The organism is Nocardia sp. (assembly GCF_025465275.1).
Taxonomy (GTDB): domain Bacteria; phylum Actinomycetota; class Actinomycetes; order Mycobacteriales; family Mycobacteriaceae; genus Nocardia.
Map to the genome: position 1 here is coordinate 1 of NZ_JAODNK010000049.1, position 57,132 is coordinate 57,132.

Annotated in this window: 53 protein-coding genes and 1 pseudogene (1 of these 54 only partly in view); 22 read left to right on the top strand and 32 right to left on the bottom strand. The window is 67.0% G+C overall.

The features are described 5' to 3' along the window. Positions 1-148: 148 nt before the first annotated feature. A pseudogene (locus tag JWN03_RS10465) lies at positions 149-7,075 on the top strand (amino acid adenylation domain-containing protein); the annotation flags it as partial. Positions 7,076-7,237: 162 nt separating this feature from the next. Next, positions 7,238-7,807 (top strand): Uma2 family endonuclease, encoded by a 570-nt coding sequence (locus JWN03_RS10470; RefSeq protein WP_297613277.1) that lies wholly within the window; start codon positions 7,238-7,240, stop codon positions 7,805-7,807. A 269-nt stretch (positions 7,808-8,076) separates the two neighbouring features. Here JWN03_RS10470 and JWN03_RS10475 read toward each other — a convergent pair whose 3' ends face one another. From JWN03_RS10475 to acpM, 6 genes are all read right to left on the bottom strand, one after another. Then, on the bottom strand, positions 8,077-8,580 hold the full coding sequence (locus tag JWN03_RS10475) for a DUF6069 family protein (RefSeq protein WP_297613279.1): 504 nt from the start codon (positions 8,578-8,580) through the stop codon (positions 8,077-8,079). A gap of 170 nt (positions 8,581-8,750) precedes the next feature. Beyond that, positions 8,751-9,398 (bottom strand): NUDIX hydrolase, encoded by a 648-nt coding sequence (locus JWN03_RS10480; protein WP_297613281.1) that lies wholly within the window; start codon positions 9,396-9,398, stop codon positions 8,751-8,753. Between the two features lie 80 nt (positions 9,399-9,478). Further along, a complete protein-coding gene (locus JWN03_RS10485) occupies positions 9,479-9,673 on the bottom strand; it encodes a hypothetical protein (RefSeq protein WP_297613283.1) in 195 nt (64 codons plus the stop codon). A 52-nt stretch (positions 9,674-9,725) separates the two neighbouring features. Next, entirely contained in the window at positions 9,726-10,682 is a 957-nt protein-coding gene (locus JWN03_RS10490; protein WP_297613284.1) for an SGNH/GDSL hydrolase family protein, read from the bottom strand. 159 nt (positions 10,683-10,841) lie between these two features. Further along, positions 10,842-11,252 (bottom strand): SRPBCC family protein, encoded by a 411-nt coding sequence (locus tag JWN03_RS10495; protein WP_297613286.1) that lies wholly within the window; start codon positions 11,250-11,252, stop codon positions 10,842-10,844. A gap of 29 nt (positions 11,253-11,281) precedes the next feature. Then, positions 11,282-11,587 (bottom strand): meromycolate extension acyl carrier protein AcpM, encoded by a 306-nt coding sequence (gene acpM, locus JWN03_RS10500; protein WP_297613288.1) that lies wholly within the window; start codon positions 11,585-11,587, stop codon positions 11,282-11,284. 44 nt (positions 11,588-11,631) lie between these two features. Here acpM and JWN03_RS10505 point away from each other — a divergent pair, with 44 nt between their 5' ends. Both JWN03_RS10505 and JWN03_RS10510 read left to right on the top strand, forming a co-directional pair. Next, positions 11,632-12,555 carry a MerR family transcriptional regulator gene (locus JWN03_RS10505; protein ID WP_297613290.1) on the top strand — a complete coding sequence of 308 codons (924 nt, stop codon included), beginning with the start codon at positions 11,632-11,634 and terminating at the stop codon, positions 12,553-12,555. Positions 12,556-12,778: 223 nt separating this feature from the next. Then, on the top strand, positions 12,779-13,207 hold the full coding sequence (locus tag JWN03_RS10510; RefSeq protein WP_297613292.1) for a hypothetical protein: 429 nt from the start codon (positions 12,779-12,781) through the stop codon (positions 13,205-13,207). A gap of 110 nt (positions 13,208-13,317) precedes the next feature. Here JWN03_RS10510 and JWN03_RS10515 read toward each other — a convergent pair whose 3' ends face one another. Next, the gene (locus JWN03_RS10515) at positions 13,318-13,959 is read right to left on the bottom strand and encodes a DUF4097 family beta strand repeat-containing protein (protein ID WP_297613294.1); all 642 of its coding nucleotides are present in this window, start codon (positions 13,957-13,959) and stop codon (positions 13,318-13,320) included. A 211-nt stretch (positions 13,960-14,170) separates the two neighbouring features. On the opposite strand from JWN03_RS10515, the gene JWN03_RS10520 reads away from it, so the two are divergent. The 5 genes from JWN03_RS10520 to JWN03_RS10540 all read left to right on the top strand — a co-directional run bounded on the left by JWN03_RS10520 (position 14,171) and on the right by JWN03_RS10540 (position 19,504). Then, a complete protein-coding gene (locus JWN03_RS10520; protein ID WP_297613296.1) occupies positions 14,171-14,938 on the top strand; it encodes an ABC transporter ATP-binding protein in 768 nt (255 codons plus the stop codon). Beyond that, entirely contained in the window at positions 14,923-16,491 is a 1,569-nt protein-coding gene (locus tag JWN03_RS10525) for a hypothetical protein (protein ID WP_297613298.1), read from the top strand. Before JWN03_RS10520 ends, JWN03_RS10525 begins: the two co-directional genes overlap by 16 nt. Positions 16,492-16,689: 198 nt before the next feature. Beyond that, the gene (locus JWN03_RS10530; RefSeq protein WP_297613300.1) at positions 16,690-18,108 is read left to right on the top strand and encodes a vanadium-dependent haloperoxidase; all 1,419 of its coding nucleotides are present in this window, start codon (positions 16,690-16,692) and stop codon (positions 18,106-18,108) included. Between the two features lie 271 nt (positions 18,109-18,379). Then, positions 18,380-18,853, top strand: a complete 474-nt coding sequence (locus JWN03_RS10535; protein ID WP_297613302.1) for a MarR family winged helix-turn-helix transcriptional regulator — start codon at positions 18,380-18,382, stop codon at positions 18,851-18,853. Between the two features lie 36 nt (positions 18,854-18,889). Next, positions 18,890-19,504, top strand: a complete 615-nt coding sequence (locus tag JWN03_RS10540) for a class I SAM-dependent methyltransferase (RefSeq protein ID WP_297613304.1) — start codon at positions 18,890-18,892, stop codon at positions 19,502-19,504. Positions 19,505-19,887: 383 nt separating this feature from the next. Here JWN03_RS10540 and JWN03_RS10545 read toward each other — a convergent pair whose 3' ends face one another. The 6 genes from JWN03_RS10545 to JWN03_RS10570 all read right to left on the bottom strand — a co-directional run bounded on the left by JWN03_RS10545 (position 19,888) and on the right by JWN03_RS10570 (position 27,269). Beyond that, a complete protein-coding gene (locus JWN03_RS10545; RefSeq protein ID WP_297613305.1) occupies positions 19,888-20,361 on the bottom strand; it encodes a hypothetical protein in 474 nt (157 codons plus the stop codon). Positions 20,362-20,433: 72 nt separating this feature from the next. Further along, positions 20,434-22,065 carry an allophanate hydrolase gene (gene atzF, locus JWN03_RS10550; protein WP_297613306.1) on the bottom strand — a complete coding sequence of 544 codons (1,632 nt, stop codon included), beginning with the start codon at positions 22,063-22,065 and terminating at the stop codon, positions 20,434-20,436. A gap of 28 nt (positions 22,066-22,093) precedes the next feature. Then, positions 22,094-24,028, bottom strand: a complete 1,935-nt coding sequence (locus JWN03_RS10555; protein WP_441342966.1) for a 5-oxoprolinase/urea amidolyase family protein — start codon at positions 24,026-24,028, stop codon at positions 22,094-22,096. A 248-nt stretch (positions 24,029-24,276) separates the two neighbouring features. Further along, positions 24,277-24,894 carry an urea amidolyase associated protein UAAP2 gene (locus JWN03_RS10560; protein ID WP_297613308.1) on the bottom strand — a complete coding sequence of 206 codons (618 nt, stop codon included), beginning with the start codon at positions 24,892-24,894 and terminating at the stop codon, positions 24,277-24,279. Further along, positions 24,891-25,640, bottom strand: coding sequence for a DUF1989 domain-containing protein (locus JWN03_RS10565; protein ID WP_297613310.1), 750 nt, complete (start codon positions 25,638-25,640; stop codon positions 24,891-24,893). The genes JWN03_RS10560 and JWN03_RS10565 overlap by 4 nt, the downstream gene beginning before the upstream one ends. 60 nt (positions 25,641-25,700) lie before the next feature. Beyond that, on the bottom strand, positions 25,701-27,269 hold the full coding sequence (locus tag JWN03_RS10570; protein WP_297613311.1) for an amino acid permease: 1,569 nt from the start codon (positions 27,267-27,269) through the stop codon (positions 25,701-25,703). A gap of 243 nt (positions 27,270-27,512) precedes the next feature. Between JWN03_RS10570 and JWN03_RS10575 the strand changes: the two genes are divergently transcribed. Further along, on the top strand, positions 27,513-28,163 hold the full coding sequence (locus JWN03_RS10575) for a TetR/AcrR family transcriptional regulator (protein WP_297613313.1): 651 nt from the start codon (positions 27,513-27,515) through the stop codon (positions 28,161-28,163). 96 nt (positions 28,164-28,259) lie between these two features. On the opposite strand, the gene JWN03_RS10580 is transcribed toward JWN03_RS10575, so the two are convergent. After that, complete coding sequence (locus tag JWN03_RS10580) at positions 28,260-30,269, bottom strand: TerD family protein (protein WP_297613530.1); 2,010 nt, start codon at positions 30,267-30,269, stop codon at positions 28,260-28,262. A gap of 441 nt (positions 30,270-30,710) precedes the next feature. On the opposite strand from JWN03_RS10580, the gene JWN03_RS10585 reads away from it, so the two are divergent. Then, positions 30,711-32,324, top strand: coding sequence for an MFS transporter (locus JWN03_RS10585; RefSeq protein ID WP_297613315.1), 1,614 nt, complete (start codon positions 30,711-30,713; stop codon positions 32,322-32,324). An 82-nt stretch (positions 32,325-32,406) separates the two neighbouring features. Here JWN03_RS10585 and JWN03_RS10590 read toward each other — a convergent pair whose 3' ends face one another. The 7 genes from JWN03_RS10590 to JWN03_RS10620 all read right to left on the bottom strand — a co-directional run bounded on the left by JWN03_RS10590 (position 32,407) and on the right by JWN03_RS10620 (position 37,131). Next, positions 32,407-32,805: an NUDIX hydrolase gene (locus JWN03_RS10590; RefSeq protein ID WP_297613317.1), complete on the bottom strand. Its 399-nt coding sequence runs from the start codon at positions 32,803-32,805 to the stop codon at positions 32,407-32,409. A 33-nt stretch (positions 32,806-32,838) separates the two neighbouring features. Beyond that, complete coding sequence (locus JWN03_RS10595) at positions 32,839-33,369, bottom strand: hypothetical protein (protein WP_297613320.1); 531 nt, start codon at positions 33,367-33,369, stop codon at positions 32,839-32,841. Positions 33,370-33,488: 119 nt separating this feature from the next. Further along, positions 33,489-34,286, bottom strand: a complete 798-nt coding sequence (locus JWN03_RS10600) for a family 1 encapsulin nanocompartment shell protein (RefSeq protein ID WP_297613322.1) — start codon at positions 34,284-34,286, stop codon at positions 33,489-33,491. A gap of 2 nt (positions 34,287-34,288) precedes the next feature. Beyond that, entirely contained in the window at positions 34,289-35,299 is a 1,011-nt protein-coding gene (locus JWN03_RS10605; protein ID WP_297613324.1) for a Dyp-type peroxidase, read from the bottom strand. Positions 35,300-35,356: 57 nt separating this feature from the next. Beyond that, positions 35,357-35,683: a cupin domain-containing protein gene (locus tag JWN03_RS10610; protein WP_297613326.1), complete on the bottom strand. Its 327-nt coding sequence runs from the start codon at positions 35,681-35,683 to the stop codon at positions 35,357-35,359. A gap of 123 nt (positions 35,684-35,806) precedes the next feature. Next, positions 35,807-36,301, bottom strand: coding sequence for a dihydrofolate reductase (locus JWN03_RS10615; RefSeq protein ID WP_297613328.1), 495 nt, complete (start codon positions 36,299-36,301; stop codon positions 35,807-35,809). Then, positions 36,298-37,131 (bottom strand): thymidylate synthase, encoded by an 834-nt coding sequence (locus JWN03_RS10620; RefSeq protein ID WP_297613330.1) that lies wholly within the window; start codon positions 37,129-37,131, stop codon positions 36,298-36,300. Before JWN03_RS10620 ends, JWN03_RS10615 begins: the two co-directional genes overlap by 4 nt. Before the next feature lie 20 nt (positions 37,132-37,151). Between JWN03_RS10620 and cobF the strand changes: the two genes are divergently transcribed. Together cobF and JWN03_RS10630 are read left to right on the top strand one after the other, a co-directional pair. Beyond that, entirely contained in the window at positions 37,152-37,916 is a 765-nt protein-coding gene (gene cobF / locus JWN03_RS10625) for a precorrin-6A synthase (deacetylating) (RefSeq protein WP_297613332.1), read from the top strand. 209 nt (positions 37,917-38,125) lie between these two features. Continuing rightward, positions 38,126-38,992, top strand: coding sequence for a DNA-formamidopyrimidine glycosylase family protein (locus tag JWN03_RS10630; protein WP_297613334.1), 867 nt, complete (start codon positions 38,126-38,128; stop codon positions 38,990-38,992). Between the two features lies 1 nt (position 38,993). Here the strand turns inward: JWN03_RS10630 and JWN03_RS10635 are convergent, their stop codons facing one another. The 5 genes from JWN03_RS10635 to JWN03_RS10655 all read right to left on the bottom strand — a co-directional run bounded on the left by JWN03_RS10635 (position 38,994) and on the right by JWN03_RS10655 (position 43,697). Next, positions 38,994-40,505, bottom strand: coding sequence for a carboxylesterase/lipase family protein (locus JWN03_RS10635; protein ID WP_297613336.1), 1,512 nt, complete (start codon positions 40,503-40,505; stop codon positions 38,994-38,996). 71 nt (positions 40,506-40,576) lie between these two features. Continuing rightward, positions 40,577-40,822, bottom strand: coding sequence for a DUF2630 family protein (locus JWN03_RS10640; protein WP_297613338.1), 246 nt, complete (start codon positions 40,820-40,822; stop codon positions 40,577-40,579). Beyond that, positions 40,819-42,273: a MocR-like pyridoxine biosynthesis transcription factor PdxR gene (pdxR, locus tag JWN03_RS10645; protein WP_297613340.1), complete on the bottom strand. Its 1,455-nt coding sequence runs from the start codon at positions 42,271-42,273 to the stop codon at positions 40,819-40,821. The genes JWN03_RS10640 and pdxR overlap by 4 nt, the downstream gene beginning before the upstream one ends. Before the next feature lie 90 nt (positions 42,274-42,363). Further along, the gene (locus tag JWN03_RS10650) at positions 42,364-42,930 is read right to left on the bottom strand and encodes an alpha/beta hydrolase (RefSeq protein WP_297613342.1); all 567 of its coding nucleotides are present in this window, start codon (positions 42,928-42,930) and stop codon (positions 42,364-42,366) included. 80 nt (positions 42,931-43,010) lie between these two features. After that, positions 43,011-43,697 (bottom strand): DUF4184 family protein, encoded by a 687-nt coding sequence (locus JWN03_RS10655; protein ID WP_297613344.1) that lies wholly within the window; start codon positions 43,695-43,697, stop codon positions 43,011-43,013. 86 nt (positions 43,698-43,783) lie between these two features. Here JWN03_RS10655 and JWN03_RS10660 point away from each other — a divergent pair, with 86 nt between their 5' ends. From JWN03_RS10660 to JWN03_RS10670, 3 genes are all read left to right on the top strand, one after another. Next, the gene (locus JWN03_RS10660; RefSeq protein WP_297613346.1) at positions 43,784-44,491 is read left to right on the top strand and encodes a pyridoxamine 5'-phosphate oxidase family protein; all 708 of its coding nucleotides are present in this window, start codon (positions 43,784-43,786) and stop codon (positions 44,489-44,491) included. Positions 44,492-44,592: 101 nt separating this feature from the next. Then, positions 44,593-44,910: a type II toxin-antitoxin system Phd/YefM family antitoxin gene (locus JWN03_RS10665; RefSeq protein WP_297613348.1), complete on the top strand. Its 318-nt coding sequence runs from the start codon at positions 44,593-44,595 to the stop codon at positions 44,908-44,910. After that, a complete protein-coding gene (locus JWN03_RS10670; RefSeq protein ID WP_297613350.1) occupies positions 44,907-45,329 on the top strand; it encodes a type II toxin-antitoxin system VapC family toxin in 423 nt (140 codons plus the stop codon). Before JWN03_RS10665 ends, JWN03_RS10670 begins: the two co-directional genes overlap by 4 nt. A 57-nt stretch (positions 45,330-45,386) precedes the next feature. Here JWN03_RS10670 and JWN03_RS10675 read toward each other — a convergent pair whose 3' ends face one another. Both JWN03_RS10675 and JWN03_RS10680 read right to left on the bottom strand, forming a co-directional pair. Continuing rightward, entirely contained in the window at positions 45,387-46,631 is a 1,245-nt protein-coding gene (locus tag JWN03_RS10675) for a hypothetical protein (protein WP_297613352.1), read from the bottom strand. 125 nt (positions 46,632-46,756) lie between these two features. Next, the gene (locus JWN03_RS10680; RefSeq protein WP_297613353.1) at positions 46,757-47,530 is read right to left on the bottom strand and encodes a crotonase/enoyl-CoA hydratase family protein; all 774 of its coding nucleotides are present in this window, start codon (positions 47,528-47,530) and stop codon (positions 46,757-46,759) included. Between the two features lie 108 nt (positions 47,531-47,638). Here JWN03_RS10680 and JWN03_RS10685 point away from each other — a divergent pair, with 108 nt between their 5' ends. Then, positions 47,639-48,250 carry a TetR/AcrR family transcriptional regulator gene (locus JWN03_RS10685; RefSeq protein ID WP_297613355.1) on the top strand — a complete coding sequence of 204 codons (612 nt, stop codon included), beginning with the start codon at positions 47,639-47,641 and terminating at the stop codon, positions 48,248-48,250. A 12-nt stretch (positions 48,251-48,262) separates the two neighbouring features. Next, positions 48,263-49,885: an acyl-CoA dehydrogenase family protein gene (locus JWN03_RS10690; RefSeq protein WP_297613357.1), complete on the top strand. Its 1,623-nt coding sequence runs from the start codon at positions 48,263-48,265 to the stop codon at positions 49,883-49,885. A gap of 112 nt (positions 49,886-49,997) precedes the next feature. Here the strand turns inward: JWN03_RS10690 and JWN03_RS10695 are convergent, their stop codons facing one another. Further along, positions 49,998-50,189 (bottom strand): DNA-binding protein, encoded by a 192-nt coding sequence (locus JWN03_RS10695; protein WP_297613359.1) that lies wholly within the window; start codon positions 50,187-50,189, stop codon positions 49,998-50,000. A 183-nt stretch (positions 50,190-50,372) separates the two neighbouring features. Between JWN03_RS10695 and JWN03_RS10700 the strand changes: the two genes are divergently transcribed. Next, entirely contained in the window at positions 50,373-51,458 is a 1,086-nt protein-coding gene (locus JWN03_RS10700; protein WP_297613361.1) for a CaiB/BaiF CoA transferase family protein, read from the top strand. Between the two features lie 18 nt (positions 51,459-51,476). On the opposite strand, the gene JWN03_RS10705 is transcribed toward JWN03_RS10700, so the two are convergent. Both JWN03_RS10705 and JWN03_RS10710 read right to left on the bottom strand, forming a co-directional pair. Further along, a complete protein-coding gene (locus JWN03_RS10705) occupies positions 51,477-52,211 on the bottom strand; it encodes an SDR family NAD(P)-dependent oxidoreductase (RefSeq protein WP_297613363.1) in 735 nt (244 codons plus the stop codon). Positions 52,212-52,214: 3 nt separating this feature from the next. Beyond that, a complete protein-coding gene (locus tag JWN03_RS10710; RefSeq protein ID WP_297613365.1) occupies positions 52,215-52,622 on the bottom strand; it encodes a DUF3224 domain-containing protein in 408 nt (135 codons plus the stop codon). A gap of 231 nt (positions 52,623-52,853) precedes the next feature. On the opposite strand from JWN03_RS10710, the gene JWN03_RS10715 reads away from it, so the two are divergent. Together JWN03_RS10715 and JWN03_RS10720 are read left to right on the top strand one after the other, a co-directional pair. Next, positions 52,854-54,272 carry a DUF1731 domain-containing protein gene (locus tag JWN03_RS10715; protein ID WP_297613367.1) on the top strand — a complete coding sequence of 473 codons (1,419 nt, stop codon included), beginning with the start codon at positions 52,854-52,856 and terminating at the stop codon, positions 54,270-54,272. 64 nt (positions 54,273-54,336) lie between these two features. Continuing rightward, positions 54,337-54,687 (top strand): DoxX family protein, encoded by a 351-nt coding sequence (locus JWN03_RS10720; RefSeq protein ID WP_297613369.1) that lies wholly within the window; start codon positions 54,337-54,339, stop codon positions 54,685-54,687. Positions 54,688-54,721: 34 nt separating this feature from the next. On the opposite strand, the gene pgi is transcribed toward JWN03_RS10720, so the two are convergent. After that, the gene (pgi, locus tag JWN03_RS10725) at positions 54,722-56,362 is read right to left on the bottom strand and encodes a glucose-6-phosphate isomerase (protein ID WP_297613371.1); all 1,641 of its coding nucleotides are present in this window, start codon (positions 56,360-56,362) and stop codon (positions 54,722-54,724) included. Positions 56,363-56,458: 96 nt separating this feature from the next. Here pgi and JWN03_RS10730 point away from each other — a divergent pair, with 96 nt between their 5' ends. Continuing rightward, positions 56,459-57,132, top strand: the start of a protein-coding gene (locus JWN03_RS10730; RefSeq protein ID WP_297613373.1) for an NAD-dependent succinate-semialdehyde dehydrogenase. 778 nt of this gene lie beyond the right edge of the window; the window shows 674 of its 1,452 coding nt (coding positions 1-674); the start codon lies at positions 56,459-56,461; its stop codon lies beyond the right edge, outside the window.

The window sequence follows — 57,132 nt, forward strand, 5'->3', positions numbered from 1 at the left end:
CTGAGGTCGTGCACGGCGGTGGTCCCGCCCGGGTAGGTCTTGGTGACGCCGCTGAACTCGATGTCGGACACCGTTTTTCCGCCTTCTATCCGAGGGGCTTGTCGAGCCCCTGCGCCTGCACCCACGCCTTCGCGGCCGCGGCCGGTTCAACCAGTTCGATACGACGTCCTCCGCCTACAACATTCCGGTCGCTGTTCGCCTGACCGGCGAACTCGATATCACCGCATTGCAGCAGGCGCTAGCCGATGTGATCGGCCGCCACGAGACCCTGCGGACCATCTACCCGCAGGCCGACGGCGTCGCCACCCAGGTGATCGTGACTGCCGCGCAGGCGATTCCGGACCTGACGCCGATTACGGTGACCGCCGAATCGGTGCGTGACCGGATTGCCGAGCTCATCTCCACCGGGTTCGATGTGACGGCGGAAGTGCCGTTGCGCGCCAAGCTGTTCCGCGTCGAGACACCCGCTGTGGTGGAGGCGCTCGGTGCACACGAGGCCGTCGTACTGGATGTGGCGGATGCCTTCGAGGCGGCCACCCTGCGGGCCGTCGGCGCGCATGCGGCCGTCGCCCTGGGCATGGTCCGGACGCCGGTGCCGGCCAAGCCGGTGGTCGAGCACGTGCTGGTGTTCGTGGCGCACCACATCAGCGCGGACGGCTGGTCCATGGGCCCGCTCACCCGCGATGTGATGATCGCGTACGCGGCGCGCGCCAACGGTGTCACGCCAGGCTGGGCGCCGATGCCCGTGCAGTACGCCGACTACTCGATCTGGCAGCGTGCGGTGCTCGGTTCCGAACGCGATCCCGAGAGCCTCATCTCCGCGCAAGCCGAGTACTGGCGGACCGCGCTGGCGGATCTGCCCGATGAGCTCAATCTGCCGTCCGACCGTCCGCGGCCGAACGCGCAGTCCTTCCGCGGCGGCAAGGTGCACTTCCCCATCGGGGCCGGACTGCACCGCGGCCTGCAGGGCATTGCCCGCGCACAGGGCGCGACCATGTTCATGGTGGTGCACGCCGCGCTGGCGGTGTTCCTGTCGCGTCTGGCGGGCACCGAGGACATCACCATCGGCACCCCGATCGCGGGTCGTGGCGAGGCCGAACTCGACAATGTGATCGGCATGTTCGTCAATACCCTGGTGCTGCGCACCGAGGTGGACGCGGATCTGACCTTCGCGCAGTTGCTGGCTCGCGCCAAGGATGCGGACCTGCAGGCCTTCGCGCACGCGGATATTCCGTTCGAGCGGCTCGTGGAGGTCATCAACCCGGAGCGCTCGACCGCGCGCCACCCGCTGTTCCAGGTGGTGCTGTCGTTCGAGAACCTGCCGGACAGCACCTTCGAACTGCCCGGATTGCGGGTCGCCGCCGTCGATTTCGAGAACGAGACGGCCAAGTTCGATCTGTCGCTGACGATTACCGAGGCGGGCGCGGCGGGTGAGGGCATGTACGCCGAATTCGCCTTCGCGCGTGACCTGTTCGATGACGCCACCGTCGAACGCTTCGCACAGCGCTTCACCAGGCTGCTGGAGCAGATCACCGCGCGGCCGCAGTTGCCGGTCGGTGACCTGCAATTGCTGTCGGCCGCCGAGCGCGCGGATCTGTTGTCGCGCAATGGTGGTGCGGCCGTGCAGTCGCTCACCCTGCCCGAGATCATGAGCAATGCGGTGGCCGCCAACCCGGTCGGCGAGGCCGTGGTCTTCGACGGTCAGGTGCTCGGTTACGCCGAACTCGACGCGGCCTCCTCACGCCTGGCGCGCATGCTCATCGAGCGGGGCGCCGGACCGGATGTGCGGGTGGCCGTGGCCATTCCGCGCTCGTTCGAATCGGTGCTCGCGGTGTGGGCCGTGGCCAAGTCCGGTGCGGCGTTCGTACCCGTCGATCCGGCCTACCCGGCCGATCGCATTGCGCACATGATCTCCGATTCAGGTGCGGTACTGGGTCTTACGCGCAGCGATGAGCTGGCGGCGCTGCCGCCGGTGGTCAGCCTGGCCGGCTGGATCTCGCTCGATGACCCGCTGGTCATCGCCGAGATCGAATCGCATTCGCCCGCAGCGGTCACCGATGCGGAGCGGTGGGCCCCGATCCGCCCCGCGCATGCGGCGTACGTCATCTACACCTCGGGTTCGACGGGTCTGCCCAAGGGCGTTGTTGTCACCCACGCGGGTCTGGCCAACTTCAGCCGCGAACAGGTCGAGCGCTACCGCCTCGACTCCACCTCGCGCGCACTGGCATTCGCGTCGCCGTCCTTCGACGCCTCGGTGCTGGAGCTGCTGCTGGCGCTCGGTGCGGGCGGCACGCTGGTCGTGGTCCCGCCGGGTACCTACGGCGGCGACGAGCTCGGCGAACTGATCGCTCGCGAGCGCGTCACGGTCGGCCTCATCACGCCGTCGGTGCTGGCTTCGCTGGAGCCGTCGCAGCTGGCGAGCATGGAGGTCATCATCGCCGGTGGCGAGGCCGTCTCGGCGGACCTCGTTGCCAAGTGGTCGGTCAATCCCGCTGGGCCGCGGCGCTTCCACAATGCCTACGGTCCGACCGAGGCCACCATCGCCACCAATATCAGTGCCGCGCTGCAGCCCGGCGATACCGTCGTCATCGGTGGTCCGGTGCGCGGTATGCGGGCCATGGTGCTGGATGCGCGACTGCACCCGGTGTCCGAAGGTGTCGCGGGCGAGCTGTACGTGGCCGGTCTGCAGCTGGCGCGGGGCTACCACGCCCGGCCGGGTCTGACCTCGGAGCGGTTCGTCGCCGATCCGTTCGGTGAGCCGGGTCAGCGTCTGTACCGCACCGGTGACGTGGTGCGCTGGCGTCGCGATGCCAAGGGCAGCCCCGTGGTGGAGTACGTGGGCCGCAATGATTTCCAGGTCAAGGTGCGCGGTTTCCGTATCGAGCTCGGCGAGATCGACGCGGCGCTCATGTCGCACGAGAGCGTGGACTTCGCGGTCACGGTCGGCCACAAGCGCCCCGCCTCCCCGGGCTTCGATCTCGGCACCACCATGCTTGCGGCCTACGTGCGGCCGGTCGACGGCGCTGTCATCGACATTGCCGCGCTGACCGAGCATGCCGCGGCGCGGTTGCCGGAGTACATGGTGCCGACGGCCATTACGGTGCTGGACCGGATTCCACTGACCCCGGCGGGCAAGCTGGACCGGCGCGCACTGCCGGAACCGGTGCTCGCACCGCGCGAATTCCGGGCTCCGGTCAGCGATATCGAGGCCATGATCGCCGAGGTGTTCGCCGAGGTACTGGGTATGGATCAGGTCGGCGCGGACGATTCGTTCTTCGCGCTCGGCGGCGACTCCATCCTCTCGATCCAGCTGGTGTCGCGGGCCAAGGCGCGTGGCATCCTGTTCACGCCGCGTGAGGTCTTCGAGAAGCGCAGCGTTTCCGGACTGGCCGAAGTCGCGGTGCTGGGCGGAGACAACGAGCAGCAGCGGCTGGCAGAGCTGCCCGGCGGCGGGGTCGGCGATATTCCGCTGACGCCGATCATGACGGCGATTCTGTCGAGTGGCTCTACGTACCAGCGGTTCTCGCAGTCCATGGCCTTGCGCCTGCCCGATGGCATCGACCGCAAGCTGCTGGTCGGCACGCTCGCGGCGGTCTTCGACCACCACGATGTGCTGCGGTCGCGTTTGCGCGGCAGTGCTGTGCTTGTTGAAGAAAGCGCCGGTTGGGAATTCGAGGCGCTGCCGCGCGGTGGCGTCGATGTGGATGCTCTCGTGCACCACGTCGAGGTCGCGGCCGATATCGCCGATGCCGAGCTGTCCCGGGTGGCCAGTGCTGAGCTCGATGCGGCGCTGAGCCGTCTCGATCCGGCGAATGCCTCCATGATGCAGTTCGTCTGGTTCGCGTTCGGCGAAGGCCGGCCGGATGTGCTGCTCGTCGCCGCCCATCACTTCGTGGTCGACGGTGTCTCCTGGCGCATTCTGATTCCGGACTTCGCGGTCGCGTGGTCGCAGCTGGCGTTCGATCAGCCGGTCGCGCTGCCCGCCAACGGCACCTCCATGCGGCGCTGGGCGCACGCCCTGGTCGATGCGGCTGTCGCGCCGGAACGTGTTGCGGAACTGTCGTTCTGGCAGGGCGTGGTCGAGACCTCGGATCCGCTGCTCGGCGCTCGCGAGTTCGACGCGGCGGTGGATACCTTCGCCACCGTGGAACGGGTCGAGGTCACCGTGCCCGCCGCGGTCACCGATGCGGTGCTGACCTCCATCCCGGGCCGGTACCGGGGTGGCGTCAATGACGGTCTGCTTTCGGCGCTGGCCATGGCGGTCGCGCGCTGGCGCGGGAACGGTAGTGACGCCGCGCTGATCAAGCTCGAGGGTCACGGCCGTGAAGAGGAAGTTGTTGCGGGCGCGGATCTTTCGCGCACAGTCGGCTGGTTCACCAGCGCCTACCCGGTGCGGCTGGACCTGGCCGGGGCCGACCTCGACGATGCCTTCGCGGGTGGAAACGCCCTGGGCGACATTGTGAAATCGGTGAAGGAGCAGCTGCTCGCCGTGCCCGACAAGGGCCTCGGCTACGGTCTGCTGCGCTACCTGAACCCGGAAACGGCTCCGCAGCTGCGCAGTGTCGGCCAGATCAGCTTCAACTATCTGGGTCGAGTCTCCACCGGTGAAGTGCCGGAACAGCTTTCGGAGCTGGGCTGGGTGCCGGTCGCCGATCTCGGGCAGCTGGACGCGGATATGGATCTCGACATGCCCGCCAATGCCACCCTCGATATCAATGCCATCGTGACCGACGGCGAGGACGGCCCGCAGCTGGGCGCGGCCTTCGCCTTCCCGACCGGACTACTGACCCGCGAGCGGGTGCAGGAGTTCGCGGACCTGTTCGTGGCGGCGCTGACGGCGCTGGCCGAGCACGCCAGGCGGCCCGACGCCGGTGGCTTCACGCCGTCGGATATGGCGCTGGTCAAGGTGACTCAGTCCGATATCGAAGGCTGGGAGCGGGCCTACCCGGCCATGACCGAGGTGTGGCCGCTCTCGCCGCTGCAGTCCGGTCTGCTGTTCCAGGCCATGATGTCGCAGAGCCGGCAGGCCGTGGACGTCTACACCATGCAGGCGGTCCTGGACCTGAACGGCGTCGTCGATACCGAGCGGCTGCACGCGGCAGCACAGGCCATCGTCGACCGCTACCCGAGCCTGCGGACCGCATTCGTCACCGACGCGGCAGGCCAGGCGCACCAGGTCGTCATGGATCGGGTCGAGGCGCCGTGGCGGATTGTCGATCTCACCGATATGCCGGAGGCGGAACGCGTTTCGCGTATGCGGGAGCTCATCGACGCCGATCGCGCCGAGCACTTCGATCTGGCGTCCGCGCCGCTCATGCGGTTCACGCTGTTCCGCACCGCGGATGATCAGTGGAACCTTGTGATCACCACCCACCACATTCTGGTGGACGGCTGGTCCATGCCGCTGCTCATGCGCGATCTGCTGGTGCTGTACGCGGTGCGCGGGGATCTGTCCGCGCTGCCGCGGGTGGCGTCCTACCGGAACTACCTGGCCTGGCTGGCCGGGCGAAATCGTCAGGAATCGCTGCAGGCGTGGACACGTGCGCTCACCGGAGTGTCCGAGCCGACCCAGCTCGCACCCGCCGGTCGCGCCGACGAGCAGTACGAGATCGGGCGGCACGTCCTCGAGGTCGATGCCGAACGCACCCGTCAGCTCAGCAAGCGGGCCGCGGAACTCAGCGTGACCGTCAATACGCTGGTGCAGACGGCGTGGGCCATTCTCATCGGACGCCTCACCGGGCGTGGCGATGTGGTGTTCGGCGCCACCGTTTCCGGACGTCCGGCCGATCTGGCGGGCGTGGAATCCATGGTGGGTCTGTTCATCAATACGGTGCCCGTGCGCATTCGCATCGATGACCGCCTCACCATCGGCGGCATGCTGGAGCGGGTGCAGGTCGAGCAGGCCGATCTGCTGGATCACCACTACATCGGGTTGACCGAGATTCAGCAATTGGCCGGTGCCGGTGCGGAATTCGACACCCTCGTGGTGTTCGAGTCCTACCCGGTGGACAAGGATGCGATCGCCGCCGCCAGCTCCATCGACGGCATGTCGGTGAACGGTGTCGGCATGAACGACGACACCCACTACCCGATGACGCTGGTGGTCATGGCCAGCGAGACCATCGAGATCTCCATGCGTTACCTGGATACCCGCTTCACCGCCGACGAGGTCGAAACCCTTGCCGCGCGGCTGAATCGGGTGCTGGACTCGCTGCTGGGTGAGCCGTCGGCGCTGGTCGGTGACATCGATATCCTCGATGAGACCGAACGCGCCCGCATCCTCGCCGAAAGTGCCGTCACCGCACCGGATTCCGCGGTGGAACCGGCGCGCGTCGGCGCTCGCACCGTGGCCAATGTGCTGGCCGAAGTGGTGGAAGAAGATCCGCAGGCCCCCGCTCTCCTGCGCGACGGCCAGGAAACCGCGTACCACGTCCTCGACCGCCGCTCCTCCCAGCTGGCCCGACTGCTCATCGACCGCGGCGCCGGCCCCGGTGACATCGTCGCCGTCGCCCTGCCGCGCTCGGTCGATGCGGTGGTCGCGGTGTGGGCGATCCAGAAGTCCGGCGCCGCAACGCTGTTCGCCGAGGGCCTGTCCTTCGGCGATATCCTCGCGGCCGGCGCCAACTTCGGCATAGCCAAGGAACCGGCAGCCAGCTCGGTCCGCTGGCTCGTCCCCTCCGACCCCAAGGTCCAGGCCGACCTGACCGCCCGCCCCGCCCACCCGGTCACCTACACCGACCGAGTCCGCCCCCTCACCGAATCCGACCCGGCCTTCGTCTACCGCGCACCCACCGGCACCTGGGCCACCCTCACCCAGACCGAAGCCCTCGACCGCGCCACCACCCTGCGCGCCGACCACGAAATCGACTACGAATCGACAACGTTCACCACCGCGACAACCGGCCTCCCCGCCGTAGACGAATTCCTCACCTCCGCCACAGCCGGTGCCCTCTCGGTCCTCCCGACCGCAGACCTCGCCACCGACCTCGACGAAGGCGAAGTAACCCACTGGTTCACCACAGCCGGTGAGCAGACAGACGAGGCAGCTGAAGAGGTCCGCATAATCCCCGACTAGCCGCAACCCGCCGGTGACGCCCGCAGATTTAATGCGTCACCGGCGAGTCGTATGCCGGTTCTCGCTACCCTCAGCCCAGGTCACAACTCTGCTTCGTCCTGTTTGCTGAGAAAGGAGGTGGTTGCGTTGGCTATGCCGGTGCCTGAGGTCGACAATTCGGGTATGCACGTTCCCGAGTCCGACCGCTGGATCGCGACCGATCTCGACCACCTCCCCGCGAACGGTCTCCGTTACGAGGTCCTGAATGGTCAGCTCATCGTGAACGCCGCCCCGAAGCCACGCCATCAGCTGGTGGTCAAATGGCTGGAGCGGGCGCTCGACTCGGCCCTACCGGCGGGATACTTCTCGATACAGGGTGTCGGGATACTAATCGGCGATGACGAGCCGATCCCGGACCTCATCGTGGGAACCGGGTCCATCCCCTTGGATGATCGTGGCATTCCGGTCGGACAGATCGCTCTTGCGGTTGAAGTGGTGTCCCGGTCGACAACCCTGACAGACCGAATGGTCAAGCCTGCCCTGTATTCCGAGGCCAAAATCCCGAACTACTGGCGGATCGAGACCAGCCGTTTCAAGGGGCAACTGCCGGGCGAATCCGTGCCGGTACTGTTCGCGTTCGTACTCGACGACGATGGCGAGTACCAACTCGCTCACCGCGCTCCCGCGGGCGCGAAGGTCACCCTGCACAGCCCCTTCGAATTCACCGTCGATCCGGCGACCTTACTGCCGTAGCCGCCCGACCCGGCCGCCGCCGCTTTCACACCACCGACCCCGTCGGCAACCGCGTCGAGTTCCTCGACCGCTGATCTGCTGTGCCCGAGGCACACTCGTCAGGCACCGGGCTCGACGAGTTGCGCGCAGCAGTGCGGTTCAGTTTTGGACGACGCAGGGGAACTCAACTCGGCCCCCAGCTATAGATCCAGGAGCTTCCCCGCGTCGCGGCGATCACTGTAGCGGGGCCGTGCTCACGACCACCACTTAATTTCCGCCAGGGGTGGGGGTCAGTAGTTCGGTTCGTCGAGCGAGGCTCGGGCGGCCGAGCCCAGTACGGCTATCAGGGCGGCACCGGCGACGAGATTGATGCAGGCGGTGGCGATTTGGGACGTTTGGTCGGCAGTGAGGGTGAACGGGACGATTACCGCGACGGCGGTGACCAGGGCGAGGATCCAATAGAAGAGGGTCATGGGGTTGGGCATGAACAGCAGCAACAGTGTGAGCATCGCGGTCGACAGGAGAGCTACCGCTGCTCCGCCGAGCGCGTAGCCGGTGGTACTCGCATTGCCGTAGGTCCCATTGCCCTCGGGCGCCAATAGCGCGAACCCGAATACCCCGCGTACCAACAGCACTCCGACCACGATCACCAGTGCGACGACAATGGCCGCCCCCACACCGCCGGCCCACAGTTTGCCGAAATCGATGCCACGATCGGAAGGCGGCTCCTCATGACCGGAGTCGGCTCGCGGTACGTACGGTCCACCCTGAACTGGCACGTTGTAGTCGCGCATGCGCCAGACCGTACCGGCACAACCGCCATCCACGCTCGAACTCGCTCTCTACGCAAGACGACACGACACCGACGCGCCGTACGGGCACAGCGCAATTGCCCAAAACGTACATTCGGCCGCCGACCGAAAGGTGCGGATGGTGCGGTCGGATCCGGGGTCCTGGCTACAGCTCATTCCCACGCGAAGCGGGGCTGGTCCATGTGGTCGACGCGGGTGGGGCGGTGGCGTAGGGCCACCTCGCGGAATTGATAGAGGATCGCGGCGGTCGGGGCATGCAGGTGGCCGCCCAGTAGGGGGAGTTGGATGGCCGGGCGGTCGGAGCCGGGGACGGGTACGAAGCGCGGGTCGACGTCGAGATCCGAGAGCGGAATCCAGTGCACCGCAGCCACTTCGGCGGGATTTGGGGTGGGGGTCGGCGAGTGCCCGATCCAGGCCACCACCGGGGTCATCACATAGCCGGAGCGGGTCGGGTAGTCGTCGAGCAGCCCGAGCACCGCCGAACGGGGCACAGCGATTCCCAGCTCCTCGTGCAGCTCCCGCAATGCCGCCGCTTCCGCGTCCTCCCCAGGATCCAGCTTGCCACCCGGCAGGGCCAGTTGCCCGGCATGGGCCCGCAGTCCCGACGACCGCTCGGTCAGCCAAATGCCTTGTTCCCCATCACGATCGGCAATCACGATCAGCACCGCGGCAGGCTTGCGGCCATCAGGATCAACAGCTCGCCGCGAGAACGCGCCCACCGCCTCGGCCACCTCGCGCCGCAGCTGGTCAGCGGGCACGTCACTCCAGCGGTACCCGCTACTGTCCTCGTCGACCGGCATCAGCCGAACCTAATTCGCCCCGCCGCCCGCCGTCAACGCCCGCTCGGGCAGGCCTGATCGGATGCCTTGGGCGACTACGTTCACAGCGCGAGCAGCGGCAGCGCCGGGAAGATGAAGTCTCGCCACAGCACACGCGAGGCCTCCTCCGGGTACGCGATGACCGTCGACGGCGTGTCGAAGAAGACCGCCAGCCCCGCCTCCCGACTACCGCGCAGCACTCCGGCCGCCGTGCGGACCTCCGGCTCGGACTCGGACGGATTGCTGGATGCGGCCATTTCGTTTTTCCTCTCTATGGCTGTTCGGCCGAGCATCCAGTCGAGGCGGTGATCAGCCGTTGGCGCCATGGGGGGCGGGGGCGGACAGATACTGCTGGAGGGCTTGGGAGACAGCGGCGTCGCCTTGGACTGTCGGGTGACCGGGTTGTCCCAAGAAATCCGGACCCGGGGTGAGTACCCCGTTCAACCATGGATCGTTCGAACACAGCCCATGGCCTGCGGTGACCGCTGCGGCGTCGAAGTATTCGACACCGAGCAGGGGAGCGGCCGCACGCGGTGCCTGCTGAACACTGTCGAAAGCGTCCGTTACGGCACCTGCATGGGGAATGCCAGCCGGGACCCCCAGTATGCGCATGCATATCGATTGATCACCCGGGGTGTGCAGTTCCTGGTACCCGACCAGAACGATCCGCGCGTTCGGGGCGTAGTAGCGGATGTAGGTGACGATGTCGCGAAGGTGGTCGGCGTAGTCATGACCGGTCAGCGGGGTCGGCGGATAGTCGTCGGAGGCTGCGTCGGCCGTGCTGCACCCGCGCAGGATATTCAGCAAGCACGGCACCACCGCAGACTGTGCGTTGTGGTTGGCACCCCAGACGTCGTTCAAACCGAATTGCAGCAGCACGGCCTGGGTGCGGGCTCCGAACGCCCCGTCCGCCGCGGCTTGCCGCGCCTCGGTCAGGGCCGTCCAGTAGGGATCGTCTCCGTGCCGGTACAGGTAGGCGCCGACGCAGGACACATCGTCGAAATCATTGTTCTGCGCCAGCCCCATCCGCTGCGCCAACTGATTCGGCCAGGACGTGGACAGGTGCGGACAGGCCACCCCGGTCGGCTGGGGTTGCATGGTGGCCAGGGTGGCATTGGCAGTATTCGAATCGCCCATGACGACCAGCGACTTGCCGGAATCCGCTTGCCCCGGGTCGGTTTCCGCACCGGCCACCGGCGCGGTGAGGCCGCCCAGCAATGCCGCCCATCCGAAGGCCATAACGACGGCAATGTTGAGAGAGCGCATGAGAAGAAAACCTTTCGAGGACTTGCGATCGAGCTTCGCCCGACAACCTTCGCAAGGTAAAGGATCTCATTTCAGAATTGGCGGGATTCACGCGCACCTCATGCCCCCAATTCTGGGGGCATCGAATCGTTCGATGGCCCGACACCTCGATCAATCCCGTCAGTGGTGGATCACCTCGCCGAGGCGCGGGAGGATGAGGCGTTTCCAGCTTCGTTCCATGGCGTTGCGTGCCATCTTCTGCCGGCGGTCTTGGATGTCAAAGCCTGTCTGTGTCAACAGGAGTCGTGTGCCACGGCCTTGGGGTTGCATCGTCCAATCGACAATCCAGCGGGCGGGATATTCGGACCGCGAATACATCCAGCTGTAGGTCAGCTGTTCACGCGGTTGGGCTGCCAGCACCTCGCAGGCGATCTCATCGATCGGTGACGACGGGATGGTGAATCGGAAATGGGTTCCGACCGAGGCGGCGAATCCGGTCGGCCGGAGGAGCCATCGCTCCAGGAGATCCGGCTCCGTCAACGCGCGCCACACGGCTTCCGGGGGTTGTGGGAAGAAGCTGCCGAGCTCCACGGCGGCGGGATTCAATTCCGCGTCAGCTATCACTCACCGTGTCCTTCTTTGAACTTCGACTCCAAATCCGCGGCGAGCAGCGGCTTTTCGGCCTCCATCTGCTGCACGTAGACGACCGCGTCATTGACGGTTCGCAGGCTCGCCATATCCTCGTCCGGGATCTGCACGCCGTATTTGTCCTCGAGTTGCACGGCGATCTCCACCAGCGACAGCGAGTCGATGTCCAGGTCGTCGACGAAGGACTTCTCGATCTTCACATCGGAGGCTTCGATGCCCGTCACCTCCTCGATGATCTCTGCGATGCCGGCGATGATTTCTTCCTGCGTGGTAGCCATGCCAGTACGCTAAAAGCTCCACCGGGGTGGAGGTTCAAGAGGTTGTGACAGACGACATACAAATCGGCGCGCTGGTGAGCATCGGGGAGTTGGCGCGCAGCACCGGGCTTGCGGTGCGAACGATCCGGTTCTATTGCGACGAGGGCATTCTGGAGTCTCGTCGCAGTGCGGGCGGGCATCGGATGTTCGACGCCGGCAGCGCTACCGAACGACTGCTGCTGGTGCGGCGGTTGCGCGCGCTCGGTCTCGGGCTTGGCTCGATTACCGATGTGCTGCAAGGTGATCGGTCGATCGCCGAGGCCATCGCCGCCGAAAGTGCGCGACTCGATACCGAATTCAGGTCGCTGGCATGGCGGCGGGCGGCACTGCGGGCACTCGAGACGGCTGCCCCGATGCAGCGGACCGAGCGGCTCGTATTGCTGGCCGATGCACCGGACGGTGGTGTGGCGCACGATTGCCTGCTGCGGTTCTGGCAGCGCATCCTCGCACCGCTGCCTCGGTCCGATATCGACATGTGGGTGTGCTGGAATGTCCCGGAGCCGCCCGCTGATCCGTCCATCGACGAGGTTGTCGCGTACGCCGAATTGGCCGCTCTTGCCGCCGATCCCGAATTGCACAAGGTTGTGCGACACCAATACTGGCGAAATCAGCCGGAGCTGATCCGCAATCCCCGCGGACTGTACGCCGACGTGGGCGACGTAATGACGGCTGTGGTGCCACTCGTCTCGGAAGGCGTGCGGCCGCGCAGTGGCGACGAACTCGATCGATACGTCAAGGCTCATGCCAGTGCGCGCGGGGAATGTGATTCCCCGCGCTTCCGTGAGCAATTGCTGATCGACGCAACAGACACCGATCGCCGGATTCGGCAATACTGGGCTCTGACCGGGCAGTTCTTCGGAACTCGTATCACTGTGGGACAAGCTCATAACTGGGTGTACGACGCACTGACCCACTCCGCCGAACTATAAACCGGCGAGGGTGTAATCGGAATTGACCGAATTGTCGTACTGACGATTCGTGCGAATTCTGGTCAGAGTGTGACGGTCGCGGGGCTGTAGACGTATGGTCACGGCCACGTTCACACGGGGGAATCCGGCCGATGGGCCTGATTGCGTGAGCTGAATCGTATTCAGCGGCAACAAATTGCAGTGAGGGAACCATGATCGAATCGCATGAGTCTCGGCATGATCAATGAAGCGTCGGCTGAAGATCGCCGCTGTCGCGTTCGCCGGAATTGCCGCGACGCTGGGAGTGACGAGCGGGGTTTTGCGCGGCGGCAATGATCCGCGAACTGTGCCGGAGCGTCCGGATGAGGCGCGGGCGGGGAGTGTGGTCACCGGCCGGCCGGAGGCGAGTTGGTCAGGGGACCGGGTATTGACCGTGGATGCGGGCGGCACCGAAGCGGAGCAATCGATTCCGCCGGGCCGATACCGAGTGCAGGTGATTCACTCGGCAGTTCCCGGAACGGTGTCACGGTGTTCGGCACGGCCGTGTTCGGCGCTCGCGAATTTCATCGACGGCATGGTTGCGTCGGGTACCGACTCGCGGGCCATGGTCGAGATCATGCCCACGGATCGGGCCGTGGAGCTTGTCAATGTGCGGCTCATAGCAATCGAATAGCTCGGTCGACGCGACAAAACCGGCAAATCCTAAGGCTCCGAGTCGAATCGACTCGGAGCCTTAGGATCGGAGCGGTGGCCATTTCAGGTGCAAGGCGTGGAAGGCGCGTGCTAAACGGCGGTGGCGTGCCCGATGGTGATGTTGCCGAACGAGGTTCGCGCGAACACCTGCACGATGTCCCCGCCCTGCGACCGGTCGACGGGTCCCAGCTGGTTCTGCACGCTGCCCTGCTGGGTGTTGGATTCCAGCCGCGCCGTGCTGCCCGGGCGGATACCCACCTCCAGGTTGCCCATGGACGTCTCCAGCCGCAGCACACCACGCGAAGCCTCACCGATGTGGATGTCGCCCTTGGCGGTCTTCGCGGTCACCGAACCGTGCGTGCGCTCGACGGCGATATCGCCGGCCGAAACCTGCAGATCGCAATCGCCGACTTCACCGGTGGCCAGCAGTCGGCCCTCACCGGCGGTGGCTTGGAACCCTGAGCCGGTGGGCGCCTCGATGATCACCTCGATCGACTGGTTGGTGCCGAACGGGGTGTGGGTGCGCCATCCCTTCGGGGCCTTCACCGTCAGCGTGCCCGCGGCGAAATCGACCCGGGTCTGCTCGGCGGCGTGCACGTCGGCCTTCTTGGCAGCGTCGGCCGGCTGGACCTTCACGACGGTATCGGTGCGGTCGGAGGCGATGACCGTGACATTGCCGGACAGCACGTCGACGGTGATGGCGATCGGTTCGGTGGTCTGGAAAGTAGGCATGGCGTGTACTCCTGCGGTGTTCGCGGCCCGGAGGCCGCGGTTGCTGTGTTGCTGACAGGAATTACTTTCGCGTGCTCGGCTGATGCCGACCTGACGCCGACCTGACACGTCCGCTGACACGGTGTTCGGCCTGGATCGACAGTCGAACCGGATCGGAGCGCCGTACGTATCGTGGTTGAAGACTTCGATTCTGTCGTTGCTTGGAGGGGTTATGACGACTGGTGGGCAGTTGGCGCTCGAATTGGATGGGCTGTTCAAGGCTTTCGGGGGACCTTGGGTAGTCGAGGGAGTGAGTCTTGCTGTGCCGCCTGGGTCGTTCTTCGGGCTGGTGGGGCCTAACGGGGCAGGGAAAACGACCACGCTGTCGATGGCGGTAGGCCTCTTGCGACCTGATCATGGGGCAGCTCGGATCTTCGGAACCGAGGTGTGGGCGGATCCGGTGCGGGCCAAGACTGTGGTGGGTGTGCTACCGGATGGCTTGGCGCTGCCCGAGCGGCTTACCGGGCGGGAGTTGTTGACCTACACGGGATTACTGCGGGGCATGGACAAGGCCACAGTGGGGGAGCGGACTGCGGAACTGCTCAGTGTGCTCGAGCTGACCGGCGCGGAAAACACTGTGGTGGTTGACTATTCGGCTGGTATGCGGAAGAAGATCGGCCTGGCCACCGCACTGCTGCACGCACCCAAGCTGCTGGTGCTGGATGAGCCGTTCGAGGCGGTGGATCCGGTGTCCGCCAGCACTATTCGCACCATTCTGCAGCGGTTCGTGGCAGCGGGCGGATCGGTGGTGCTGTCCAGCCATGTGATGGCACTCGTGGAGAACGTCTGCGATCGGGTGGCGGTCATCGACCGCGGGAAGGTCGTCGCGGGCGGGACCGTCGCGGAGGTACGCGGCGCGGGGACGCTCGAAGAAGCGTTCGTGCGGCTCGTCGGCGGACACGTCGGCGGGGAAGAGGGGCTGTCGTGGTTGGCGTCCTGATTCGAATGCGGTTGCGGCTCACCGCAAGAGCCATGCGGGAGGGCCGGGCCGCACTGAACTTCTGGATCGGCAGCCTGTTCGGACTGGTCGCGGCGCTGGTGACGGCGGCCATTATCGGGTTCGGGCCCAACACCCTGCACGGCGGTGTGACCATTGCGGCCGTGCTGTTCGGCGCCTGGACGCTCGGCTGGATCTGTGGGCCGGTGCTCACCGGCAGCAGCGACGAGACACTGCAGCCGGAACACTTCCGGCTCCTGCCGCTGACCGATCGGCAGCTGGCATACGGCCTGGCGGCGGCCGCCTTTGCCGGGCCCGCGGCAGTGATCAACCTGATCGCCTTCGCGGGTCTGGTGATCCTGGCCGCGCCGCACGGCATTCTGCCCGCGCTGGTCGCGATCGTCGGGGTGGCGCTGCAACTCGTCTTCGTGGTGCTGCTGTCCCGCGTGGTGATGGCCTGGCTCGGCGCGGCCATGCGGTCGCGGCGCGGTAAGGATCTGGGCGTGCTGCTGGCGGCGCTGCTCGGCCTGGCGTACTACCCGATCAACCTGCTCATCTCGAATCTCGCTCCGGCAGTGGAGAATACGTCGAGAAGGTTCGCCACCCCGCTGCGCGCCGTGCCCTCAGGGTGGGCACCCGCGGCCGTGGAGGCCGCCGCTCGCGGGGATGTGCTGTGGACACTGCTGCCGCTCCTCGGGCTGGCCGCACTGTCACTGGTGCTGTGGCAGGCGTGGGCGGTGCTGCTGCACCGGCGTCTCACCGTTCCGCCGGTATCCGCCGGGCAGGTGCTCGACGGCGAGAACGGCCTGCTCGAACGCTTCGTACCCCCGACACCTGTGGGCGCGGTAGTCGCGAAGGAGCTACGCACCTGGTGGCGGGACAGTCGCCGGCGCGCCGCACTGCTGCCGCTGCTGCTCATCGGATTCGCGCTGCCGGTATTCCTGGCCATCAAAAACGGCAATACCGGAACCATCCCGTTCGCAGGTGCTTTCGTCGTTTGGCTGGCAACCATGGGCGGCACCAATCTGTACGGATTCGACGGCACCGCGATCTGGCAGACCATAGTCACGCCGGGCGCGGCGCGGGCCGATGTGCGCGGCCGGGCCATCGCCTGGGCGATCCTGGTCGCACCGGTGGCGCTCCTGGCGACGCTGATCCTGCCGGGCATACTCGGGCAGACCCGCATGTACCCGTGGGCGCTGTCCACCCTGCCGGTGCTGCTGGGCGTCGGTGTCGGCGCGGTGGTATTTCTCTCCACTCATGCGGCGTTCTCCCTTCCACCCCAACGTGGTAACCCGTTCTCCGGCTCCGGGAATCCGGGCTGCGCGAAGGTACTCATGCAGCTGTGCGTCGGCCTCGGACAGTTGCTGATATCGGTGCCGGTACTGGCGATTCTGGGCGTCGGTGCGGCCCTGGGCTATCCCTGGGTGCAATGGCTGGCGCTACCGCTCGGTCTGGTTCTGGGCGGGTTAGCCGCAAGCATCGGAATCCGCCTCGCGACCAACAGATTGGAGGCCCAGGGTCCGGAGATCCTGATAGCGGTCAAGCCCCGCTGAACTGCGATCTCCCTTTCCCGACAGGAGAACTCGCCGCTACCTACCCCGAATGTGCCTGCCCGCCGCAAATCGGGTAGCCCACTACTGCCGATATTCGCGCCGCGAGCCCGCATTCTGGAGCCAGCGGGCGGTACGTCGGGGCACCAAGCGCCCCATTCCGCTCGCGTACTGCTCGAACAGCATTGGGAGACAGCGGAAGTGGATCAAATCCTGTATTGGAACGCGGTGGCGCTGGAGTCGGACCGCATGGCGCACACCGAGATCACACCCGCGGAACGCGGGTCACGCGGTCCAGTGGGCAGTTCGCGGGCGCTCGCGATCGTGCACCTTGCCATGCACGACGCCTACTTCAGCATTATCGGCGCGGCGCACGGGACCTGGCTCACGGCGCCGCCGGTGGCGGCCAATGGGTCCGCCTTCGAATCCGCCGTCGCGGTTGCGGCGCATACGACGCTGACCGCGCTGTATCCGGCGCAGACCGCGAGACTGGACAGAGCATTGCGGGAGGCGGGATTACGCGGGCCGGGTACCGGGCGCGGGGGTACGCACGGGCAGGCCGTCGGGCGCGCGGTGCTCAAAGCCCGCGCGGGCGATCCGAGCCTGGGTGACGGTGATTATCTTGCGGATATCGTGCCGCCCAATCACCGGCCCGATCCGGTCAACCCGAAACAGGGCTACTACGCACCGCATTACGGTGCGCGTTCGCGGTGCTTCGCGGTATCGCGGCGGTACACCTTGGATGCGCCGCCGAAGACCAGCGATCCGCGCTACCTGGCGGCGCTGCGGGATGTGCGAGCCAAGGGCATCACCCTGGAATCGGTTGCGGCGCAACCACCTCGCTCCGCTGCCCGCACACCGGACGAGACCCTCATCGCGGTGTTCTGGGCCTATGACGGGGCCCGTCGGATAGGAACTCCGCCGCGGTTCCACAACCAGATCGCCCGGACGCTGGCCGCCGCGCGCGAGCACACCGTCGAACAGAATGCCCGGCTGTTCGCGCTGGTCAATACCGCGCTCGCCGATGCCGGAATCCTGTGCTGGGAAGAGAAATACCGGCACAATCTGTGGCGGCCGATACTCGGTATCCGGGAGTACGACCCCGCCATCGGACCCGAAGCCGTTCCCGGCCACGATCTCGACCCGGACAGCGATCCGTTCTGGCAGCCGCACGGCGCACCGCGGAGCAATGAGACCGCCATCAATTTCACCCCGCCGTTCCCCTCGTATCCTTCCGGGCACGCCACCTTCGGGGGAGCGGCCTTCCAGATGCTGCGGCGCTACTACGGCGCTGTCACGGATGGGCCCGACACTCTCACCGACGGCATGGGTTTCGTCTCCGACGAACTCGACGGCGTCACCACCGACCATCGCGGTGTGGTGCGCGCCCGGCATGTGCGCATGTTCCTCGACGGGCTCTGGCAGATGATGCAGGAGAACGCGCGCAGTCGCGTATTCCTCGGTGTGCATTGGGCTTTCGACGCCTATGCCACCGATGCCCGCGGCGCTATGGATCTGTCGCAGAACATCGGTGGCGTGCGGCTCGGGCGGGATGTGGCCGACAATCTTTGGACCGGCGGGTTGAAACAGGATCGAGCCGCCGGACCGCGGCTGCCCTGATTCAGGAGTGCGCGGTGAGCACGGTGAGATCCACCGTCTCCGCCATGCCTGTGCGCCGGCCAGGCCGGCTCGGTGAAGCTCCGGGGTTCGGCGAGCCGGATCTCCTCGGCCGGATTCACCAGCGGCGCACGGAAAACGGCCACCCAGCGCTCTGTGTTCATCAGGACCTCCATTTAGTTGCGACGCGGAATGTTGCGTTGGCAATGAACTATCCGATTTGTTCCGCGTGTCAACTATCCGCAAAGCAATGGACTGGTTTAGGCTGGTCATCGTGGATCCCAAGCATCTCTTCGATGACCCCCGCCTGACCGCCATCGGCCTGCTGTTCGAGGCTCACGACGGTGTCATCGCCCGGCTCGGACCGACCTGGAAGGCCAACGGGCTCTCGGGTCTCGACCTGAATGCGCTTATGCGGCTCACTCGTTCGCCCGGGCGCAAGCTGCGGATGACCGATCTGGCGACCCAGACCAACCTGTCCACCAGTGGCGTCACCAGACTGGTGGATCGGCTGGAGCGCAATGGATTCGTCCGCCGCGAAGCCGACCCCGGCGATCGCCGCAGCTCCTACACCGTGCTCACCGCCGCCGGCGCGACCCGTGTGGCCCGCGTCCTCCCCGCCTACCTCGACGGTGTGGACCGCTGGTTCACCGGACTGCTCGCTCCGGAGCAACTGGACGCCCTCACCTCCGCGCTGCGCATCGTCCGTGACACCGCCAATCCGGAAGCCGCGCACACCACGGAGTAACCGCGCCTCCCGCGGTGCATCGATACGCTCGGTCTCATGGCGGAGTTGACGAGCATCCCCGATGCGCAGCGGTGGAATACGAACATCCACTACCACCGGCTACTGGCAGACGCGGTAGGCGAGGCACAAACCGTCCTCGATGTGGGTTGCGGCGAAGGCATGCTCAGTCGCTCACTGCGCCAACAGATTCCGCAGGTCACCGGCATCGACCTGCACGAGCCGAGCATCGCCCTCGCCCGCGCCCAGCCCCCGCACGACATCACCTACATCTGCGCCGACTTCCTGACCCACCCCTTCCCGCCCGCCTCCTTCGACGCCATCGTCTCGGTAGCAACCCTCCACCACATGGACCCCACCGCCGCCCTCATTCGAATGGCCGAATTGCTAACCCCCGGAGGCACACTCGCCATACTGGGCCTAGCCCGCGGCACCTTCCCCCTGGATCTCCCCCGAGAAGCCCTGGCTGCCCTCGCCTACACCCCCTACCGATTCAGAAAGAACCGCTGGGAACACCCATCCCCCATAGTCTGGCCCCCACCCCACACCTACTCCGAAATACGAGCCCTGACCCACCGCCTCCTCCCCGGCTCCCGCTACCGCCGCCGCATCTACTGGCGCTACTCCATCACCTGGACCAAGCCCGCTCCCTGATTCGGTCATCGGCCGCCTGCGAGCGCACCGCCATCACTCTGTCGACTTGGGATGTCCTGTGCCGGCGTAAGTGATCCAGGCAGTTCGCCTTTCGTCATCCACGAGGTACGAGATCCGGCCGCCACCGGTGACTTCGTATTGCCACCGTTCCAGCGCTGCTCCTTTCCAGTTGGCGGATCCGAGGGAACCCTTCAGGCGATGGTGGCGGTCCGGGTTGGTTCCGTCTCTCGGGTCGGCACGCATTGCCTCGAACGCTCGCCGGAGATTCGATGGGGCCTGTTGTGCGAGCTGTTCCCAGCCGGTGGCTGCTTCCGATGTGGCGAAGCGGATTTCGAATTCGGTGTGCAGGGCGGGTGGGGCGGCGCGATCGCCGCGCTTCGGGCTCACTCCTCGGTTCCCGGTGGCGCTGCTGGGCCGAAATCACCTTCCGGATCCTGGGTGACCAACTTCAGCAGTGCGGGATCGGCGTGGATTTCGGCGGTGTTGCGCCACTGAGTGAGGAGGGTGGCCAAGGGGGCGAGGTTTTCGAGTGCGGCAGCGCCCTTTGCTACTTCGACGAGTTCGTTGACGAACTGATCTACATCGGCGTTGGGCAAGAAGGTAATCCACGGGACGGCGTCGGGCAGCACCTCTCGCACCGCGCTGGCGCCGAACTTGCGGACGACGCTCGCCAGCAGGCGCGCGGTGAAATCGACTACCGCGCCCTCCGCGTCCAGCTGTTCCACTCGCATCAGTGCCAGATCTCCGGCATCGCGGCGGCGCAGACGCAGGGCGCGAACCTGGTCGAGACGACCCGTGGTGACGGCGGGCTTGTGTAGTAGCTCGCTGAAGGGGACAACGTCATAGGCAGCGCTCATAACATCCACACTACCTCGGATATTGGCGGTCGCAGCAGTAAATCACGAGGTAGGTGCTTCGCCGGTGAGCTTTCAGCCGACTGCGTCTGCGGCTAGGGCGGCTTTCCAGCCGGGGTATTCGCTGAGGTCTTTGGCGGATTCGGCGGCGGCGCCGGTGCAGCTGAAGCCGGGGTGCCAGGTGCCGTCGGAGAGTTCTACGGAGCCCAGTTGCATGGGGGTGGGGAGGTTGGCCAGGAAGTGGCCCAGGGCGGCGGGGGAGAGGAGCCAGCGTTCGGCGGTGATGGAGGCGCCGGGAGCGCCTTCGGGGAGGCGGGTTACGGCTGGTTTGGGTGGGGTGGTGGTGAGGGCAGCCAGGCGGTAGTTGGGGGAGGTCTGGACGGGGCCTGCCCAGCGGGCGCCGAGGGTGGTGAGTTGGTGTTCGAGGGGCTGGCCGCGGAGGTGTGCGCCGAAGACGATCAGGTCCAGGGATGGGGCGACCTGGAGGGGCCAGGCCGGGTTGGGGATGGCTGTGGATGAATTCGATGCTGCGGCAACCAGGGTGGCGATGTCGTAGGCGACTGCGTCTTCGAAGGCTCGGGCCAGGACGGTTACGCCGAAGTGGGAATCGCCGACCGTGCCTGCGGGGACGGCTACTGCGCACATGTCGAAGAGGTTGCAGAAGTTGGTGTAGGTGCCCAGGCGGGAGTTCACGCCGATGGGGTCGGCGGCTACCTCGGCGAGGGTGGGATGGGTGGGGACGGTGGGGGTCAGCAGGGCGTCCGCACCAGCCAGGCTTGCCATGGCCTGTGCGCGCAGGCGCTCCAATTCGGCCAGGTCCGTGACCAATTGGTGGGCAGGGATATCGCGGGCGGCGCGGATGATCGAAGCCACGGTGGGGTCGGCGGAGTAGGGGTGGGAGTCGACGAAATCGCCTACTGCGGAATACCTCTCGGCGACAAGGGCGCCGTTGTACAGCAGTTTGGCAGCGGCAAGGAAGGGTTCGGGATCGATCTCGACAATGGTTGCGCCACTTTCTCGCAGACCGGTGATGGTCCGTTCGAAGGCGCTGTGCCACAGCGGATCCAGATCGGGGAGGGTGCTGAAGACCGCCACGACGGGTGCGGGCGGTGCGGCCAGTCGCGCATCGGCGGGCCACGGGCGGTGCGGTGCGCCCGCTGCCATGGCTCCCATGGCGCGGTTCGCCAGTTCCAGGTCGGCGGCGAAAATGGTCACGCAGTCGTAGGAGCGGCAGGCGGGGACCACGCCGGCGGTGGAGACCACGCCGATCGTCGGTTTGATGCCGACGAGGCCGTGCAGCGCCGCGGGAACACGGCCGGAACCGGCGGTGTCGGTTCCGATGGCGATATCGGCTGCACCGCGCGCCACGGCCACCGCGGACCCGGAACTCGAACCGCCGGAGATGTATTCGGGACGCAACGCATGCTCGACCGCTCCGTACGGCGAGCGGGTGCCGACCAGACCGGTGGCGAATTGATCGAGATTGGTCTTGCCGACCACCACCGCACCGGCGGCCCGCAGGGCGGCGACGGCGGCCGCATCCCGGTCCGGAAGGTAGGCGTAGTCGGGGCAGCCCGCGGTGGTCGGCACTCCGGCGACATCCACATTGTCTTTGACAGCCAGTCGCAGGCCCGCCAAGGGTCCTGTCGCGCCGGTAGTTTCGGCGATCACGTCGGACTCGGGGCGGCGGTGGATCCACACAGTCATGCTCGGGTCTCCTGTCAGTGGTTCGAGTTCACGGCGTTTCGGTCAGCTCGCCGGCTTCTCGCCACGAATTACGTTCGTCGGTAAAGGCTTCCGATTGCTTGGCCCGGAATTCCTCGATGGACTCGGCATTGTCGGTGAGGAAGCGCCGATAGTCGGCCAGCCGGAATTCGCCGTCCGCCACGAGTAGTTCACCGCGTCCGGCGGCCACATCGGAGCGCAGATCCAGCAGCTCCTCACCGCTCACCGGATACCAGCTGATGCGGTCGAAATACCGCAGCAGCCAAGGGTCTTCGCCCACACCGGTGGAGCGGTGATTCCATACCTGGGTGGTGCGACCGACGAACTGATAGCCGCCGGGCCCCTCCATGCCGTAGATGCACAGGTACGCGCCGCCGATGCCGACCGCATTCTCCGGCGTCCAGGTGCGGGCCGGATTGTATTTGGTGGTCACCAGGCGGTGGCGTGGGTCGGTGGGGGTGGCGACGGGCGCACCGAGATAGACGTCGCCGAGACCGAGGACCAGGTACTCGGCGGCGAAGACAGTGTCGAAAACATCGTCCACCGAGGGCAATCCGTTCATGCGCCGGATGAACTCGATATTCCACGGGCACCAGGGGGCGTCGGCGCGCACACCGTGCATGTAGCGGGTGATGGCCTCCCGCGTCGACGGATCGTCCCAGGACAGCGGCAGGCGGACGGTGCGGCTGGGCACCACCAGCTGGTCGGCAGACGGCAGTTCGGCCTCCACCTCACCGAGCAGGTCCAGCAGCTTGCGGGTGGGCAGACGATCCGGATCGGTACGCACCTGTAGTGAACGCACGCCCGGGGTGAGCTCGGTGACGCCCGGCTCCGCGCGCTCCAGCAGCGCCTGGTGCAGGGCGTGCACGCGGGCTCGCAGCTCCAGATCCAGTGTCATATCGCCGTATTCGACGAGCAGGCCGTCATTGCCCGCGCGGCGGTAGGTGACGGCGGTCTCCGCCCCGTCGCGCCGGGCCACGATGCCGTCGTCCCCGTCGCCGCCCGAGGACAGCACGATCGGCCAGGCGGCCCGGCGTTCGGCGCCCAGCTCGCGCAGTGAGGCCGCGCGATCCGCGCGCACCGGGACGAAGCGCACGCTGTCGCCGGGGGTGAGCTGGCCCAGCTTCCAGCGGTCGGCGGCCACCACGGTGACGGGACAGACGAAGCCGCCGAGACTCGGACCGTCCGGGCCGAGCAGGATCGGGGTGTCGCCGGTGAAGTCCAGTGCGCCAATCGAATACGCGGTGTCATGAATATTCGACGGGTGCAGGCCCGCCTCGCCGCCATCCTGTCGCGCCCACTGCGGTTTCGGGCCGACGAGCCGCACGCCGGTCCGATCGGAGTTGAAGTGCACCTCGTAATCGGTGCCGATAATGGTGTCGAAGTCGGTGCGCGAGAAGAACTCCGGCGCGCCGTGCGGGCCCTCGGTGACGGCCAGCTCCCACCGCCGGGTGAGCACCGGCTGATCATCGCCGGGCACGCCCGCGCTCACCTTTCCGGGCACGCCGAGCGCCAGCGCATCGGCCACCGCGAGCGCCCGCCCCGTTCCGCCCCCGAACTTGCCGAGCGTGAAAGTCGCACGACTGCCGAGGTATTCGGGCACATCGATGCCACCGGCAACAAGGACGTAGCTGCGCATTCCCGGCCCGCGCACCGCACCGACATCCAAGACGCCGCCCGCCGGAACCAGCACACTGCGCCACTGCCGCACCGGCCGGCCGTTCACGGTGACGGGTACCGGAGCGCCGGTGACACACACCCAGGTCGGTGCATCGAACCGCAGTGCCGGTCCGCCGAGCGTGCATTCGAGCCCGGCGGCGCCCTCCGGATTCCCCAGCGCGCGATTGCCCAGCCGGAACGACAGATCATCCATCGGCCCCGAAGGTGGCACTCCCACATGCCAATATCCGACCCGCCCAGGCCAATCCTGGACCGTGGTCTGCATACCGGGCCGCAGCACATGGACCGTCGGGGCGGCAGTCGCACCGGTATCCGCACCGTCGCCGGGCGTCGAGATCAGCTCGTCCTCGGCTACCGCAGCGGAACTGTTCACTGTGGAGGAGGGGCTGTCCGACGTGGGGGAGTGACCCACCACCCTGAGAATGCCTTCTGCGCCATCGTGTTTCGGGGCGCGCACCTCAGCGCCGTCTGCGACCTGCGTCGCGGCGACCGTGGGCTCGGGGAGCGTTGCCGTCATCGGGTCACCACCATTCGAACCGGCGTCGGGTCGAAACCGTTGCAGGGGTTGTTGATCTGCGGGCAGTTCGAGACCAGGACGAGGGTGTCGACATCGGCGCGCAGGGTGATCTTCTTGCCGGGCGCGGAGAGGCCGTCGACAATGCCGAGGGTGCCGTCGGGCTCGACGGGGACGTTCATGAACCAGTTGATATTCGAGACCAGGTCACGCTTGCCCAGGCCCCACTTCATGCCCTCGGCGAGGAAGTTCTCCACGCAGGCGTGCTGATGCCGGGTGTGATGGCCGTAGCGGAGGGTATTGGACTCCTGTGAGCACGCGCCGGCGACGGTGTCGTGATTGCCGACCTCATCGGCGACGACCGTCATGAGCGCGGTTCCGGTATCGGTGCGCAGGACACTGCCGGTGGTGAGGAAGATATTGCGCTGAGCCGCGATGGTGGCCTGGGCGCTGTAGCGCTCGGTGTGATCATCGGCGGCGTAGAGCAGGCAGTCCACCGCCTGATTGCCGTGCAGGTCGATGATCTCCAGCTGCTCACCGGCGCGCACCACGGTCGACCAGGGCGCGCGGGCGGGGACGGTCTCGTCGAGGACGATGGTGCGGGACGAGGTGATCATGCGAGGGCCTCCAGAGTGCGGGCGTGCCAATCCAGTTCGGTGTTTTCCACCGCGCGCAGGTATTCCGGGTCGGTGCTCGGCTGCTGCGCCAGTTCCCCGGGAGCGGACCACGCCACCAGATCGAGATCCGTTGTGGGAGTGGGATCGAGGGGATGCGCGGCATTGGCGACCAGCACCGTGACGGGGAGATGGATGAGCAGTTCGACCGCCCCGCCCGGCCCGGCGCTGCCGGTGGAAACGAGCCCGCCGTCCGAGTCCACCCGCACACCGCGGAAGAAGGAGACGGTCGGCCCGATATCGCGCGGTTCCAGGCCCTGCTTGACCCCCGCCATCCGCAGCCGGTCCCGGGCGTGCGCCGATGTCCCGCAGAGGGTGTCGTGCCGGCCGGAGGAATCGGCGACGATGGTGGCGAGCACGCGGCCCTGATCCGACAGCAGCGGATGCCCCGTGCCCAGATACGCCTGCCACGGCACCTTCACCGTATCGGCCACATTCAGCCGCTCCCACGGTGATTCGGCACGCAGTAGCAGCAGATGCGCGCACGCGCCGCCCAGCGGATCGGAGAGGCGCACGCGGGTGCCGCGGCCGAGTACGAGGTTGGCATACCCACCGGCGGGAATCCGCTGTGCGAAGGTGATTTTCTCCGAATCCACGCCATCCGGCAGGTCGGGGCCGCGCAGGGCCGCCCCCGCCGCCTGTGACCGTGCATGCGCCCGCGCGCTCGAGGTGTCCGCGGTGTTCGTCATTGCTGCTCCTTCCATGCGCCGCCTGCCAGCGGCCGATGGGTATGTCGGATTGCTTGCGGTTCAGGCGGGTTGGGCCAGTGGGCCGGCGCTCTGCATCTGCTTCGCGGGGGTGACGAAGCGGTGCACGACCACGCCCGCCCCGAGGGTTGCGAGGACGAAAAGCGGTGCGGCCCAGAGCATCCACCAGCTGCCGCCGGTCGGGGTGTACACCTCCGCGCGCGGCCAGGCCAGGTTCACCGCCATGGCGATGCCCCACACCACGGCCAGGGCATTGATCGGAATTCCGAAGCGGCCCAGGCCGAACAGCGGAGCGCCGGACTCGGTGGTGCGGTCCTCGGCGGGCCAGCCCTTGATGCGCCGCACCAGCAGCGGCACCGTGACCAGCAGGTAGGCGAGGTAGAGCGTCACAATGCAGACGCTGGCCAGGGTTGCGAAGATGGCGGCATTGCCGAGGTTCAGCACCAGCAGGCCGATGCCGAGTACGCCGATCACCACGGACGGCAGCGCCGGAGTGCCGAAGCGGGGGTGCACGGCGGCGAGACGCTCGGCGAAGGGCAGGCGACCGTCGCGGGCCATGGAGAACATGAGGCGCGAACCCGCGGTCTGAATTGCCAAGGTGCACACCGTAATAGCGCAAGCAACACAGGCCAGCACGACCTTGCCCGCCGGGCTGTCCAGCTTGGCTTCGATCACATAGGCGAGGCCGCCGCTGCTCAGCGAACCATCCGTGAGACTCGGTGCGGCCATGAGCGCGCCGAGCAGAATCAGTCCGCCGCCCAGGGCCGAGACCGCCAGTGCGGTCAGAATCGTGCGCGGCGCCACCTGCCGCGGATTCTTGGTCTCCTCGGAAAGTTCACCGGCGGAATCGAATCCGACCATGACGTAGGCGGCCATGAGCCCGGAGACCAGGAAGGCGGCCCAGTACGATCCGCCTGCGGCCTGATCGGTGTGCATGACCACGCCCGGCCCGCGATCGGCATGGGTGAAGAAGACCGCGATCACCGCGATCACGCCGATGATCTCGATGGTGACGCCGAGCGAATTGATGCGCGACATCCAGTCGATGCCGACCACATTGATCAGCGTGGTGAGCGCCAGCAGGATGCTGCCCAGCAGGACGGCATTCACCGCGCCGTCGTGCGAGGTCAGCGCGCTGTCGGTACCCACAAGCTGGAAGCCGCTCCAGATGGTGGGCAGCACCACCTGGAGCGCGATGGCGGCCGCGGCGGCGGTGACGATCTGCGCGATGATCATCATCCAGCCCGCGAACCAGCCCACCAGTTCACCGGCCAGCCGCCGCGACCACTGGTAGATGCAGCCCGAAATCGGGTAGCGGGCAGCCAGTTCGGCGAAATTCAGCGCCACCAGGAACTGGCCCGCGAATACGATCGGCCAGGTCCAGAAGAAGGCGGGGCCGCCGAACGAGTAGCCGAAGCCGAAGAACTGGAAGATCGTGGTGAGGATCGAAACGAAGGAGAAGCCCGCGGCGAAGGACGCGTACCGGCCGAGCTTGCGATGCAGGACCGGCTCGTAGCCGAAGCGCTCCAGGTCGGCGCTGTCGGCATTGACAGTGCTCGGAGCGCTGTTCGGCGGGTGGTTGGGGACAATGGCGTCGGCGGAGGCAACCATGGCTAATCCTTCGCGATCGGTGAATATCTATCGCTTGAAAGTTTTCCGATAACGATCGCTCGCGGGGTGACGTCGGTGTATCCGTCAGATGGCCCGCCGTAACTTCTGCATTGCCGGTATTTCTATCGAATGACAGAAACCTCACGGATCACGGTCAGAGGCTGTCAGCAGCGTCGATGCCCGCGGGATCGGTCGAGAACGACACCCGGGAGTGATCGGGATCGGCAGTGCAGAATGAATCCCGTGACCCAACTCGGACCCGGACGTCCACGCCTCGAACCCCGCCGCAGGGAGGGGCAGACGCCGCGCGCCGAGATCCTCGACGCCGCCGCCGAACTCTTCACCAACAATGGGTACGGCAGCACCTCCACCCGCGGAATCGCCGATGCCGTCGGCATTCGGCAGGCCTCGCTCTACCACCACTTCGCGTCCAAGGACGATATCCTCGACGCGCTGCTCGCCGGAACCATCACCGCACCATTGGAATTGGCGGAGCGACTGGCCGTGGCGCCGGAATCGGCCGCAGTTCGGCTCTATGCCCTGGCGCGATTCGACGTGAGTCAACTCTGCGCCGCACGCTGGAATCTCGGCGCGCTCTACCTGCTACCGGAGCTGCGCAGCGAACGCTTCGCGGCCTTCCGCGCGCGCCGCGACGAACTGCGCTGCCACTACGAAACCCTGGCCGTCGCAGTCATTGCCGAAGCGGGTGCGACGGCGGTGCCCGGTGCGGAACTCCTGCCCTTCCGCCTCGTCGAATCCGTCATCAATATTCGCTCGGACGAGGGCACACCCCCCGAGTACGCCGAACAGCTGATCCCGGACGCCGTTCTCCCACTCCTCGGCTGGAAGGGCGACCTGTCTGTTACCCGAGCCGCCGCAGCGCATTTGGTGTGATTGAACCCGTCACCCCGGGGGGCGAGGGCGGGCCCGGCGTCCTGGGCCGCCGTCGCACCGTCATCCCGGCATGCTTTTGGCCGGGATCCACACCGGCTAGGACTTCCCCTTCGACGTACCCCACTTGAGTTCCCAGCGGTACGCCTGGTCGACTGCGATCTTGCCCCAGAATCGGTGGCCGTCCGGCGGGCGCACGAAGACGCCCTCGCGGCGAACCACCAACTCGCCGTTGATGTTCTCGATCAGCGCCAGCACCATCTCGCGGGAGTCGTCGACGCAGCCGCTGACCTCGATCTCGATGGGCGGCGAATTACGCGGGTAGAGCGTGGCGGTGGCGTGTACGCCACGGAAGTCCTCGCCGCCCTCGTACAGCGAGGTGAAGACCAGAATGCGGCGGAACTGGCTGGTGTGATCGAGATTGATGGACAGATTCTCACCGGCCGCATTCGCACCGGTCCGGTCGTCCTTATCCAGCTCGATGAACGGGGCACGTTGCAGATTGCCCATGGTGTCGAGCGGGCTGATGCAGCCCTTGGAACCATCGGTCAGCTCCCAGAAGCAGCACAGATCCAGATCCAGGCCGCCATTGCCGCCGCGCTTACGACCGAACAAGCCGCTCGTCGCGCCGGGCACCGACCAATTCAGATTGATCCGCATAATGCCGCCGGTCGCACCCTGCTTGGTCAGCGAGACCGCCGGCGCATCCTTGGTCAGCGAGATCTTGCCCAGATTCACCCTCGGCGTCGCGCCGGGGGCCTGCTGAAACTGCTGTGGCGGAACCGGATTCGCGCCCTGCTGATAAGGCGGCGGAGGCGGCTGATTCCCGCCCGGCTGATAAGGCTGCGGCGGCGGAATGGGATTCGCACCCGACTGGTAGGGCGGGGGCGCCGGTGCGTACTGCGGCGGCGGATAACCGCCCGGCGCAGGCGAATTCGACGGATCACCATACTGCCCGGCAGGCGGGGGATACTGCCCGGCAGGCGGGTACTGACCACCGGCAGATTGTTCCGAGTATCCGGGAGGGGGTGGGTATTGCCCTGCGGGGGCTGGGTACTGCCCGGCGGGAGGTGCCGGATACTGCCCAGCAGATGGGTCCTGGTGCTGCCCGGGAGGGGATGGGTTCTGACCGGCGGGCGGCGCGTATTGCCCGGCAGGTGGCTCCGGGTACTGGCCGGGAGGCGGCGGGTACTGCCCTGTGGGAGGCGGGGAACCGTATTGCCCTGCGGGGTCCGGGTATTGGCCGATAGGCGGCGGTGAGCCGTACTGTCCGGCCGGATCCGGATACTGGCCCGGAGGTGTGTATCGGCCGGGCGGCGGCGGGTACTGGCCTGGCGCGGGCTGGCCGAATTGTGTGGGCGGCTGCTGCGGGTTGTACCCCTGCGGCGCTGCGTAATTCGGCTGCGGCGGGGCGCCGGATGGCGAACCGGTCGGCTGGGGAGTGCCGTGTGATGGCGAACCGACCGGCGGCAGCGGGGGTGCGCCGGGCGGGAATGCCGGGGGTGCGGGCTGCGACGGCTGAGCGGGTGCGGCGTGGGACGACTGCGGGGGAGTCTGGGTCGCGGGCTGCGGCGTAGCTGATTGCGAGGCAGGCGCATCGTCGACGGTGATGCCGAAATCGCTTGCGAGCCCGGCCAGTCCGGTCGCGTAGCCCTGGCCGACGGCCCGGAACTTCCAGGCGCCCTGCCGCCGGTACAGCTCGCCGAGGACAAACGCGGTTTCCGACGAGGCGTCGGTGCTGTCGAACCGCGCCAGCTCCGCGCCGCTGTTCGCATCCACCAAACGCACATGCAGTCCGGGCAATTGGGCGAAGGTGCCCCCGTCCGAGGACGCGGCGATGACGATGGTTTCGATCTGCGGCTCGACCTGCCCCAGATTCACCGAAAGCACATCGGTGACCTGTGCCCCCCGCTGCTTCCCCTCGTGCCGGACCGCCCCCGATCCGTGCACCGGCTGGTTGTAGAAGACGAAATCGCTGTCCGACCGAACCCGGCCCCCGGCCAGCAGCAATGCTGACGCATCGGCGTCCGGAACGCCGGGACCCGACTGCCACCCCAGCTCGACCCGGACCGCGGCAGCCGCCACCGGAACGTTGGAACCCTTCATCATCGACACGCCTTCAAACGTATCCGATTCGGACATCGGCTGTCCCGCTTCGATACCGGCGAGAGCAACTCGCAATACCGCGCCGAGCGACCATCCCGACCGGTCGGCAATGCCGCGTGGTCGACTCGCGGCCGCGGGCACTCGCACACCGGCTGCGGGGCGACAGGCTTCGTGCCAGCTGTTCGCTGGCGGCGGATTCTCGCATCCAGCAAATATTCAGCGGTAAATCGGCGGGGTGTAGACGCGCCGTACCGAGGAGGTCTCAACCAGTCCATATCAGTATTCAGACCTGGAGATCTTCCCGACCCGCAGTTTGGTATCGCTACCTCGAGTCGCTGCCCACATCCCGCGACCTACACTGAGTACCGGTTGTTCGGCACCCGAACGGCTATCTCGAGAGACCGGATTCTTCGGACAGCTGTCCCTGTGCGGCAGGAGCGACGGATGACGGAAGTGCAGCTCGACCTGGGTCGCAAGAAATGGCTCGCGCTCGGTGTACTGGCTCTGGGCCTGTCCATGGTGGTGCTCGACGGCACCATCGTCTCCGTCTCACTGCCGGTCATCATTGCCGACCTGAGCCTCAATTTCACGCAGGCGCAATGGGTTACCAGCATTTACGCGGTGGTGCTGGCGGCGCTGCTGATCACCGCCGGGCGGCTGGGCGATCGGCTCGGGCGGCGCAAGATGTTCGCGCTCGGCGTGCTGGTATTTCTCGCGGGCAGCGTGCTCGCCGCCTCCGCCACCAGCGCCTGGCCGCTGCTCTGGGGCCGGATCGTGCAGGGTGTCGGCGCGGCCGCGGTCATGCCCGGCACGCTCGCCACCATGAATGCCCTGTTCCGCGGGCGGGATCGGATCATCGCCTTCGCGGTGTGGGGCTCGGTCATATCCGGCGTCGCGGCCATCGGCCCGCTGCTCGGCGGCTGGCTCACCACCTACTACACCTGGCCGTGGATCTTCCTGGTCAACCTGCCGCTCGGCGCGGTGGTGCTCATCGGGCTGGTGCTGTTCGTCCCCGAGACCAGGATGGGCAAGGCCGCGCCCGGACTCGATGTGGACGGATTCCTGCTCAGCGCGGTCGGTTTCGCACTGCTGGTCTTCGCGCTCATCGAGGGATCGACCTACGGCTGGTGGCGGCCGCTGCGGGAATTCCCGCTGGCCGGATTCACCTGGTCGAAGACCGCGGTCGTCTCGCCGATTCCGGTCATCCTGGCGCTCGCCGTGCTGGCACTGGTGCTCTTCCTGCAATGGGAGCACCACCGCAATCTGATCAGGCGCTCGGCGCTGCTGGATCCCGGACTGTTCCTGATCCCCAGCTTCCGGTGGGGCAATGTCACCGCGTTCGCGGTGGCGCTGGGCGAATTCGGGCTGCTGTTCGTACTGCCGCTGTTCATGGTCAACGTGCTCGGACTCTCTACCCTCGGGGCCGGTTATGTGCTGGCGGCCATGGCCGCGGGCGCCTTCCTGGCCGCCGGGATAGCAGAGGGCCTGGTCCGCCGGGTCGGGGCCGTGCGCATAGTGCAACTGGGCCTGGGCTTCGAGGCGGTCGCTGTGGCGCTCACAGCGCTGTTCGTGACCCCGCACATCTCCGCCTGGTGGCTCGCGGCGCTGCTGGCCGTCTACGGCGTCGGATTGGGCCTGGCCTCCGCGCAGCTGACCGGTGTGGTGCTGGGCGATGTGCCGGCGGAGAACTCCGGGCAGGCTTCGGCTACCCAGAGCACCGTCCGGCAGATCGGCTCGGCCTTCGGCATCGCCATGGTGGGCGCGCTGCTCTCGGTCGGGCTCGGCCACGAACTGCCCAAGCGCCTCTCCGACGTCAAGGACCTGCCCGCCAAATCCGCCGACACCCTCTCGACCGCGACCCGCGAATCCGCCGGTGGCACCATCTCGGGCCTGCGCGACCACGACGGCGCGACCGCAGTCCTGGACGCCCTCTCCCGAGGCTTCACCGACGCCACCCGCACCACCCTGCTGGCCGCCGCCATCTTCCTCATGCTCGGCCTCGCCGCCGCCACCCGGATTCCCTATAAGGCTCCGGACTCCACCACGGCCGAGGAGTAGGCGCTAACCGATTGGGTGACTGGGGATCCCGGCCACAAGCATGCCGGGATGACGAGAGCCTCAGGCATGCCGGATGCGGGGATCAGTCGTCGATGAGGCCCAGTGTGTGCAGGCGCTGGAACACCAGCAGGGAGCCGGGGGCCACGTGCGGCATGGCCTCGTACTCGGCGAGGGTGAAGTAGCGGAGTTCGGCGATCTCGCCGGAGGGGAACGGGTCGGCGGTGAGCTCGCCGAGGTAGCAGGTCATGTGCAGGCGGGTGCCGGGTGCGTGGCCGTAGGCATCGGCCTCGAAGACGCCGAGTTCGGCGACATCGGTGGCGCCGACGCCGAGCTCCTCACGAATCTCGCGGTGCAGCGCCGATTCCGGGGTCTCGCCCAGATCGATCTTGCCGCCCGCCATGTAGAAAACGTCCTTGCCGGTGGACCTGGTCTGCAGCAGACGACGATCCCGGATATGTGCCAGTGCCGCTGTGCGAATCACGGCGCACACCCTACCCAGCCGCGGTGCGCGGCTTCAGCGGGTGGGCGGGGCCAGCCGCCAGTGCCGGGTCAGCGCCTCGGCGATCTCCGGGAGCAGGATCACCGGAATCTGCTTGCGGCGCAGGATGCTTCGAATCTCATTGACCTGCTCGCGTTTGCGCATATCGTAGGCATTCGCAATGGGCCGCTGCACCGGCGGAATGGACAGCAGCACCAGCTCACCGTGCTGTTCGTCGCCGCCGTTCAGATCCAAAGCCAAGGACCAGCGCGACTTTTCGTCGAGCGCGAAGCGGCCCGCCACCACCCGATCCCAGTCGATGGTGGCCGCGCCCCACGGGGTTCGCCGCACGATCGACTGATCGGTCAGCACCACCCCGTCCCGCGCGAACAGCAGGAACAGCAGTCCCAATCCCGCCGCGACGCCCAGCAGAATCCCGGTGAACACGCGGTTCAGGCCGAATACCCCCACGACCCCGGCAATGATCCCGGTCGTCACCAGCAGTCCCGAGATTCCGTAGTACATCGCACGCCGCCCGGGCACCACACCGGCCCGCACCATCGTCATACCCCGCGCACCATCGTCGACCCGCCTCCCGCACATTGCTGCGCGTCACCGTACCTCTCGGTGTGGTCTTGCCTCCAGAGATACGGGTTACCAGCGGATGTACAGCGCGGGGTCGAAGCTCACGCCTCCAGTGCGACTGCGGCTTCGGCGGTGTAGACCACGAAGGTCAGGCTCTCCTGGAAGTACAGCTGGACCGAGTCGGCATCGTGCGACAGGTAGCCGATGGAGAGGTCCTGGCCGATCTGCAGATCGAAATCGCCGCCACGGGTGGAGAGCACAAAAGCGCCGTCGATGGCCGGAGCCCAGATGATCTCGCCGTCGATGAGCCGCTCGATATGCGTACGGATCGGGTGGCCGTGGTCGGAGGTCTCGCTGACCGCGGTGTAGAGATCGGCCGACAGCAGCACCGAATACGGGCCGTCCACACCCGCGAGCCGCAGCTCGCTCAGGGCCTGCGCCACCGCTTCCGGAGCCAGGCGCGGATCGGTCGGCAGCTTGACCGGCTCATTGGAGGTGGCGGCGCGGACGCCGACAATGCCGGCGGCCGGGTAGGCCTCGAAGATGGCATGGTCCTCGGCGAAGGCGACCTTCTTGGCGGCGTCCTTCACGGCCTCCAGATCGGTGTCCTGCGCGCCGCGCTCCACATCGTCGAGCTCTTCCCGCGAAAGCTTGAAGGGGACACGCAGTTCCACCAGTGGCAGCACCACACGCTGGCGGGCCTGCACCCCCTCGCCGGGTGAGCTGATGGTGGTGGTGCGCCCCAGGCCGACCGCGGAGTAGTCGGTGCCGTGCGGGCCGGATACATCGACCACGCGGCGACCGGCAATGTGCCGCTTGAAGGTTCGCGTCGCCTCCTGCTCGATCGCCGTCCAGGCGGCGGCGGTGATGGGCGCGAGTTCGCGGTGCAGATTGTTCATGCTCAGCTCCTTTTCAACGTGCCGATGCCCAGGGAACCAGCTTGGGAGACAACACCATTGGTTGCCACGGATTCCAGGACTTCCACGGCCGCGGGCGCGGGTGCGTCCGGCAGCGCGTCGAAGAACCCCGCGGACGGGGTGAAGAACAGCGTGCCGGTGACGGCGGTGGAGAAATCGAGAATGCGGTCGTAGGCCGCCTCGTCGGTGCCCAGGAACATGCGGGTGAGCATCAGCTCGGTGACGGCGGGGGTCGCGGCGTACGCGATGTAGTAGGTGCCGAACTCGCCGTCCTGCACGCTGCCGAACGGCATATTGGCGCGCACGATCGTCCCGACATCATCCTGATCGTTCACGGCCACATGGGAATTGGCGGGCTTCTCGGCATCCGAGAGCTCGAAGTCCTCGAGCTTGGTGCGCCCGATCACCTTCTCCTGCTCGGCCACCGACAGCGCTCGCCAGTCACCCATGGTGTGCAGGTACTTCTGCACGATCACATAACTGCCACCGGAGAATTCGGCATCCTCGTCGCCGATGAACGCGGTGCTGACGGCGAGCGTGCCCTCGGGATTCTCGGTGCCGTCGACGAAACCGAGCAGATCGCGCTGCTCGAAGTATCGGAAACCGACGGTCTGATCGACGATGGTGGCGGCTCCGGCGAGGCGGCTGCCGATGGTCATCGCCAATTCGAAACAGGCGTCCTGGGTTTCGGCCTTGATGTGGAAGAGCAGGTCGCCCGGCGTGACCGGGGCTTGGTGCTTTTCGCCCACGTACCCCGGAAACTCGTGCAGCTCAGTGGGTTTCGCCCCGGAGAAGAGACGATCCCAAGCGGCCGAACCGATGCTGGTGATACAGGCGAGCCCGGCGCCCGGTACCCGGAATCCGATGGAGCGGCGCAGACCGGGTAGATCTGCGAGCAGGTCGCGCGCCACCGCCTCGCCGCCCTCGTCGATTGTTGCGACGAGGAAGATCGCGGCGGGCGTAAGCGGGTCGAGAATCGGCTGCGGCTCACCCATGGGTTCCAGCCTAGAGGCCGCAGCGGACATACCGGTCGCCCGGTAGCCCTGTGTCTGCTATTTGGCCACAGTGAGCAGGAACGCCACATCGTCGATGGCCTTCACGCTGTGCCGCGCGTCGGGGATCACCAGTAGGTCTCCCGCCGAGCCTTTCCACTCGTTGGTGCCGCTGATCAGAGCTAGCACGCCACTGAGCACGACCATGGTCGCCTCGCCCGGATTCTCATGTTCCGCGAGGCTCTGCCCCGCGGTCATGGCGATCACCGTCTGGCGGAGGCTGTGTGCGTGGCCCCCGTAGATGGTCACCGAACTGCGTCCGCTCGAGGCGGTTGCGGCCAGCTTCAGCTGCTGGCGCGCGACCGCGGTCAGCGATTTCTTGTCCATGGACTGCCTTTCGCCGGGGTATCCGTGAGTATGCCGGACACCTTCCGGCGCGATCGGCAGATTCGCCGTTCGTATGCAGGAATTACCGGCGCTCCGCCTCCCAGCGCTTGCGGGATGCTCGCGTTATGCGTGCCGGCGCGTATAACGGCGGAACCGAAATCGCAGACCTGCCGACGACTCGCGCCACGGGTCTTCCCCGGCCGACCATTCCGGGCCGATGCCGGGCGCATAACAATCACCGGCCACCTTCGAGTCGACCTCGGTGATCATCAGTTCGGTGGCGAACGGCAGTGCGGCGCGGTAGATTTCGCCTCCGCCCATGATCCACACGGTGCCGGTTCCGCTCGTCTCCAATGCATCCTCGAGTGAGCTCGCCCGGTCAGCGCCCTCATCGGACCACTCTGTTTGCCTAGTCACGACGATATTTCGCCGGCCGTCCAGCGGCCGGAATCGTGGGGGCAGCGAATCCCAGGTGCGCCGGCCCATGACCACCGGATGACCCCAGGTGACTTCCTTGAAATGCGCCATATCCTCCGGCACCCGCCAGGGAATGGTGTTGTCCAGGCCGATCACCCCATCCGGGGTCTGGGCCCAGATCAGCCCGATCGTCCGGCTCACACCGCCACCGGGGCCTTGATGGCCGGATGATGCTGGTAATCCTGGATTTCCACGTCCTCGTAGGCGTAATCGAAGAGCGTGGGCGCCTGGCGCAGCTGCAGTTTCGGGAACGGGTACGGCTCGCGGGTCAACTGCTCGCGCACCTGCGCCACATGATTGTCGTAGATGTGCACATCGCCGCCGGTCCACACGAAATCGCCGGGGAGCAGCCCGGTTTGCTGCGCCACCATATGCGTCAGCAGCGCATAACTCGCGATATTGAACGGCACGCCCAGGAACAGGTCCGCGCTGCGCTGATACAGCTGGCAGGACAGCTTGCCGTCGGCCACATAGAACTGGAAGAAGGCGTGGCAGGGGGCCAGCGCCATCCGATTCAATTCGGCCACATTCCAGGCGGACACGATCATGCGGCGGGAATCGGGATCGGTGCGCAGGGTCTGCAGCACCTGCGAGATCTGATCGATATGGGTGCCGTCCGGCGTCGGCCAGGACCGCCACTGCACGCCGTAGACCGGGCCCAGTTCGCCGTCGGCGTCGGCCCATTCGTCCCAGATGGAGACCCCGTGCTCCTGCAGCCACTGCACATTCGAGTCGCCGCGCAGGAACCACAGCAACTCGTAGACGATGGATTTCAGATGCACTTTCTTGGTGGTGATCAGCGGAAAACCCTGAGACAGGTCGTAGCGCAACTGATGCCCGAAGATGCTGCGGGTCCCGGTTCCGGTCCGATCCGCCTTCGGGGTGCCGGACTCCAGCACCAGCTTCAGAAGATCCTCGTACTGGGTGTCACGGGGGGCCGTGCCTTGGGGGTCTCGAGGGTCGCTGTTCACGCCTGGCAAGCTTACGCACCGTGCGGAAGCTCTATGTGATCGGAATCGGCGCCGGCGATCCGGACCAGGTGACGGTGCAGGCCGTCAAGGCGATGCGCCGGACAAACGTGTTCTTCGTCATCGGCAAGGGAGCCGAGAAACAGGAGCTGGTGGACGTGCGCGCCACCATCCTCGCCGAGTACGCGGATCATGCCCATCAGGTGGTGGAAATCCTGGATCCGCCACGCGATCGAACCGTGCCGGGCACCGGGGCCGATGCGGCGTATCGGGGTGTTGTCGAGGACTGGCACGAGGCGCGGGCCGCGCTGCTGGAACAGGCCTTCGCCCGGACCGAGGGTGTCGGCGCGATTCTCGTATGGGGTGACCCGTCGCTGTACGACAGCACGCTGCGGGTGGTCGAGCGGGTGCTCGAACGCGGGCGGGTCGGATTCGAATACGAGGTGATTCCCGGGATCACGAGTGTGCAGGCGCTGGCCGCCGCGCATCGCATGGTGCTGCACGAGATCGGCGAGCCGCTGCACATCACCACCGGGCGGCGACTGCGTGAAGAGGGACTGGCTTCGGGGCAGTCGACGCTCGTCATGCTCGACAGTGACTGCTCTTTCACGCAGGTGCCGGGTGACGACATCTACATCTGGTGGGGCGCGTATCTCGGGATGCCAGACGAGACCGTCATCGAGGGCCCGCTGCGGGTCGTGGAGGGACGCATCACGCGTCGCCGTGCCGCACTGCGAGAAGCCAAGGGCTGGATCATGGATACGTACCTGCTGCGTCGCAACGGGTAGGTCCCTCGGCCTTCCGCAGGGTGGTGGTCAGATCTGAGGGGCGGAGGTGACGGTGGTCAGGCCGCCGTCGACCAGAAGATCTTGGCCATTGATGTACGAGGCTTCCGTAGGTGAAGAAGGCCGCTTTGAAGTTGGTGTCGACGACGCGGTAGAACATGGGCACGCTGTGGCTGATCGAGGTTGTCAGGGGTGGTGGGTAGGCTGCGGGGGTGCCTGAATTGCCGGAGATTGTGGCGCTCGAGCAGTTTTTGGGCGTGCATGCGGTGGGCGCGGTTGTGGGACGGGTCGATGTGGCGGCACTGAGTGTGCTGAAGACGTTCGATCCACCGGTGACCGCGCTGTCGGGGCGTGATGTCACGGGGGCGGGGCATTGGGGGAAGCATCTCGGGTTGGATTGTGACGGGCTGTGGTTGATCACCCATTTGTCGCGGGGCGGGTGGCTGCGGTGGATCGATCAGCCGAGCGCCTCGCCGCCGAAGCCGGGGAAGGGGCCGTTGGCGCTGCGGGTGCACTTCTTCACGCCCGAGGGGGATACGCCGGCGTTCGATCTCACCGAGGCAGGGACCAAGAAGCGGCTGGCGGTGTGGATAGTTTCCGATCCGCAGCTGGTGCCGAGCATCGCGCGGCTCGGGCCCGATGCCATGGCGGTGAGTGAGCCCGAATTCGCGGAGCTGCTGAAGGGCACCTCGCAGCGGATCAAGAATGCGCTCACCGATCAGACGGTGCTGGCGGGCATCGGCAATGCCTACTCCGACGAGATTCTGCATACCGCGAAACTCTCGCCGTTCGCGACGTCCTCGGGATTGGACCCGGAGCAGGTGGGGCGGCTGTACTCCGCCATGCGCGCCTCGCTCTCCGATGCCATAGCGCGCTCGGTCGGGCAGGATGCGGCTCGGCTCAAGGGCGAGAAGCGTTCCGGCATGCAGGTGCACGGCCGCACCGGTCTGCCGTGCCCGGTCTGCGGCGATACGGTTCGTGAAGTCGCCTATGTGGACAAGTCGTTCCAGTACTGCGCGACCTGCCAAACCGGCGGCAAGATTCTCGCCGACCGCCGGATGTCGAGGCTACTCAAGTAGTTCAGACCAGTGCGGGGATGTGAACTCCCTGCCAGGCAAGACGTTTCGCCTTATCGGGGTCGTTCTCCACGCGGAACGGGTGGTCGATGATCATGGTGGCGCGCTGGTCTTCGGTGTAGGCGGGCCAGTTCGAGCGCGGTGCACCCGTGCGCGCGAAGGAGAGCCAATTATCTTGGAATTGGCGGGTTACCGAGTGGAAGCCGCGCCCGCCGCCCGCCGCCGTCAGGGCACGGCCGACCGGGGTATTGGTGGCGCCGAAGACCGGCAGCAGATCGAGCGCATGTGTCGCGCCGAAACCGGCGAGTTGTACTGCGCGCGGGGCGAAGTCGTAACGGTAGGCGTAGGTGGGGGCGTACCGGCTGTGGCCCTCCATTACTTCGACCGCCGGGCGCCAGAAGGTGAAGTCGCCGCCCATCCGGACGGTGACCTTGCGGCCCGGGAAGCCGGGATAGGCTGCGATGACCCGGGATTCGGCATCGCCGCCCGCCTGCCGCAGCAGTGTGCGAATGCGATCGGGTGTGGTGGGGAGCGTGTCGTCGAAGCGGACGAAGAGCGTGCCCTCGTCCCGATTGGTGCCGATGATCAGCGGTACCCGATGCGCGGCGCCGCTGGTGAAAGCCTCGACAATGGACTGCGGCAGGAAATCCCCGTCGATCAGCGGTGCCGCGGGGAAAATGCCCGGCTGGGTGTGCATGACTTCGTTGACGGCGCGGTCGACCGCACGGCGAATATCGTTGGGGCGGGCGGAAAGCAGCGCATCGGCGGCATCGTCGGTGCTCGCCCCGAGCTTGTCGATACAGCGGCGCGCGAACAGTTTCGCATCGGCCTGGGAGGGACCCCAGTCGGCGGGCGGACTCTGTGAAATGCCCCGGTGGAAGAGCCCCGCCGCGGCGGGCGTGGCCATGAGCGCGAGCACGGCGTGCGCACCGGCCGATTCGCCGAAGATCGTCACATTGCCCGGATCACCGCCGAAGGCGGCAATATTGGCCTGCACCCACTCCAGCGCCGCGACCTGATCGCGCAGCCCCAGATTGGACTCGAATGGGTGTGCGGGCGTGGAGAATTCGCTGAAATCGACATATCCGAACGCGCCGAGCCGATAGTTCATCGATACCACGATCACATCGCCGAGCAGTGCCAGCCGGGCGCCGGAATACAACCCCAGTGCGGAGGTGCCGATGAAATATCCGCCGCCGTGAATGAACACCATGACCGGTCGCGGCTTGGTCGAGGGCGTTTTCGGCGCGGTGATATTGAGCGTCAGGCAGTCCTCGCCGGTCGGCTGCTGCTGCCGCGGTCCGATCTGCGCGCCCCGGCGATGCTGCATTGCGGCGAAACCGAATTCGGTGGCGTCGCGCACCCCGCTCCACGGCCGGACGGGCTGTGGCGCCCGGAAGCGGAAATCGCCCACCGGGGGCGCCGCAAAAGGAATGGACCGCCAGCGTGAAACGCGGCGGCCCTCGGAACCGCGGACGACACCGTCAGCGGTCTTGATGTCTATCGTTGCCACCATTTACCGATGGTAGCGGTGCGTGCGGCCGGGTAATACGGGCAAATTCGGCCAGTCTGGGCGAGAGGCCGTGACTACTGCAGGTAGCCCTCGACCTGATGGGCCGAGTTGGGCTGCGCCTCGTTGGGGTTGCGGCCCTGGTCGAGGCGGGCGCGGCGCTGGCGCAGCAGATCCCAGCACTGGTCCAGCATGACCTCGAGTTCGGCGAGCTGGCGACGCTCGGTCTCCGGGTCGATCTCGCCCTGACTGCTCTGGGAGCGGAGCTCATGCTCCTGATCTACCAGGGTTTTGATACGCGCGAGGATGTCCTGTTCGCTCATGGGCTCGAGTGTACGACCCGCGCCAGCGCTGCCCCCGCCGAGCGCACCGCGACCGGCAGGTCTGCCCTGGACAGGGCGGCATAACCGAGCGCGATGCCGAAGGTGTGTCGGGTGCCGAGGTGATGGCGGCCCAGCCCGTCCAGATAGACGCCGGCCTCGCGGGCGGCGGCGATGGCCCGGTCCTCCTGGGTGGCCGAGGCCAGCGGGACCACCAGGTGTGAGCCCGCGTCATCGCCGCTCACCCCGAGGCCGTGGCTGCGCAGTTCTTCGACGACCAAGGCGCGGCGGAGCGGCATCTCCCGGCGCAGCCGGCGCAGATGGCGAGCCAGGTCGCCGTGCCGGGCGAAGGCGGCGACCACCTGCTGACCGGCGGGGGCCGGGCCGGTGCCGGTGAGTTCACGATGGGTGAGAACGGCATCGACCACGTTCGGGGCGGCGACCAGCCAGCCGATGCCGAGGGTCGGAGTGAGGATCTTGCTGGTGGTGCCCAGATGCACGACATACTCCGGTGCGAGGGTCGCGAGCAGGGGTAAAGGAGCTGTGTCGTAACGCAATTCGCCGTCGTAGTCGTCTTCGATGACGAGAGCGCCGGTGCGACGGGCGAATTCGATGAGCTCGATGCGACGGGCGGCGGGCATACGCGCGCCGAGTGGGAACTGGTGTGCGGGAGTGCAATACACCGCCTTGGTATCGGGCGGCAGCAGATCGACGCGCAGCCCGTCCGTATCGACTTGGATGGGGACCAGCCGCACACCCGCCACGGTGAAGGCGCCGGCGGCGCGGGTGTACCCCGGATCCTCGAACGCCACCACATCTCCCGGCCGCAGCAGCGCCGCCGCGAGTTCGGCCACCGCGGCACTGGTTCCGGAGGTGGCCAGCACCGCACTGCTGCTGCCCGCACCCAGCCCGCGGTGCCGCAGCAGATGCTCGGCCACGGCCTCGCGATAGTCGGGCTCACCCGCACGATCCTTGCGCACCAGGGGAGTTCGGTCCGAGGCCGTGCGCCACGCCCGCCGCCACGCCGCCCGATCGATGGTCTCGATGCACGGTGCGCCCGCACCCAGATCCAGTAGCCCGCTGAGCGGATTCGCCCGCTGCCCGGCGGTCGCCCGCTCGGCTACCGGCTGCGGCGAAGCAGTCAGGTATGTCCCCGATCCGTGCCGCCCACTCAACCAGCCCTCGGCGTGCAATTGGTCGTAGGCGGCGGTGACCACCGTCCGGCTCACTCCCAGCCGAGTCGCCAACTCCCGAGACGACGGCAACCGATCCCCACCCCGCAGGGTCCCGGTCGTAGCCGCTCCCCGCAGCCCGTCCGCCACCTGCACCGCCAGCGGCACATCGGACTCCCGATCGACCCCGAACGGCAGATCATCGACCAGGACCGACGGGTTGATCGAGGCCCGCGCGGCGGAATCGATCCGGGCCCCCCATTTTTTGGTGGCGGTTCCCATGGAAGTGGCCTCCTGGAAGTCCGGAAACTGGGCAACTACAGCTTGCCACTTGTTTCAGCGCCTCCTGGCCTCACATGGCCGGGCGGCGAGTCAGCGGATCACGCTGATTTCGGGTTCGGCCGGGGACTGGTCGAGCGGGGTACCGGTGCGATGACGAAGGAACTTGTCGAATATGGCGGCAATGTAGGTGTGGGCGAGGGCCGCGGAGCGGGCGGCTGGAATGGGGCCGACGTAGGTCTTGGCGGCGGGACGGGCGACTTCCGGAACCGGCAGCGGCATGTCCGTGTAGTCGTAGTGGGCCGAATTGCTCATGGTCAGTTGACGTTTCCAGCCCGTGCCGTGCTGCCAGAGGGTGCCAAGGGAAAGATTGGCGTCGCCGACCTGCTCGATCTGCCGGCTCGTCATGACCAGGACCGGGCGGTCGACGCCCTCGGTGGCGGCGCTGCCGAAATCCTCGTCCACCCCGATCTGACCGTCCAGATCGATTGCGGCTCCGATGCGTTGGTAATCGTGCATAGCCTGGATGGCAGCATATCCACCGGACGAGTGGCCGATCACGCCGATGTGGCCGAGGTCGAGGGCGTGATCGAGTCCCACTGGGAGAGCACGGTCTTCGGCGTCGGGATTGCCGCCGCCGGCCAGGAGTCTGGTGAACAAGGCCCCCGGTGATGTTCAAAACGTATGATATTGCAGCGTTTTCGTGGTTGGCGAGACAGCGATCGGTCACGTGGAGATTGTCAGCGGGTGCGCTCGAGTGTGGTGTGGACTGCTGCCCAGGCGGTGAAAGTCAGGACGGCGCCTTGGGTGGCGGCGACCAGTAGATGGCGGACGCAGTCGTAGAGACTCACGTGGACGATGGGGTCGGAGCTTGCGAGCAGTGCGCCGATCACGGCTGCCAGCAGGAGTCCGGTCAGGATCCAATTGCGTTGTGGTGCTGGCGGAGCCGGGGCGGAAGCGCGGTACCAGCGGGCGGCGTACCAGGTGAGTATGAGGACGCCTGCGGCCGAGGAGATGTAGCCGAATACGTTGTAGACGCGGTGTGGTCCTATGACGGATTCCCGCAGTATCTCCCAGTGCCGCACCGCAATACCGTTCGTATGGGTGAAGGAATCCCATGCGAGGTGGGTGAGGGCGCCGACCGGAATGGCCAGTGTTGCGCGCCAGGGGGTGGTTCGAGGTGGTGTTGCCGACTTGCCGAGCAGGGCCAGCAGGGGCCGGTGGACCAACCAGGCGAGTATCAGTAGGGACATTCCGAGTATCAGATCGAGGGGCAATCCGAGGAGGGAGTGGGTGAATTCCGCCTCGGCTCCGACCGGGATGTAGTAGGGGATATCCGGTGCGATACTGCCTGCGACCAGGCCGGGAAACCAGAGTGCTCGGCGCAGCGGGAGTATGGCAGCGGGGTGGGCGAGCGTGAACGGCACCGAAAAGTATCCCCCGAGAAGTGGTCCTTGGATCTTGTATGGAATTGGCTATTCAGTAATGCCATTCCGTCGATGATGCTGGTCGTATGACCGAGTCAGCCTCCCACCGGACCCCATTGTCGCCTACCTCGCGCAGTGCGCTCACCCGTGCGAAGGAGCGCGGAGCCACCGACCGCGCCGAGCTGGATGCGATCCTCGACGCGGGACTGCTCTGCCACCTGGGCGTTGTGCTCGGCGGCAGTCCGGTCGTCATTCCCACGATCTACGGCCGGGACGGCGACACCCTGTATCTGCACGGCTCCACCGGCGCCGGCAATCTTCGTGCCGCCATGACCGGCGATGTGTCGATCGCCGTCACACATGTGGATGGTTTGATCTACGCCCGTGCGGCCATGCACTTCTCCATGAACTACCGGTCGGCCGTAATCCACGCGCGGCCGGTCGAACTCACCGATGCGGCGGAGCGCATGCGTGCGCTGCGGATCATTGTCGAGCACTCGGCTCCGGGCGCATGGGATGTGGTGCGGCCACCCAATAAGAAGGAGATGGCCGCGACCATGGTGCTGGCGCTCGATCTCACCGAGGCGTCGGTGAAGGTCCGCACCGGTGATCCGCGCGACGATGCCGCCGATATCGAGGCGGGCGGGGTGTGGGCGGGTGTGCTGCCGCTGCGGCAGGTGTGGGATGCGCCGATTTCCTCGGCTGATCTGGAAGCGGGAATCGCGGTACCCGACCACGTTCGTGATCGCTACCTCCGCTCCCGATCCGAACCCGAAATCCGCGTAGCCGGTTAGCTGCTCGATGGGCACGGCGGTCGATGTCGACCCGGCCGCAGATCGCTATCGGCCGTAGTAAACGTGTAGCAGTCTTGTAGGCACTCCACTATGGTGAACATATGGCGAGCGCAGCGGAACTGCCGGAGATTCCTCAGCGGGAACTCCGAAACGACGCCAGCCGGGTGCTCCGAGAGGTCCGGGCGGGTCGGTCCTACACCATCACGGTCGACGGAACACCGGTCGCGGACCTCGTCCCGCACCGGAATGCCCGTCGGCGTACCGCAGTCCCACGTGAGGAGGTCGTTCTAGCCTTCGGCGGGTTGTCCGATGCTTCGAGGCCGGGGGACGACGTCGCGCAATACGTCGATGACTCGATCTACGATCCCTACGATCGTGCGCACCGTCGTGGACAGTTCGCAGCGGAGGACGCTGAATGACATCGGCGTACGAACGGGGCCTCGTCGATACGAATGTGTTGATTCTTGTCGAACATCTGAATCCGGACGAGTTGCCCAGCGAGATGGTGATCAGTTCCATCACTATGGCAGAGCTCGCCGCGGGGCCGCATTACACAGACCAACCTGATGAACGCGCACGGCGGATCGAGCGGGTACAGAACGCGGAAGCACTGTTCGAACCGCTGCCCTTCGACACACGGGCAGCGCGGCGGTACGGCCACATCGTCGCCTCGGTACTCGCCGCCGGTCGAAGCCCGAAGCCGAGACGGGTCGACCTTATGATCGCCGCCATTGCTTCGGTCCACAGTCTTCCGCTCTTCACCGTCAACCCGGACGACTTCCGGGGTTTGGAAGGCCTCGTCTCTTTGGTGAAAGTCACTCATCCCGATAATCATTGAGCTGCAACGGGTTCGCGCCCGTGCATCATGGGTCGCGATGCGCGAACAGAGATCGGTCTACCAGCTGATTACGTCGAGGCCGAGTTCTGTCAGGGTCTTGTGGGCGAGGGCGGTGAGGGCGGCTGCCGTCGGGATGGCTTCGGGGTCCAGGCTTACCAGTGACAGGCTGTAGGTGTCGGCTATGCGGGTGAGGTAGCCGGAGAGGCGGGTGCGGGGGAGGTTGTCGGCGCGCAGGCCCGGGTGGATGGCTCGGGCGGCTACGCCGGTGCAGGGGTGCGGGCCGAGGGAGAGCAGGGAGTCGGGGAGAGTTCCGATGTTGGAGCACAGGATGTCTCGCTCGCCTGCGCCCTTGGCCAGGGCGTGGGCCCAGCGGTCGGGGATGACCTGCAGGAGTTCCTCCGGAATGCTGCCGGGGCTGGTCATGCGGTACTCGTAGGCCGCGCGGGCCTTGCGGCGCAGGGTGGAGGGAGTGTCGTGGCGGGTGATCGCGATCTCCGTCATGGCCATGTCATTGTCGACGCGGGGTTCGTCGCGGGTGTCCACCGGCAGACTGGCGGCGAGGGCGGGTGCGGTAAATCCACTGTCCCACAGCATATTCGCGATCAGGTGGACAAAAAGGCTGTTGGCCGTGCCGTCATGGGCGACCGCCACTCGGCTCCATTCGCGGGCAGACACCTGCAGGATGGCGCTGCGGGTGGTCGGCCCCGTGTAATCGGCTGCGAGCACTACCTTCCGCTCGGCGGCCGGGGCCGGGCGCGCGGGGAGACCGCGGCGCAGAGCGCGCGTCGTACCGCCGAGAACTGTCGCCCACTGCCGCCGGGCATCGGCCCAATCCGAGTGTCCCGCAATCGGTGCCGCCAGGGGCGTACCGGCCAGCGCATGATCGATGGCCAGGGTCAGTGCCCGCCCGTCCGCCAGCGCGTGCGAACACGTCAGTGACAGTACGGAGCCGCCCTCCCGGAGCGCCGTGGCCGACAATCGCCAGCCGGGCCCCAGCGAAGGATCGAGCTCGCCGCCCTGCGCATCGGCCCAATCCAGCAGTGCGGCGGCCGGAATCGGCTGCTCCGATATACGGAGCGGATGCGCCCACGCCGTCTGCTGCCAGCGCGGTCGCGCCCCGGGCACCCGGGCCCGGGTGACGCGCCGCCCCAGCGGCCCGACCCGCAAAGCCTCGTGAATCCGCCCGGCCAGCTCCGCATCGACCGGATCGGCGGTACGCCACAGCCCCTGCAGAGCGATCGGGGTACCCATGCCCCGATGCGCCCGCAAGAACATTTCGTCCACCACACTCAGCCGATTCATTGCAGGGCAGACTACCGGCCGCACCTGTGAGCCGCGCGGGCCGTGATCGAGGGCAGCGCCCACTTCGGATCCATGCTCGCCGGTGTCGAGTCCGACCGGTACCGGTGGGCCGCGCCTGCGTCTACCTACGTGGCCTGGCCGTGGCGGCCGGCGCCGGAGGTGAAGCGCTGGGCGCCGTCGAGGGCGCCGTCCATCAGGGCTTTCAGGCCGTGCTGGAATTCGTTGGTGATGGCCGCGGTTTCGGTGAGGCCGTCCTGCTCCAGGACCGACATGCGGTCCGAGCGCAGGCAGGTCTGCGGGAGGGCCGCGAGTTGTGCGGCGAGTTCCTCTGCGGCCCTGCGGGATTCGCCATTGGCGACGACCTGGGTGACCAGGCCGATCTGCAACGCCTCGGGGGCTCCGACGGCGCGGCCGGTGAGGATCAGGTCCATGGCGCGGCCGGTGCCGATAATGCGCGGCAGGCGGACGGTGCCGCCGTCGATGAGGGGGACGCCCCAGCGGCGGCAGAAGACGCCGAAGGTGCTGTCCTGCTCGGCAACTCGCAGATCACACCAGAGGGCGAGTTCCAGGCCGCCGGCGACCGCGTAGCCGGAAACGGCGGCGATCACCGGTTTGGACAGCTGCATGCGGGTCGGGCCCATGGGGCCGTCGCCGTCCTCGGCCGCGTGATTGGAGTTCTCGGTGCCGAGGGCCTTCAGGTCGGCGCCGGCACAGAAGGTGCCGCCGTCGCCCCAGAGCACGGCGACCGCGGCGGTGGGATCGGCATCGAATTCGCGGAAGGCATCGGCGAGGGCCTGGGCGGTGGGTCCATCGACGGCATTGCGGGCCTGAGGGCGATGCAGGATCACGGTGGTCACGGGGCCATTGCGTTCGACTCGTACGCTCACGGGCTCGACCATACGCCGTATATCGAACGGGCACAGCGACGCGAAAGCGTCTCCGTTGAGGGTGGTGGTGGGCGACGGGAGGGCTTGCGTCAAGAAATGAATACGTGGTTCACTTCTTGCGTGGCCTATCGCAGAACCCCCGCTGTGCAAGCCCGCCTCGACGCCCAGGCCGGGTCGATCGTGCGGGCCGCCATGACGGTGCTCTCCCGCGACGGCTTCGCCGGACTGTCCATGGCCGCCGTCGCCGCCGAGGCCGCGGTCGCCACCGGCACCGTGTACAAAACCTTCAGTGGCAAAGCCGAATTGGTGACGGCGGTCTTCCGTGAGGTGGTCACCGGCGAGGTCGCCGCAGTCGCCGCGGCAGGCAGCACCGCCGGCGCGGGCAAGACCGCGCGGGAGCGGGTCACGGCGGCGGTGGAAACCTTCGCCGGTCGCGCCCTCAAGAACCCCAAACTGGCCTATGTGCTGCTCGCGGAACCGGTGGATGCCGCCGTCGACGCGGAGCGGTTGCGGTTCCGGCGGGCCTTCGCCGAGACCTTCGAATCCGCGATCGCCGAAGGCGTGGCCATCGGCCAACTACCGCCGCAGGATCCGCGCACCAGCGCCACCGCACTGGTCGGCGCCATCGGCGAGGTGCTGGTCGGACCGCTCGCCGAACAGTTGGAGAGTGAGTCGGTGGTGCCCGAACTTGTCGCCTTCGCGCTGCGCGCGCTCGGCGTGCCCCAGGAATAAGGAGTCCCTCGCATGCATACGCATGATGTGTTCAATCAGGTGCCGAACCTGGTGCCCTTCGACAATTCCCGCAACCCCGCACTGCTCGAGGGACTGCACCGGGAAGGCGCGGGCTGGGCCGAGGGGGAGGTGCGCGAACTCGGCGCTCTCGCAGGCGGAGTCGAGGCGCAGGAGTGGGGGCGGGTGGCCAATGAGAACCCGCCGATCCTGCACACGCACGACCGCTACGGCAATCGCATCGACGAGGTCGAGTTCCATCCGTACTGGCACGAGCTGATGAATGTGGCTGTGACACACGGGCTGCACGGTTCGCCGTGGCAGGACGATCGGCCCGGTGTGCATACGGCGCGGGCCGCCAAGTTCTCCGTCTGGGGTTCGTCCGATGCCGGGCATATGTGCCCGATCTCCATGACCTACGCGGTAGTGCCTGCGCTGCGGCACAATCCGGAGCTCTCGGCGCGCTTCGAGCCGCTGCTGGCCTCCCGCGTCTACGACTACGGCCTGCGGGAACCGTCGACCAAGGCCGGTCTCATCGCCGGTATGTCGATGACGGAGAAGCAGGGCGGCTCCGACGTCCGCGCCAATACCACCACGGCCACACCGCTTCCCGACGGGACGTACCTGATCGTGGGCCACAAGTGGTTCACCTCCGCGCCCATGTCGGATATGTTCCTGACCCTCGCGCAGGCTCCCGGTGGCCTGTCCTGCTTCCTGCTGCCGCGCGTGCTGCCGGACGGATCGCGCAATGCCCTTCGGCTGCAACGGCTCAAGGACAAGCTGGGCAACAAGTCCAATGCCTCCTCGGAGGTCGAGTACGAGAACGCGATCGGCTGGCTGGTCGGCGCCGAGGGCGCGGGCGTGAAGACCATTATCGAAATGGTCAATATGACCCGGCTGGACTGCGTCATCGGCTCGGCCACCGGCATGCGGGCCGGAGTTGTGCACGCCGTGCATCACGCCCGGCACCGAAATACCTTCGGCGCCACCCTGATCGACCAGCCCGCCATGCGCAATGTGCTGGCCGATCTGGTGATCGAATCGGAGGCCGCCACCACCGTCATGATGCGGCTGGCCGGCGCCACCGATCGCGCCGCCACCGATCCGGCCGAAGCGGCACTGCGCCGAATTGCCTTGGCGGTCACCAAGTATTGGGTGTGCAAGCGCGCGCCCGCACATGCCGCCGAAGCCCTGGAATGCCTGGGTGGCAATGGTTATGTGGAGGAGTCCGGCATGCCGCGGCTGTACCGCGAGGCGCCGCTCATGTCCATCTGGGAAGGCTCCGGCAATGTGGCGGCGCTGGATGCCTTGCGCGCCATGGCTCGTCAGCCCGAAAGCGTGCAGGCGTACTTCGACGAGGTGTCGCTGGCCCGCGGTGCGAACGCGCACCTGGACACCGCCATCGACCGGATCGGCAAGGAACTCACCGATCTGAGCGATATCGAATACCGGTCCCGCCGCGTCGTGGAGCTCATGGCACTGGTGCTGCAGGGCTCGCAGCTGGTCCGGCACGGCAACCAGGCCGTGGCGGATGCCTTCTGCGCCACCCGATTCGGCGGCGACTGGGGCATCGCCTTCGGCACCCTGCCGACCGGCGTCGACACCGAGGCAATCCTCGAGCGCGCGTACGTCAACTGACGCTGTACCCGTCATCCCGGCGCGCTTTCGGCCGGGATCCACACCCGGGGTTGCTCGGCCGATCCCGGTGGAGTCCCGCCAAAAGCATGCGGGAATGACGGGGTGGCGGTCGTCAGCTCAGGTCGAGTCCTTCGGCTGCCAGCGCCTCCCGCAGGAGGCGGATCGCCTTCGGCCCCACGCCGTGCAGGGCGAGCAGTCCATCGGCTGATACTCCGGCCAACTGCTCGAGCTGGTGGTATCCGGCGGCGGTGAGGGCTCGGGTCGCGGGGGCTCCGATGCCGCGCGGGAGGGGCGAATCGCTCATGTGGGGCAGCCTATGCGCGCCCGGCTGCGTATGGGCTGAACCGGCGCGTGCATTGTGCTGATTGCCGTATGTTCAGTCGCATATTTGGTGGCTCTACCAGCCGGAGTGGTTGGGGGTGGCAGATAAATCTGTCACGTGTTCTACTCCAGGGATATTCGTTCCGAGAACCACGAGGGGTAGACGTTGAGCGCATCGCGGGGTCCGCTGGAGGGCATTCGGGTCATCGAGCTGGCGAGCATCGGTCCCGGTCCGCACGCGGGGATGATGCTGGCCGATCTGGGCGCCGATGTGGTCCGGGTACAGCGGCCGGGGGATCGGTCGGGATTCGGGCCCATGCGGGCGCAGATGCGCGGACGCCGGTTCGTGGCAGCCGATTTCAAGGATCCGGCGGCGGTGGAAGAGGTGCTCGGGCTCATCGACAAGGCCGATGTGCTGATCGAGGGCTTCCGCCCGGGCGTGGCCGAACGGCTCGGACTCGGGCCGGAGCAGGTGCACGCGCGCAATCCGCGCATCGTGTACGGCCGGATGACCGGGTGGGGCCAGGAGGGGCCGCGGTCGCAGCGGGCCGGGCACGACATCAATTACATCGGGCTCACGGGTGCCCTGCACGGTATCGGGCGTAAGGGTGAGCGGCCGGTGCCGCCGATCAACCTGCTCGGTGATTACGGCGGCGGCTCGGTCTTCCTGGTCCTCGGCATCATGGCCGCACTGCTCGAACGGCAGCGCTCCGGCCAGGGGCAGGTGGTCGATGCCGCCATGGTGGACGGCGTACTGACACTGGCGCACTCCATCTGGAGCCTGCATCAGGGCGGCCACTGGTCCGACGAGCGCGGCACCAATCTGCTCGATACCGGAATGGCTTGGTACGACACCTATTCCACCGCCGACGGCAAGCATATGGCGGTCGGCGCCTTCGAGCCCCAGTTCTACGCGGAGCTGCTGCGCGTCCTCGAACTGGATCCGGAATCGCTTCCGCAGCAGATGGATCCGGCCGGGCAGGAGATCCTGCGTAAGACCTTCACCGACAAGTTCGCTTCCAAGACCCAGGCGCAGTGGTGCGAACTCTTCGACGATGTCGATGCCTGCGTCACGCCGGTGCGCAGCTGGACCGACGCCGCCGAGGACGAGCACCTGCACGCCCGCGGTTCCCTCGTCGATGTGGACGGGATCCGCCAGCCCGCCCCCGCGCCCCGCTTCTCCCGCACGCCATCGGCGGTGCCCGCCCCCGCGCCGACCGATCTCACCCCGATAAGCGAGGTCTGGACGTAGCGGGAGCGGGCGTAGTCGCTAAGCGGTACCGCCGTTGACCCGAATGTTCTGCGCGGTAACCCAACCCGCCGCGTCGGTGGCGAGGAATGCTACGACAGCAGCGATTTCGCTCGGCTGCCCGAGCCGTCCGAAGACGCTCATATCTTCGAGCCGGGACAGGAACTCATCGCTCTTACCGAGGCGATAGGTCTCGGTCTCGGTGGCGCCCGGGCTGACCGCGTTCACGGTGATCCCGCGCGGCCCGAACTCCCGGGCCAGAATGTGCGTGAGCTGCTCGACCGCACCCTTGGTGGAGTCGTACACGGCATAACCGGGCAGCATGAGGGCGGTGGTGGAGCTGGAGATGGTGATGATCCGGCCGCGGTCGGCCATGTGCTGCCAGGCCAGCTGCATACCGTGAAAGACGCCCTTGACGTTCACGGCGTAGCTCAGATCGAACTCTTCGGAGGTGATCTCCGCGAACGGCTTGGTAATGGCCACGGCCGCATTGTTGACCAGGATGTCCCACTGCCCCCAGGTGCCGAGCAGCTGGTCGATCATGGCCGTGTACTCGTCGCGATCACGCACATCCGCGGCCAGCGCGAGCGCCTGCCCGCCGTCCGCCACGATCTTCGCGACCGCGTCGTCGGCGAGATCGGGGGTGTGCGGGTGATTGATGGCGACCCGTACACCCTGTGCCGCCAGGGTTTCCGCAATGGACAGCCCGATTCCGGTGGCGGCGCCGGTGATCAGTGCGGTCTTGTTAGACGACAAAGCTCATCCCTCGTACCAGTACTCGAGCCAGACCTGCGCGCCCTCACCGAGATTGGCACGGAAGCCGCCCGTGCCACGCAGTCCGGTCAGATCGCCGGTGCCGGAGCCCGGCACCACGAACCAGTCGCCGCTCACGATGTTATCGGCGACAGTTCCATTGTCCTGCAGCAGGAATGTGCCGGACTTGCCGTCCACCGAGCCGGTGATGCGCTCGATGCCGACAAAGCTGGCGGTGCCGTCGGCATTGCCGGACTGCAGGAATTCGACAACGCCGTCGCCCTCGATACCGCCGCTGAAGCTCTCCTCCACATGGATCTTGCTCAGCACCGGGCCCGCAGCGGGCTCCTCGTAGACGGACGGCTCGTACTTGTGAACTGTAATCGCCGCTTCGACACGGGTTTTCGCGGTCATCGCTATCTCTTTTCGCTCATACAGGACCCGGCCCGTCACCAGGTCGTGCCGAGCATCCGCCGCATGCTCCCACACTGTCAACCGGAGAATTCCCCACTATCGAGAAGCCAGGATTATCGATCCACGACGGCTCCCCGCAGCGCGGTGTCGCGCTTCATATCCGGGCCGGGAGCGGGCGGGTGCGACCAAGCCCACGTTCCGGTCCGCGCGGCCCGGTTATAGCGTCAGTGCATGCCTCGTACAACGACGTACACCCAATGGATCGCCCTCCCGCCCGAGCGGCTCTGGGCAGTGCTCGGCGATCCGGCCCGCTGGCCCGACTGGAATCCGGCCGTCACGGCGGTGACCCTGCACGCTGCACCTGGTGTCGGCGTCACCGGTGACTACCTGCCGCGCGGGCGCGTCAACGAGGCGGTGCACGGGCGGCTCGCCGCACCCTTCACCATCGCCACCTTCGTGCCCGAGCGTGAACTCACCCTCGAGCAGCCCGAGCCCGCCGGCCTCATGCGACTGCGCTGGACCCTGACTCCGCGCGACGGCGGCACCGAACTGGCGCAGCGGCTCACCTTCAGCGGCGGATCGGCAGCCCTCGCACGCAAGGTGGTCGGTCAGCTGTTGCAGACCGACGCGCACACCTGCTTCGCCCGGCTGGCCCGCCTCGCCGGACTGCGGCCGGTCGAGGATGCGCTCACCGTCGTAATCGCCGGTGGCACCGGCGCCTTGGGCCGCACCCTGGCCGCCGATCTGACCTGTCGCGGGCAGCGAGTGCGCATTCTCACCCGCCGCGCGGTGCCGGAGCTGCCCTACGCACAATTCGAATGGGACGGCCGCAGCGTCGGCGAATGGGTTACCGCACTGCGGAACCCGGGACGCACCGCGGTCATCAATCTCGCGGGTAAGCTTGTCGACTGCCGGCCCACCGCCCGCAATGTCGCCGAATTGCGCCGCAGCCGAGTCGATTCCACGCAGGCGCTCGTCGATGCCTCGAAGACCCTGGAGCGGCCCATCGATTACTGGGTGCAGGCCAGCACCACCGCCATCTGGGCCGATGCCGGCGAAATCCGTTGTACCGAAACCACTCCGCTGCCCGATCCGGGGCTGCCGCAGATGACCGGAGTGGCCGAACCCTGGGAGCGCGCTTTCCAGGGCGAGGGCGGGGGCGCGGGCGCGAATGCCACGCACTGGACCATCCTGCGCACCTCGATCGTGCTCGATCCGGATGCCCCGGCCATGAAGCGACTGGTGAGCCTGACCAAGGCCGGCCTGGGCGGCAGTGTCGGCCCGGGGACGCAGTGGTTCAGCTGGATTCACCTCGACGACTGGCTCGGCATCGTCCGCGCCGCCCTCGGCCTCGACCCGACCGTGGAGCTGCCGAACGGAATCGTGGTGGCGGCCACCGACTTCCCGGTGCGCAATCGGGAGCTCATGGCCGCACTGCGCCGCCAATTGCGCCGCCCCTGGTCGCCGCCCACGCCCGCCGCAGCGCTCGCCATCGGCGCGGTCTTCCTGCGCACCGATGCGGCGCTCGGTCTCACCGGACGCCACGCCACCTCGGAGGTATTGCGCCAGGCGGGATTCCGCTTCCGGTATCCGACCCTCGACGAGGCGCTGACCGACCTGCTCCCGGAGCGGGTGAATAAGGGGAAGTAGTCATAACTTTTGGTTATGACAACAGGTATTGGCAGGTTTCCGCGAGATTGGCGAGGCTGTGGGCATGTTCATCGCCTACCTCGTCGTCACACTCATCACCCTCGTGGCCAATGGCTTCGAGGGGGTCGCGACCATTATCAAGGCCGACTTCGTCCGGCAGAACACAGCCGAGGTTCGGGTGCCCGTCTCCTGGCTGCCGATGCTCGGCGTGGCCAAGGCCGCAGGGGCGATCGGCCTGCTGGCCGGGCTGCTGGGCCTGCGGCCGCTGGGAATTGCCGCGGCGGCGGGCCTGACGGTGTTCTTCGTATGCGCGGTGATCCTGCACCTGTGGACCCGGGTGGTCCACAATATCGCCTTCCCGGTCCTGTTCCTGGCCTTCGCAATCGCCTCGCTGGTGCTCGCCCTCGCGGTCTGACCGCCGCCCGGGTACATCCGGACGGCTCATCGAATCAGAGCCGGCGGGCGCGATACCAGCGGATCAGCTCGTCGGTGGACGAATCCGATTGCGGAGCAGGCTCTTCGGTCGACGTCAGCAGCGGCGCCACGGCGAGCGCCTGCTGCTTACCCAGCTCCACACCCCACTGATCGAAACTGTCGATACCCCAGATCGCGCCTTCCACGAACACCTGGTGCTCGTACAGCGCAATGAGCTGGCCCAGCGTCGAGGGCGTGAGCTTCGGCGCCAGAATGGCGGTGGAGGGGCGATTGCCCGGCATCACCTTATGCGGCACCAGCTTCGGATCGGTGCCTTCGGCGATGATCTCCTCTGCCGTCTTACCGAACGCCAGCACCTTCGTCTGCGCGACGAGATTGCTGACCAGGATGTCGTGCATGCTGCCGGTGCCGTCAATGGTCGGCAGATCGTCTGTGGGCTGGGCGAATCCGATGAAATCGGCAGGCACCAGCCGCGTACCCTGGTGCAGCAGTTGGTAGAACGCGTGCTGGCCGTTGGTTCCGGGCTCGCCCCAGAAGATTTCACCGGTCGACGTGGTCACCGGTGTGCCGTCCGCGCGCACCGACTTGCCGTTGGACTCCATGGTCAACTGCTGCAGATACGCCGGAAAACGCGCCAGATCATTGGAATACGGCAGCACGGCCCGCGACTGCGCGCCGAAGAAATTCGAGTACCAGACGCCGAGCAGGCCCAGCAGCAGCGGCGCGTTCTCGGCCGGCGGTGCGGTGCGGAAATGCTCGTCCATCCGGTGCATGCCATCGAGGAACTCGGCGAACCGCTCCTTGCCGATCACCGTCATCACCGACAGGCCGATGGCCGAATCCACCGAATAGCGGCCGCCGACCCAATCCCAGAAGCCGAACATATTCGCGGTATCGATGCCGAACTCCGACACCCGCTGCTCATGCGTGGAGACCGCGACGAAATGCTTGGCCACCGCCCCCTCGCCGAGGCTCGCGACCAGCCAGCGGCGGGCCGCCGTCGCATTGGTCAGCGTCTCCAGGGTGGAGAAGGTCTTGGACGCCACAATGAACAGCGTGGTCGCCGGATCCAGACCGGCCAGCTTCGAAACCAGATCCGCCGGATCGACATTCGATACGAAGCGCGCCGAGATCCCGGCATCGGCATAGTGCCGCAGCGCCAGGTACACCATGGCCGGACCCAGATCCGAACCACCGATACCGATATTCACCACTGCCGTGATGCGCTCGCCCGTCGCGCCGCGCCACTGCCCGGAACGCACCGCATCGGTGAACGCACCCATGCGGCCGAGCACCTCGTGCACCTGCGCACCGGCATCGGCGCCGTCCACCGGCACCACCTCCCCCGCCGGAACCCGCAGCGCCACATGCTCGACCGCGCGGTCCTCGGAGGTATTGATGTGCTCGCCCGCGAACATGGCATCACGATGGCCCTGCACCCCAGCGGTTTCCGCCAATTCGATCAGCAGATCGAGCGTCTCGCGGGTGACCCGGTGCTTGGAATAGTCGATGCGCAGGTCGGCCGCCTGCACGGTCAGCTCACGCCCGCGCTCGGGGTCCTCGGCGAAGAATTCGCGCAGATGACGTCCGGCGACGGACGCATGATGGTCGTGCAGTTTCCGCCAGGCCGCCGATGCGGTGATGTCGCTGCTCACGTCCGCCGAGGTTACAACCCGCCGCCGCTACCCGCAGGTAAGCCAGGTAACTCACGGCGAGCTCGTCGCGGATCGACCGGGCTTACGCTGGCAGGCATGGTTTCCGAACGCGAACTACTCGAATCCATACCCACCCAGCTCTGGATCGGCGGGCCGGTCGATGCGACCGGCGGCGCGACGTTCCCGGTGCGCAATCCGGCGACGGGGGAGATCCTCGTCGAGATCGCCGACGCCAGTCCCGAGGATGCCGTCCGAGCCCTCGACGCGGCAGTCGCCGTGCAGGCCGAATGGGCCGCCACCCCGGCCCGGCAGCGCGGGGAGATCCTGCGCGCCGTCTTCGAGGCCATCACCGCGCGCGCCGAGGAATTCGCGCTCCTCATGACGCTCGAAATGGGCAAGGCCCTGCCCGAGAGCCGCAACGAGGTCCGCTACGGCGCGGAATTCTTCCGCTGGTTCAGCGAGGAAGCCAGCCGCATCCACGGCCGCTACCAGTCCGCACCCGGTGGCACCGGCCGCATTCTGGTCACCAAACAGCCGGTCGGGCCGTGCCTGGCCATCACCCCGTGGAACTTCCCGCTCGCCATGGGCACCCGCAAGATCGGGCCCGCCCTGGCGGCCGGTTGCACCATGATCGTGAAGCCCGCCGGCGAGACGCCGCTGACCATGCTGCTGCTCGCACAGCTCTGCCGCGACGCCGGATTGCCCGACGGCGTGCTGTCGGTCATCACAACCAGTCGTTCCGGTGCCGTCACCGCCCCGCTGCTGAACGA

Excerpts from the sequence above, each read along its gene's own strand:
- JWN03_RS10605 (WP_297613324.1), bottom strand. The coding sequence starts at position 35,299 with ATGGGTGAGCCGCAGCCGATTCTCGACCCGCTTACGCCCGCCGCGATC.
- JWN03_RS10640 (WP_297613338.1), bottom strand. The coding sequence starts at position 40,822 with ATGAGCGAACAGGACATCCTCGCGCGTATCAAAACCCTGGTAGATCAG.
- JWN03_RS10665 (WP_297613348.1), top strand. The coding sequence starts at position 44,593 with ATGGCGAGCGCAGCGGAACTGCCGGAGATTCCTCAGCGGGAACTCCGA.
- JWN03_RS10715 (WP_297613367.1), top strand. The coding sequence starts at position 52,854 with ATGCCTCGTACAACGACGTACACCCAATGGATCGCCCTCCCGCCCGAG.
- JWN03_RS10515 (WP_297613294.1), bottom strand. The coding sequence starts at position 13,959 with ATGCCTACTTTCCAGACCACCGAACCGATCGCCATCACCGTCGACGTG.
- JWN03_RS10720 (WP_297613369.1), top strand. The coding sequence starts at position 54,337 with ATGTTCATCGCCTACCTCGTCGTCACACTCATCACCCTCGTGGCCAAT.
- JWN03_RS10675 (WP_297613352.1), bottom strand. The coding sequence starts at position 46,631 with ATGAATCGGCTGAGTGTGGTGGACGAAATGTTCTTGCGGGCGCATCGG.
- JWN03_RS10670 (WP_297613350.1), top strand. The coding sequence starts at position 44,907 with ATGACATCGGCGTACGAACGGGGCCTCGTCGATACGAATGTGTTGATT.
- JWN03_RS10470 (WP_297613277.1), top strand. The coding sequence starts at position 7,238 with ATGCACGTTCCCGAGTCCGACCGCTGGATCGCGACCGATCTCGACCAC.
- JWN03_RS10560 (WP_297613308.1), bottom strand. The coding sequence starts at position 24,894 with ATGATCACCTCGTCCCGCACCATCGTCCTCGACGAGACCGTCCCCGCC.
- JWN03_RS10610 (WP_297613326.1), bottom strand. The coding sequence starts at position 35,683 with ATGGACAAGAAATCGCTGACCGCGGTCGCGCGCCAGCAGCTGAAGCTG.
- JWN03_RS10680 (WP_297613353.1), bottom strand. The coding sequence starts at position 47,530 with ATGGTCGAGCCCGTGAGCGTACGAGTCGAACGCAATGGCCCCGTGACC.
- JWN03_RS10570 (WP_297613311.1), bottom strand. The coding sequence starts at position 27,269 with ATGGTTGCCTCCGCCGACGCCATTGTCCCCAACCACCCGCCGAACAGC.
- pdxR (WP_297613340.1), bottom strand. The coding sequence starts at position 42,273 with ATGGGAACCGCCACCAAAAAATGGGGGGCCCGGATCGATTCCGCCGCG.
- JWN03_RS10585 (WP_297613315.1), top strand. The coding sequence starts at position 30,711 with ATGACGGAAGTGCAGCTCGACCTGGGTCGCAAGAAATGGCTCGCGCTC.
- atzF (WP_297613306.1), bottom strand. The coding sequence starts at position 22,065 with ATGACTGTGTGGATCCACCGCCGCCCCGAGTCCGACGTGATCGCCGAA.
- JWN03_RS10635 (WP_297613336.1), bottom strand. The coding sequence starts at position 40,505 with ATGGTGGCAACGATAGACATCAAGACCGCTGACGGTGTCGTCCGCGGT.
- JWN03_RS10580 (WP_297613530.1), bottom strand. The coding sequence starts at position 30,269 with ATGATGAAGGGTTCCAACGTTCCGGTGGCGGCTGCCGCGGTCCGGGTC.
- JWN03_RS10690 (WP_297613357.1), top strand. The coding sequence starts at position 48,263 with ATGCATACGCATGATGTGTTCAATCAGGTGCCGAACCTGGTGCCCTTC.
- JWN03_RS10555 (WP_441342966.1), bottom strand. The coding sequence starts at position 24,028 with ATGCAGACCACGGTCCAGGATTGGCCTGGGCGGGTCGGATATTGGCAT.
- JWN03_RS10540 (WP_297613304.1), top strand. The coding sequence starts at position 18,890 with ATGGCGGAGTTGACGAGCATCCCCGATGCGCAGCGGTGGAATACGAAC.
- JWN03_RS10695 (WP_297613359.1), bottom strand. The coding sequence starts at position 50,189 with ATGAGCGATTCGCCCCTCCCGCGCGGCATCGGAGCCCCCGCGACCCGA.
- JWN03_RS10710 (WP_297613365.1), bottom strand. The coding sequence starts at position 52,622 with ATGACCGCGAAAACCCGTGTCGAAGCGGCGATTACAGTTCACAAGTAC.
- JWN03_RS10475 (WP_297613279.1), bottom strand. The coding sequence starts at position 8,580 with ATGCGCGACTACAACGTGCCAGTTCAGGGTGGACCGTACGTACCGCGA.
- JWN03_RS10520 (WP_297613296.1), top strand. The coding sequence starts at position 14,171 with ATGACGACTGGTGGGCAGTTGGCGCTCGAATTGGATGGGCTGTTCAAG.
- JWN03_RS10490 (WP_297613284.1), bottom strand. The coding sequence starts at position 10,682 with ATGCGCTCTCTCAACATTGCCGTCGTTATGGCCTTCGGATGGGCGGCA.
- JWN03_RS10565 (WP_297613310.1), bottom strand. The coding sequence starts at position 25,640 with ATGACGAACACCGCGGACACCTCGAGCGCGCGGGCGCATGCACGGTCA.
- JWN03_RS10660 (WP_297613346.1), top strand. The coding sequence starts at position 43,784 with ATGACCGAGTCAGCCTCCCACCGGACCCCATTGTCGCCTACCTCGCGC.
- acpM (WP_297613288.1), bottom strand. The coding sequence starts at position 11,587 with ATGGCTACCACGCAGGAAGAAATCATCGCCGGCATCGCAGAGATCATC.
- JWN03_RS10480 (WP_297613281.1), bottom strand. The coding sequence starts at position 9,398 with ATGCCGGTCGACGAGGACAGTAGCGGGTACCGCTGGAGTGACGTGCCC.
- JWN03_RS10510 (WP_297613292.1), top strand. The coding sequence starts at position 12,779 with ATGAAGCGTCGGCTGAAGATCGCCGCTGTCGCGTTCGCCGGAATTGCC.
- JWN03_RS10485 (WP_297613283.1), bottom strand. The coding sequence starts at position 9,673 with ATGGCCGCATCCAGCAATCCGTCCGAGTCCGAGCCGGAGGTCCGCACG.
- JWN03_RS10600 (WP_297613322.1), bottom strand. The coding sequence starts at position 34,286 with ATGAACAATCTGCACCGCGAACTCGCGCCCATCACCGCCGCCGCCTGG.
- JWN03_RS10595 (WP_297613320.1), bottom strand. The coding sequence starts at position 33,369 with ATGACGATGGTGCGGGCCGGTGTGGTGCCCGGGCGGCGTGCGATGTAC.
- JWN03_RS10545 (WP_297613305.1), bottom strand. The coding sequence starts at position 20,361 with ATGAGCGCTGCCTATGACGTTGTCCCCTTCAGCGAGCTACTACACAAG.